Genomic DNA, 55,780 nt, shown 5'->3' on the forward strand with positions numbered 1-55,780 from the left:
GTGAGCGGTGTGAGCGGTGTGAGCGGTGTGAGCGGTGTGAGCGGCGTGAGCGGTGTGAGCAGCGTGAGCAGCGCCCTGGCCCCGATCCGCCATGGCGGCAACCTGCTGGCCGCCGTGCGCCGCTACGGCCGTGCGGCCGAAGACTGGCTCGATTTGTCCACTGGCATCAATCCGGCCGGCTATCCGGTGCCCCCGCTGCCTGCCGACGCGTGGCAGCGGCTGCCGCAGGACGACGACGGCCTGGCGGAGATCGCCGCGCGGGCGTATGGCGCGCCGCACGCGCTGCCGGTGGCGGGATCGCAGGCGGCCATCCGCACGCTGCCCGCGTTGCTGCGAGCGGGCCGGGTGGGCATCGCCGCGCTGGGCTACAGCGAATATGCGCCCGCGTTCGCGCTGGCCGGCCACACGGTGGTGCCGCTCGACGAGCGGGACTTCGCCCGCGACGACCTGCCCGACGGGCTCGATCATCTGGTCGTCGTCAATCCGAACAATCCCACCGCACGGCTGCTCTCCCCCGATCGGCTGCTGCGCTGGCATGGGCAGTTGTCCACGCTGATCGTCGACGAAGCGTTCCTCGACAGCACCACGATGCCGTCACTGGCCGCGCACACCGGCCTGCCGGGACTTGTCGTGCTGCGCTCCATCGGCAAGTTCTACGGGCTGGCAGGCATGCGCTGCGGCTTCGTGCTGGCCGCCCCCGATCTGCTCGATGCCCTGTCGCGCCGGCTTGGACACTGGACTGTCTCCGGGCCGGCCCGCGCCGTGGCACGGCTGGCGCTGACCGATACCGCGTGGCAGGCCGCCACCCGCACGGCGTTGCAACAACAGGGCCAGCGCCTGGCGACGCTGCTGCGTGACCACGGGCTGACGCCGGTATCGCAGCCGCTGTTCAGCTGGGTGCCCGATGCCCGCGCGCCCGCCCTGCACGAGGCGCTCGCCCGGCAAGGTGTCTGGACGCGCCTGTTCGACGCCGCGGGCGGCTGCCCGGCCAGCCTGCGCCTGGGCCTGCCGCCCGATGCCGAGGACGCCTGGCAACGACTCGATGCGGCGCTGGGCGTGGCACGATCCGACCTGCAAGCCGGCGCCACTGACCACCCCCTCCTCACCGGATCCCGATGAAGGCCTCCCCGTTCCTGCTCGCCACGGCGCTGCTCGCCAGCCCCTGCGTCCACGCCGCCATCACCGTCACCGACGACGCCGGCCAGACCGTCACGCTGGCCCAGCCCGCGCGGCGCATCGTCTCGCTGGCCCCGCACGTGACCGAACTGATCTACGCGGCCGGCGGTGGCGATCGCATCGTCGGCACGGTCAGCTACAGCGACTACCCGCCGCCTGCGCGCGACATCCCGCGCGTGGGCGACAACAAGGCACTGGACCTGGAACGCATCGCCGCGCTCAAGCCCGACCTGATCGTGGTCTGGCGCCATGGCAACGCCCAGAAGCAGACCGACCGCCTGCGCGCGCTGGGCATGCCGCTGTTCTACAGCGAGCCGCGCCGCCTGGAATCGATACCGGAGAATCTTGAAAAGCTTGGCACGCTGATGGGGACGGAGGCCGTGGCCAATCGGGCCGCTGCCGATTTCCGCCAGCAGGCGAGCACGCTGCGCAAGACCTATGCCGATCGCCCGCCCGTGACGGTGTTCTATCAGGTGTGGCAGCAGCCGCTGATGACGCTGAATGGCCAGCATCTGGTCAGCGACCTGCTGACGCTGTGTGGCGGCCGCAACCTGTTCGCCAAGGAGTCGCCGCTGGTGCCCACGGTGTCGGTGGAGGCCGTGGTGGCCGGTAACCCGGAGGTCATGCTGACGGCCGGCATGGGCGCCACGCGCCCGGACAAGCCGCTGGCGGATTTTTCGACGTGGGAGAAGTGGAAACAGGTCACCGCCGTGGCGCGCAACAACCTGTTCATCATCGACGGCGATCTGGTCAACCGCGCGGGTCCGCGCGTGGTGCAGGGCGCGGCCGAAATCTGCAAGGATCTCGAACTCGCGCGCTCGCGGCGGGGGAAGTGACCAAGCCGATCGCCGGTTGAGCGGCCGGCCCTCTCCCCCAACCCTCTGCCGCGCAGGGGGGAGAGGGAGCAAACCCGGAAAGCGGTGTGGAAGCAGGCAGGCCGGCGATCAGCCCGTTACACGATTCCACCACCCCAGCCTCGGCGCGCCATCGCCCAGGCGGAACTTGCAGGTGGCGCCGAACCCGAGCGACCAGTGCAGCGTCTGCGCCAGTGTGATCCCCAGCCAATGGGCGGCCAGCATGCGCATCGGCCCGGCGTGAGTCACCACCCACAACCGCGTGTCCGATTCGACATCAAGCGCATCGGCCCATTCGGCCACGCGCGCCGAGACCTGCGCCGGGCTTTCGCCGCCATGGGGACGGGCGCCCATCAAATCGGCCGCCCACAGATCCAGCGCGTCGCGCGGAATCGCCGTCCAGGCCTGGCCTTCCCAGGCGCCGAAATCCATCTCGCGCAGGCGCGGCTCCACATCGGCCGCGGGCAGCCCCGGCAGGCAGGCCGCCAGTTGTGCGGCCGTGTCGCGGGCGCGCAGCGCCGGGCTGGTGACGATGCGATGCGGCGATGCCAGACCGGCCACGATCCGCGCCGGGTCGGGCGTGACGGGCGTCGTCAGCGCCAGATCCAGACTGCCGTAGCAGACGCCCGCCGCCACTTCGGGCTGCGCGTGGCGAATCAGTAGAACTTCCATGCCGCGGCCACCAGATAGATCGACAGCTCGGCAAGCTGTTGGGACATGCCCAGGCAATCGCCGGTATAGCCGCCGATGCGCCGCACGAAATAGGCCCCGAGCGCGGCGCGCAGGCCGGCCAGCACCAGCACGGTCACGATGGCGAACCACGGCGAGACCCACAGCAGCGGCAGCACGCCGCACGCCAGCGCGAAGACCAGGCTGCGGGTTTCCAGCCGCTGGGCCACCGGCTTGGCCTTGCCTTCGTGGCGCACGTAGTCGTGCGTGGCCAGGAACGTGATGGCCATGGCGCGGCTCGCCCCGTGACCCGCAACCAGCACCGCCAGCAACGTCATGCCGCCGTGGACTTCCCCGACGGACACCAGCAATTGCCACTTCAGCAGCAGCGCCACCACGATGGCGATGGCACCGAACGCGCCCACGCGGGAGTCGTGCATGATCCGCAGCACGTCCTCGGGCCGGTAGCCGCCGCCGAAGGCATCCACGCAGTCAGCCAGCCCATCCTCGTGGAACGCGCCCGTCAGCAGCAGCGTGGCGGCCATGCCCAGCACGATGGCCACCGACGGCGACCAGAGCTGCCACGCAAGGCCCGTCACCAATGCCCCCGCCACACCCACGAGCAGGCCCACCGCCGGAAAATAGCGTGCGGCGGCGTTCAGGTAGTGCGGCGCGAACCCCACCCACACCGCCACCCGCTGCGGCATGGGCACGCGCGTGAAGTAGCCTACGGCGGTCAGGAAGAAGCGGAGTTCGTCGGCCATGGCGTCTGCGCGGTCTAGGCGGAAGCGTTGCTGATGCCGGCGCCGCTGAACGTGGCCATCTCGCGCAGGAAGGCGACGGCCGACGCCACCAGCGGCCACGCCAGCGCGGCGCCTGTGCCTTCGCCCAGCCGCAGGTCCAGCGCCAGCAGCGGCTCGGCCTTGAACTCGGCCAGCAGCGCGCGGTGTCCCTGCTCGTGGGAGCAGTGCGAGAACACGCAGTACTGCAGCACGTTCGGGTCGATGCGCGCGGCCACCAGCAGCGCCGCCGACGCGATGAAGCCATCCACCAGGATCACCATGCGGCTGGCGGCGGCGGCCAGGTAGGCGCCGGTCATCGCCGCGATCTCGAAGCCGCCGAACGTGGCCAGCACGTCCAGCGGATCGGTGGCGTCCGGATGCCGCGCCAGCGCCTGCGCCAGAATCTCGCGCTTGCGCGCCACGCCGGCGTCGTCCAGCCCCGTGCCGCGCCCGGTGCAGGCTTCCAGCGGCAGGCCGGTCAGCCGGCTCATCACACAGGCCGCCGCCGAGGTATTGGCAATGCCCATCTCGCCAAACCCGATCACATTGGTGCCCTGCTGCGCGTGGCGCAGCACCCGCGCGATGCCGGTGTTGATCGCCGCGCCGGCTTCAGCCGGCATCATGGCCGGCTGCTCGACGAAATTGCGCGTGCCATTGGCCACGCGGCTGTTGACCAGCCCCGGCGACGCCGGCAGCGGCGCACGCACGCCCACGTCCACCACTTCGAGCACCATGCCATGCTGGCGCGTGAAGACGTTGATGGCGGCCCCGCCGTTCAGGAAGTTCAGCACCATCTGCGCGGTGACTTCGGCCGGGAAGGCGCTGACGCCGGCATCGGCCACGCCATGGTCGCCGGCGAATACGATGATCGCGGGCCGGTTCAGTTCGGGTACGGTTTCGCCACGGATCATGCCGATCTGCAGCGCCAGCGATTCGAGCCGGCCCAGCGACCCGGGCGGCTTGGTCTTGTCGTCGATGGCCGCCTGGAGCGTGCCGCGCAGCGATTCGTCAAGCGGCGCGATCGGCGGCAGGGTCAGCGCAAAGTCGGAAATATGGGTCATCAATCTTCTTTCGATCCTCGGAGCACGCCAGCCAGGCGAAGCGAAGCGTTTCGGGCTGGCGTTTTCCTACATTTCTACGCCACGCTGGGCCTTGATGCCCTGCTGGAACGCGTGTTTGACGGGCGTCATGTCGGTCACCGTGTCGGCCGCTTCCACCAGTGCAGGCGGCGCGCCGCGACCCGTGATCACCACGTGCTGCATCGCAGGGCGCGCGCGCAGGTCGGCAATCACGGTCTCGACATCAAGATAGTGCAACTTCAGCGCAATGTTCAGTTCATCGAACAGCACCAGGCCGATCGACGGGTCGCGCAGCATGCGGCGGGCCACCTCCCACGCGGCCTCGGCCTTGGCCACGTCGCGTGCGCGGTCCTGGGTTTCCCAGGTGTAGCCCTCGCCCATCACGTGGAATTCGCATTGGTCCGGAAAGCGCCGCAGGAACATTTCCTCGCCGCTCGGGATGGCACCCTTGATGAACTGGACCACGCCCGTGCGCATGCCGTGCCCCATCGCGCGCACCACCATGCCGAAGCCCGAGCTCGACTTGCCCTTGCCGTTGCCGGTGGTGATGACGATCACACCGCGCTCGGTCTGGGCGGCGGCAATCTTGGCATCGACCACCTCCTTCTTGCGGACCATGCGGTTCTTGTGGCGCTCGTCGCGGCCGTCGTCGGGCTGGCTGGGGTGTTCGGTATCGCTCATGGTGTCTTTCCGTCGGGGATCAGCGCGGTATGGATGCCGTCGCTGATGCTGATAATGGGGGTGCGTAGTGCGCGCGAGCACTGCGCGGGCGTGAGGACGTCGTGCACCGGGCCGTGCAGCGCGACGCCGTCTTCGGCCATCAGCAGCGCATGGGTGGCATGCCGGCGCGCGAGCGTCAGGTCGTGCAGGATCACCACGGCGGCGTGGCGGCCGGCACTGGTCAGGCGGCGCAGCAGGTCCAGCACCAGGATCTGGTGGCGCAGGTCCAGGTGCGAGACCGGTTCGTCCAGCATCAGCAGCGGCGCCTGCTGGGCCAGCACCGCGGCCAGCGACACGCGCTGGCGCTCGCCGCCGGACAGCGTCAGCACATCGCGCGCGGCCAGGGCATCGAGATCGCACTGGGCCATCACGTCGCGTACCACGCGGTCGTCGTCGCGCTTGCCCCAGCCCCAGCCGCTCATGTGCGGATGACGGCCGATGCGCACCGCATCCTCCGCCACCATCGAGAACGTGTCATGCACGGCCTGCGGCAGGTAGGCGCGCTGACGGGCCAGCGTGGCCGGCGCCACCTGCGTGGCAGCCACGCCATCGATTTCCACGGCCCCGCCATCGGGCGCGCGCAAGCCGGCCAGCACGCCCATCAGCGTGGATTTGCCCACGCCGTTCGGGCCCACGACGCACCAGAGCTGGCCCGCCTGGATGGACAGCGACAGGCCATCGACCAGCACGCGCTGGCCCACCCGCAGGCGCACGTCGCGCAGCGACAGGACCGGACACGGGGCCAGCGGCTCGAACCATGCGTTCATCGCGGCCTCCGCAGCAGCAGGTAAAGGAAAGTTGGCACGCCCAGCAGCGCGGTGATGACACCCACCGGCAACTGCGCCGGCGCGATCACGGTGCGGGCGATCAGGTCGGCTGCCATCAGCAGCGTGCCGCCCAGCAGCACCGACGCCGGCAGCAGTTGGCGCTGGTCGTTGCCCCACGCCAGCCGCACCATGTGCGGCACCACCAGCCCCACAAAGCCGATGGACCCGGCCGTGGTGATGGCGGCGGCGATGGAAAACGAGGCAATCAGGAAGGTGGCCAGCCTGACGCGACCCACGCGCACGCCCAGCGACTGCGCCACGGTCTCACCAAGCAGCATCACGTTCAGCGCCCGCGCCATCGGCATGGCCAGCCCCAGCGCCACGACCAGCGTGGCCAGCGCCCAGCCGTAGCTGGCGGTGCCGCCCAGGTCACCGGTCAGCCAGAACAGCATGCCGCGCAGCCGCGATTCCGGCGCGATGGCCAGGATCAGCGTGATCAGCGCGCCCCAGCCGGCCGCCAGGATCACGCCGGTCAGCAGCAACCGCGCCCCGGCCTCGTGGTGGCCGCCCTGCACTTGCGGATGCAGCAGGTCGCGCCGCGCCAGCGTGGCCACCAGCAGCATCGAACAGAGCGCGCCGCCCGCCGCGCCGGTCTGGACGACCCACAGCGGCAGCGACAGCAGCATCGCCAGCAGCGCGCCCGTGGACGCCCCGCCGGACACGCCCAGCACATAGGGCTCGGCCAGCGGATTGCGCAGCAGCACCTGCATCAGCGCGCCGGACAGCGCCAGCAGCCCGCCGCAGGCAAACGCCGCCGCCGCGCGCGGCAGCCGCAGTTCACGCACGATGGCGCCGGCCGTGCCGGTATCGGCGCCGGTCAGCGCCTGCCAGACCTGCGCGATGTCCAGCGCGACGCTGCCGGCCGCCAGCGACAGCGCGAACACCGCCGTCCCGGCCACGGCCAGGACGGTCCAGACGGTCAGCGCGCGGCGCAGTTCGGTCATGACGTGACGTCAGGCCCTACTTCTGGCGCCAGCCGAGCGTGATGAATCCGGCGCGGCCCTGCGTGTTGTAGGGCCAGGCAAGCTGGTAGTTCTTGTCGAACAGGTTTTCCACACGGGCAGCCACGAACCATTGCTTGTCGATGTTGTAGCGGGCATTGAGGTTGACGATACCGTATCCGCCCAGGACGCGCCCGCTGTTGTCGAGCCGCTCCGACGACAGCAGCCATTCGCCACCAAAGCGCCAGTTGCCGAAGTTGCGGCCCACGTCGAACGATGCATGGCGTCGCGCCCGGCGCAGCAGCTGGGTGTTGCTGCTCTCGTCCACCGGGTTCTGGAAGGTCACGGCGGCGCCCAGGTCGGTCCCCCAGATCGTGGCGCGCCATGAGGCCTCGATGCCCTGCACCTTGGCCTTGTTGACATTCTGCGCCAGGAACACGCCACTGCCCACGGCGGTCGACACGATCAGGTCGTCATAGCGGGTTTCGAACGCGGTCACGCGCAGCAGGCCGGCGCTGGCCGTATCGACCTGCACACCTGCCTCGGCGGACTTGGCGCGCTCGGGTTTGAGGTTCGGCTGGCCGAAGCCTGGGTAGTACAGCTCGTTGAAGGTCGGCGCGCGGAACGCATTGCTGACGTTGGCGATCAGCTTGACCTGATCGGTCACGTTGAAGCCATAGCCCGCAAAGAAGCTGCCCTGGTTGCCGAAGTCGGAATAGTGGTCGTTGCGGGCGTTCAGTTGCAGCTGGTTCCGGCCGATCCGGCCTTCATAGCCGCCGTATACCGAAAACACGTTGCGCGACGGCGCGTTGTACGAACTCGACGCCAGCGTCTGCTGCAGCCAGTCGGTGCCGAACAGCAGCTTGTGGTCGGGCGTCAGCGCGTATTCGTTCTGCCAGTTGAACTGGCGGTTGCGCGTGCTGAACAGGCTGTCGAACAGGCCATTCTTCGTGCCTTCGCTGCGGTCTTCGCTCTGCGCGATCTTGAAATGCGTGGTCCAGGCCGAGGTCACCTTGCCGTTGACGAACGCCGACAGCGTGTAGAGCTCGCTGTTCATGCGGAAATCGTCGGTCGGCTTGCCGCTGGTGCTGTCGTACGACAGGTCGCTCTTCGAGTAGTACGCGGCGAAGCCGGCGTCCCAGTCGGCCGTGAACTTGTGACGGATCTGGCCCGACACGCTCTTGTTCTCGTACGGGTTGTCGCCGGGGTTCGGGCCGTTGCCGCGCCGGACTGCCGCGGCATTGGCGGCGGCCCACTGGTTATAGTTGATCGACGAAAATCCGTCGGTCTTGAAGATCGATCCGGTCAGGTTGAACGACGTATCGCCAATCTGGCCGCCGTAACCCACGGTGCCCTGGCGCGTGTTGTTGCTGCCGTACTCCACCTGCGCATTGGCTGCCGGTGCCTGGCCGGCACCATTCTTGGTGAAGATCTGCACCACGCCGCCGATCGCGTCCGACCCGTACAGCGCCGACACGTTGCCGCGTACCACCTCGATATGGTCGATCTGGTCGGGCAGGATGTTCGCCAGCTGGGCCGTGCCGCCGCTGACGCCGGCCACGCGCACGCCATCGATCAGGATCAGTACCTGGTTGGAATTGGCGCCGCGCATGAACAGCGACGTATTGGCGCCCATGCCGCCGTTGGCGGCGAATTCGACACCGGCCTGGCCGCGCAGCAGCGAGCGCAGGTCGGGCGCCTGCGAATTGACGATGTCCTCCTGGGTCACCACCGTCGTGTGCGGCAACGCCTCGGTCACACGCTGCGCGGTGCGCGAGGCGGTGACCACCACGGGTGCCAGCGACCGGGGCTGGGCCGCCGGCTGCGCGGCAGGTGCGGCCGATGTGGCATCGGCGGGTGCGGCAGGCGCGACGGGAGCCGCCTCGGCGGGCGCCTGCTGGGCAAACGCCGGGATATGGGATGCGGAAAGAACGGCAATGGCCGCCATGATGGCGGGCACGGACGGGCGAACCGGCGGCTTCACCGCGACGGTCGACCTGGATAGCGTGGAACGCATGAGCAGGATGGATGAGAACGGCCGGGCCCGTTCCCCCGCGGACCTGATGGCGAATGGGCGTGCCGCATGGGGTGCGGACGCCCGCGTTCTTCAGGCCGGTATCCGGGCTGACGACATCAGGCAGGCCGCCTTCCCGATGGGCTCGCCGCAACCTCCGGCGAGTCCGTATCAGTGGCCTTGGCCCGCCCTGCGAACGACGCTTGGCGTGTTCGCGGTCGCTTACCGTTGCGGGGGCAGCACAGGTTGGCCTGCCCCGCTCGCGTCCAGCCTGGCCGATCCAAGTCGTCCCGGGCTGGCGGGCGGTACCCGGCTCCCTGTTTCCCGTTGAACTGCAGCCCCTGCGTAAGGGAGGCCGCGAGCACCTGGAACGTGCGCGAGTGTAGGGAGTTTCAAAGTTGGCGTCAATGCGAGGGGTCAAGTTGCCGATATCCGTGATTGACACGCGAAATCGCGCCATTCGCCGCAGATCGGTGCAACTTCCGTGCGGCAGCCAAGTCTCACCGGGCGCGTTGGCGGTAGCCCCCGCGCGTGCATCGGCTAGAATCCCCAAACCTGACCCTTACTCCTACCGGACACGACAGGCACTATGCTCAACGAACTCGAACAACTGGCCGCCAAGATCGGGCGCGTGCTGCATCATGCGGACACCCTGGCGGCGGAAAACCAGCGGCTGCGCGCGGAGATCGACCGCCTGCAGGCCGAGGCGAGCACGTTGCGCGCGGACCGCGAAGCCATGGCGGCCGACCGCGAGCTGCTCAACATCAAGATCGAGGAAGCGCAGCTGCGCATCCAGTCCATCCTGGACAAGCTGCCCACCGCCAGTGACGCGCGCCAGCTCGACCTGCTCGGCGAAGGCCAGGCCCGCGCCGCATCGGAAGGTTCGCAGCAAGCCCCCGGAGAACACGCATGAGCAACAAGCAAGTGGAACTGAATATCGCAGGCCAGCCCTACCGTTTCGCGATCTCGCCGGAGAACGAGGCCGCGCTGCTGGAAGCGGCCGCGCTGGTCGACGACAAGATGAACAAGCTCAAGGGCAGTGTGTCGGCCAAGGGCGTGGAACGCGTGGCCGTGATGGCCGCCATCAGCATTGCGTCAGACCTGCTGGCGATCCGCCGCAAGCAGGAAGAGGACGGCACGATTCCGGTGGACGCGGTGCGCGCGCGCATTCGCGAACTGAACGAGCGCGCCGACGAGGCGCTGCGCCAGTACGCGCACGTGGGCACGCGCTGAGCCGCTGAAAAAACCCTGACGGCAACACTTGAATTGCGCGGCTTCGGCCAGATATGGCGTCCATGTGAAGCCGGTGCCGCGCCCGGCCGCATGATGTGCATGGATATGCCGGTCGTTGTGGAAAATGTAACGCCTCGACGTATCCGGCTTGGTATCACTGACGTCGCGGTGTATAGTGGAGCCACTGCGCGGCGAGACTGACCGACGCAGTTGGATGGTCGGGTTATCGGGCCTGGCCGCCGTTTCCATCCCATCCTAGTTTGAAACGGCAAACGTCTGACATCCCAAGCGTGTTGCACGCACAGGAACCCAAGTCAGACGTTTGACAGTTTCCCTGCCTGGTTCGTGAGGGTCATAAACTCCTTGAACCGATATGCATTGCATGGTGCGGGATCATGTCGTGTGGGCGAGCGCGTTACCGCATTCAAAGTCCTGGCTTCGGTCCGGACTCCCTGAGTGGGCGATGTACCCGAAATACGACTTCCGCAGCCACTCTGAACCTCACTTGGGTTCAGGATGCCGACCCAGCGGCCGAGGCGGGGACCCCCTTCAAGTGGTGAAGAGGCGGTGGTTTCAATGAACCACCGCCTTTTTCATTTCAACTCCTGACCTGTCACTGATCCATGGCCGACGAGCGTGCCCGCCAGTACTGGCTGATGAAGTCCGAACCGGACGAAGCCAGCATCGACGATCTGGCCCGTGAAGGCACGCTGCCATGGACCGGCGTGCGCAACTACCAGGCGCGCAACTTCATGCGCGACCAGATGCGCATTGGTGACGGCGTACTGTTCTATCACTCCTCGTGCCCTGAACCGGGCATCGCCGGCATTGCCGAAGTCTGCTCGCAGCCCTACCCCGATCCCACGCAGTTCGATCCCAACAGCGACTACTACGACCGCGCGTCGAAGCAGGACGAGCCGCGCTGGTCGCTAGTGGACGTGCGCTTCGTCAAGAAGAGCGCGCTGATCCCGCTGCCGGCGTTGCGCGAGCATGACGCACTGGCCGACATGGTCGTGCTGCGCAAGGGCAACCGGCTGTCGATCACGCCAGTCACACCGGCCGAATGGCGCTTCATCACCGGAAAGCTGATGAAGTAGCATCTGCGACCGCAGCCTTCTGGCCGCGCCGCATTTTTTTCACTCGCCTTAACCCCGATCCGGCCGCCCGGCCGTTAGAGCGTTCATGCAGGAGCCCGCATGGAACGAAATGCAAGGCTTCGCATCTGATAGCCATCACATTGATCGGAGAACAATATGAAGAAATTGCTGGTCGCCTCGCTGCTGGGCACTGCCGCCGCCGTGGCCTCGGCGCAGACCGTTGCCGTGCCGCAGCCTTCGGGTGTGCTGTCGTTGTCCGCCGAAGCCGTGACCGAAGTGCCGACCGACGTGGTCACGCTGGTCCTGGCCGCCGAGCAGGAAGGCCCCGAGCCTTCCGCCATCTCGAACGCGCTGTCTTCGCGCACCCAGGCGGCACTGGCGCAGGCCAGGCGCGTGTCGGGCGTGGAAGCGCAGTCCGGCGGCTTCACGATTCATCCGAATACCGACCGCAACGGCAAGATCAGCACGTGGCGCGGCCGTTCGGAGATCATCCTCAAGTCGAAGGACTTCGCCGCCGTGTCGAAGCTGGCTGGCGAACTGGCCAACCAGATGCAGGTGCAGAACGTCGGCTTCTCGCTGTCGCGCGAGGCCCGGCGCGCCGCCGAGCAGAAACTGGCCGACCAGGCCGTGGCGGCATTCCGCGACAAGGCGCAGGCCACGACGAAGCTGTTCGGCTTCAGCAGCTTCACGATCCGTGAAGTCTCGGTCAATGAGTCGGGCGGCGTGATGCCGCCGGTGCCGCGCATGTACGCGGCCAAGGCCATGTCGGCCGATGCCGGCGCGCCGATTCCGGTGGAAGGCGGCAAGACACAGGTGACCGTGTCGGTCAACGGGTCGGTGCAGATGGTGAAGTAATCGACAATCCAACAAGAAAACAGGAAAAAGCCCCGCTCATATTTTCATGGGGCGGGGCTTTTTCTCGGATGGCTTCGGATTACAGCGCCGCGAACTGCTGGCGCAGCACGTTCTTCTGCACCTTGCCCATCGTGTTACGTGGCAGTTCGTCCACCACGTGCACGCGCTTGGGCACCTTGAAGTTGGCGATGCGGCCCTTGAGCGTGCCGATCATGCCGGCCTCGTCGATATCCGCGCCGGGTTTGCGCACCACCACGGCCACCACGGCCTCGCCGAAATCGGCATGGGGCACGCCGATCACAGCCGATTCCACCACACCGGGCATCTCGTCGATAAAGCTCTCGATTTCCTTCGGGTAGACGTTGTAGCCGCCCGAGATGATCAGGTCCTTGCTGCGGCCGACGATCGTCAGGTAGTTGTCCGGCACCTTGCGTTCGCCAGCCTGGCTGACGATGGCACCCCCGAAGCGGCCCACGTCGCCGGTCCTGAACCAGCCATCGGCGGTGAATTCCTCGGCGGTCTTTTCCGGCATGCGCCAGTAGCCCTTGAACACGTTGGGGCCCTGAACCTCGACATTGCCGATCATGCCCGGACGGCACAGGTTGCCCTCGCCGTCCATCACGCGCACCGAGACGCCCGGCAGCGGCATCCCCACGGTGCCGCCGATGCGGTCACCCAGCGCGGTGTCGTACGGGTTCGAGACCAGCATCACGGTTTCGCTCATGCCGTAGCGTTCCAGGATCGTATGGCCGGTACGCTCGCGGAAGGCGTCGAACGTTTCCAGCAGCAGCGGCGCCGATCCCGACACGAACAGGCGCATGTTCTTGCAGAGTTCCTTGTCGAAACGCGACTCCTGCACCATGCGCACGTAGTAGGTCGGCACGCCCATCATCACCGTGCAGCGCGGGATGAATTTCAGGATCTGGCCCATGTCGAGTCTGGGCGCCCAGATCATCTTCGCACCGGCCAGCAGCGCGCCGTGCGACGCCACGAACAGTCCGTGGACGTGGAAGATCGGCAGCATGTGCAGCAGCACGTCGTCGCTGCGCCAGCCCCAGTATTCGTTCAGCGTCAGCGCGTTCGATGCCAGGTTGCGATGCGTCAGCATCGCGCCCTTGCTGCGGCCGGTGGTGCCCGACGTGTACAGGATGGCCGCCAGATCGTCGTCCGCGCGGTGCACGGTCTCGAAGGTATCCGGCTGCGCCGCCGCGCGCTGCAGCAGCGACCCGGTACGGTCGTCGTCGAGCGTGAACACGTGTGCCGTGTTGTGCGCAAACGCCACCTTCGATACCCAGCCGAAGTTGCTGCTGCTGCAGACCACCACCGCCGGTTCGGCATTGCCGACGAAATAATCGATTTCGGCTTCCTGGTACGCGGTGTTCAGCGGCAGGTACACATAGCCCGCCCGCAGCGTGGCCAGATACAGGAACAGCGCCTCCGGCGACTTTTCCACCTGTACGGCCACGCGCGCGCCAGCCGGCAGCTTCAGGGCGGTCAGCAGGTTGGCAAGCTTGGCCGTGGCGCGGTCCAGGTCGTCCCACGTGTAGTACAGGCCGTCATGCGTTTCGATGCAGCAGGCGCTGCGGTCGGCAGGAAAACGGGATTCGAACAGGGCGAACAGATTGGCGTTCATGGTACTGAGCAAAAGGGAATGGCATGCCCGGGGATGGCGGTCGGGTGCGCCGGGACAGCCGGCCATGATAGCCGGCCGGCCGACATATTACTCCCCGGTGAAATCCGGAGGCCGGTGCGCCAGGAAGGCGGCAACGCCCTCGGCGTGGTCGCGGCTGCCGGCGTAGGCAAAGTGGGCGTCCAGTTCCGCGGCGGTCAGCGGCGCCGGCGCCGGCGACAGGCGGCGGATGGTTGCCTTGTTGATGCGCGCGGCCAGCGGCGCCCCTACGCAGAGACGCTGCACCGTGGCGGCCACCTCGTCGTGCAGGGCGGCTTCCGGCACCACGCGCGTCAGCAGCCCCTTGGCGGCGGCCTCGGCGGCGTCGAACACGCGGCCTTCCAGCAGGATTTCCAGCGTCACGGCACGCCCTGCCAGGGCCAGCAGGCCCTGCAGTTCGCCGGGCGCCATCGGAAACCCCAGCCGGTTGATCGGCACACCGAAGCGGCTGCCCGCCGCAGCGACGCGCAGGTCACAGTTGCACGCGATTTCCAGCCCCCCGCCCACGCAGACGCCTTCGATGGCCGCCAGCGTCGGCAAGGGACATTCGGCGATGGCCCGCAACGCCGGCGCAATGATTGCCGTGTGATAGCGACGCACCGCGGCCTCGTCGCCCCGCACCACCGGAAATTCGGCGATGTCCGCCCCGGCGGCGAAGTTCCCGTCGGCGCCGCGCACAACCACGCAGCGCGGCGAACGGGCGGCCGCGCTGGCCACCTCGGCCGCCAGGGCGTCAAACCCGGTGGCCAGCGCCTGCCACATGCCGGCCGATATCGCGTTGAGCTTGCCCGGATGCGACAGCGTGACGGTGACCACGTGGCCGTCGCGTGCGAACGTGACAGTGCCGCCCATCAGTCGATCTTGGCGCCCGAACGCTGCACCACCTCGGCCCATCGCTTGATCTCGGCGCGCTGGAACTGCGCGAACTGTTCCTGCGTGAACTGCGGGATGTCCGAACCGTTCTGCAGCCAGATGGCCTTCATCTCGGGGCTGTTCAGCGCCTTGGTGGTCTCGGCGTAGAGCTTGTCGACGATCTCCTTCGGCGTGCCCTTGGGCGCCCACAGCGCGTACCATGTGGACACCTCGTAGTTCGGCACACCCGCCTCGGCGGCCGTCGGCACGTTCGGGAACGCCGCCGAGCGCGTCTTCGAGGCCACGGCCAGGGCCTTGATGCGGCCCGCGCGAATATGTTGCGCCGATGAGCCAAGGCCGTCGAACATCAGATCCACCTGCCCGGCGATCAGGTCGGACAGCGCCGGGCCGGCGCCCTTGTACGGCACGTGCGCCAGGTCGGTCTGGGTCTGCAGCTTGAACAGCTCGCCCGCCAGATGGTGCGCCGAGCCGTTACCTGCCGATGCGTAGTTGAGCTGGCCCGGATGCGCCTTGGCATAGGCGATCAGATCCTTCAGCGTGTTGGCCTGCACCTTCGACGGATTCACCACGATCACCTGCGGCGGCTGGGCGATCACCGTGATCGGCACGAAATCCTTCTCGATGTCGTAGTCGAGCTTCTTGTAGAACGACGGCGCGATGGCGTGGTGCGCACCGCCGATGAAGACCGTGTAGCCGTCCGGCGCGGCCTTGGCCGCGAGGCTGGCGCCCACCGTGCCGCCGGCGCCGCCGCGGTTGTCGATCACGAACTGCTTGCCGAGCTGCTTCGAAAGCTGCGCGGTCAACGGACGCGCGAACGCGTCGGTGCCACCGCCGGCCGGGAACGGCACGATCACGGTGACGGGCTTGTTCGGCCACGGATCCGCGGCCTGCGCGGCCGGCGCATAAAGGCTTGCCCCGATGCCGGCCACCAGGCCGGCGATTGCAAAGACGCGTGCGAACGCGGTCAGTTTGCGCTGACGACTCATGTACTGTCTCCTCTCTCTACTTACTGCGTGGAAAGTCAATCGAAGTACTGCCTACTGCCACCCACCCGACAAGAAACCTGCCTGGCGTCCGTGCCCGACCCGAGGGCTACAGCAGCTTGGCCACCGCGCGGCTGACGCGGGGGTTGCCATCGCCAAGGCGAGCCAGATTGTCATCCAGCGCCTCGGGCACGTAAAGATAATTCACCATCACCCCGCATGACTGTGCGCGGCCTTTTCGCGACAGGTCGGCGCCCCAGTTCACACGCTCGACACATGCCCCGTTCCCCAGGTGGAAACGCGCCACCGGATCGGCCGGCACGCCCTTGCCGCCCTGGCGCACCAGGTAATGCGCCACCAGCGCCAGCGCTGTATCGCGGATGACAGGGTCCTGCGCGTCAGCCGGCAGCGCGGCAAACCAGGCTGCGCCATCGGCCGGCGCCTCGCCATGCCGTTCGCGCCAGCGCGACAGCCGCTTGTCACCCAGGATGCGTGCAACCGACTCGCCGTCCTGCTTGCGCAGCCAGTCGGCAAAGCCCGGAATCGGAGACAGCGTGGCGAACTGCTTGAGCTTCGGGAATTCGCGCTGCAGTTCCTCGATCACGCGCTTGAGCAGGAAATTGCCGAAGCTCACGCCGCGCAGGCCCGTCTGCGTGTTCGAGATCGAATAGAAGATGGCCCATTTCACGCGGCGCAGGTCTTCCAGAGGCGCAGCCTCGTCCAGCAGCGTCTGGACGTTGGCGGCCATCTCGGGTACGAACGCCACTTCCACGAAGATCAGCGGCTCGCGCGGAATGCGTGGGTGAAAGAACGCATAGCAGCGGCGGTCCGAATCGAGCCGGTTGCGCAGGTCGTTCCACGACGAGATCTCGTGGACCGCTTCGTAGCGGATCAGCTTTTCGAGCAGCGACGCGGGCGAATCCCAGGTGATCGGCTGCAGTTCCAGCAGGCCCACGTCGAACCAGTTCGAGAACAGCGCCTCAAGGTCTTCGTCCAGCGCCCGCAGGCCGGGAATGCGCTTCTGCCAGCGCAACATGTCCGAACGCAACTGGATCAGGAAATGCAGGCCGCAGGCGCTGTCGCCACGCTTGCCGTGATGCGCGGCAATGCGCTTGAAGAAGCGGATGCGCGCATTCGACAAGGCCTGCGACAGCCCTGATGCCGCGCCGGCCGATGCGCCTGCCGGCCCGCTGCCGGACGCGCCGCCCGGCGCATCGCGCCCGGCCGCCACATCGGCCAGCACGCCCAGCATGGCCTGGCGCAGCGGCTCGGCCGCTGCCTGGTATTCGTCCTGCCAGGCCAGTGCGGCGGCATTGGCTGCGCCGTCTGTCAGGCGCGCCTCGAAGCACTGGCGCAGCTGTTCGCGCTGGCGTTTGACGGCGCGCGTGGACAGCGTCTGCTGGGCCGCGTCCGGCGCGGCGGGCGCGGGCGCGTCGTCGCCCTTGCGGTTCCACCATCGGCCAAAGCGCGAGAACAGCGAGTCGCTGACGGGCTCGCTGGCGTCCAGCGGAGCACTGACTTTCTGTTGGTCGGCGGGATCGAGGGCAGTCATGGTCGTGTCCTGCGAGGTCGGTGGAGGATGGGCAAGCGGGGTCAGTTGGGCGTCAGCCTTGCCCGGCCAGGCGCAAATGCGCGGACGGCGAGGCAGTGGCTGACGGCGTGCCGGCGTGCGTGGGCGCCCCAGCTTCATGCTCGGCCGCGTCGAGCATGCGCAATGCGCCGCGCTGACGCAGCACGTGGGTCTTCATCAACGCCTCGGCACCTTCGGGGTCATGGGCCTTCAATGCCGAGAACACCGACAGGTGTTCGGCACACGACTCGTGGATGCGTCCGGGCAGCCGCAGGCTCTTGTGGCGCGACAGGCGCAGCACCTTGCGCAGGTCGCTGACCACGCCCGACAGCCAGCGATTGCCCGCCAGCCGCTGGATCGCTTCATGGATCTGGTAGTTGGTTTCGTAGTAGGCATCGATATCGCCAGCCTGCGCGTAGCGCGCCAGGTCGGCGTGCAGGCCTTCGAGCGAGGCAAGATCGGCCGGCGTGGCATTGCGCGCGGCCTCGTAGGCGCAGCGCCCTTCCAGGAGCGCCATCAACGGGAAGATGTCGTCCAGGTCCTGCTCGGTCAGCGCGTTGACAAAGCAGCCTCGCCGCGGCTCCAGCCGGACCAGCCCTTCTGCGGCCAGCACCTTCAGCGCCTCGCGCAGCGGCGTGCGCGACGTGCCCAGCGACGCCGCCAGGGCCACCTCGTCGATCCACGCACCCGGCATCAGCGTGCGGTCGTCGATCATCGCCCGCAGCCGGTCCGCCACCTCCAGGTACAGCGCCTGCCTGACGATACGCATCGTGCCTCCTGCCTGCCTTCGATATGAGGGGGAAACCCCACGGGAACATGCATGCCGATGCGGCATCGCGAGAGGCGATTAAGCCGCAATAATTCATAATTATGGATAGTGTGCCGGGGGCCGCAAGCGGTTTCGATGCTGCGGAGCAGCAAGCGTGGCGGATCGGAAACTCAGGGAAATCGAGAGGTGCGGCGGGCAATCTTCCTGCCTCCCTGCAGGAAGATTGCCCGCGCATGAAATAACCGCGTTGGGTCTTCGACTTGGGCGCCGGGCGAGATGTGCCGGACGCTTGCGGGTCAGATTCATTTGCTGGCGCTGGCCCCGCGCCTACCCCGTCAATGCACTCGTCCTGGAGTGCGGATTTTCCCGTGCCTTTTCCCGTTTGGCTTTTTGTCGTTGCCACGGCGCCGGCGCATCGTCGTGCGCACCCTCCCCTCTGGCGCCGTTTCGGGCCGTACGTTGCGGGCCCCGACCATTCTTGTAACAGGCTGAATAGCGAGGACCGTGCCACAGCAGCTAAGTCATTGATTTTGCTGGGGAGAACGAAACTTAACTTGTGACAGTCGCCTTACCATGTAACAGAATGTTTCTTTGTCGTTACGACCTCAGTTACGCTCGGCGTTGTATCCGGCGCGATCCGCACGGGTACTTGTGACCCCAGCGATACGCGCGGGTGAGAGAATGTGTTGACCAGCGCACGAAAGCCGCGCGCAAACTGGTTGCAAACCTGAAACAAGCGCCGGCTGCAAAAAAGCGCCCTGTAACAACTGGAGAGGTCAATTAGATGAACTGGGAAGATCAAGACGGGCTGCAGGCCAAATTCGTCGCGCCAGACAGCCGTGTACCGCGCCACCTGAAATTCGCATTTACCGGATCGGGGTCCGAGTATTTCCGAATCTGGATCGTCAACACGCTGCTGACCGTCGTTACGCTGGGCATCTATTCCGCCTGGGCCAAGGTGCGCACGCAGCAATATTTCTACCGCAGCACGCAACTGGACGGCGCCACGTTCGACTACCACGGCAACGCAAAGGCGATTCTCAAGGGACGTGGCATCGTCTTCGGCCTGTTTGCGATGTATCAGCTGGTCCTTAAATTCTCGCCAGCGCTGGGCGCGTTGCTGGCGCTGGCGCTGGCCGTGGTGTTTCCGCTGCTGCTGGTGCGATCGCTGCGCTTCCGCATGGCCAATTCCAGCTATCGGGGCCTGCGCTTCGCGTTCACGGGTACCGACCGCGACGGCTATAAGGTCTTCCTGCTGTGGCCGCTCCTGACCGGCCTGACGCTGTGGCTGCTGGCGCCGATGGCCCACCAGCGGCTCAAACGCTACCAGCACAACAACACGCGCTTTGGAACCGCGCAATTCGCGTTCGACGGCACGGCCGGCGACTTTTACCGCGTGTACCTCGTCACGGCGGGCGTGGTGCTGCTGTTCCTGGTGGCGGGCGGCCTCGCCGGGGGTGCGCTGGCAGCCGCGGCGGGCGGCAAGGCGGGCCTTGTCTTTGTGGTCATGCTGATGGCGTTGGCGATGTATGCCGGTTTCCTGCTGATCGGCCCGTTCTTCCAGGCGCGGCTGCAGAACGCGGTGTGGAACCACACCACGCTGGCGCCGCATCACTTCCGCAGCGACGTCAAGGCCCGCACCCTGTTTCTGATCTCGGTGACGAACCTGATCCTCACCGCGCTGACGCTCGGGCTGTTCTACCCGTTCGCGCGCGTGCGGTCGGTACGCTATCGCGTCGAATCGATGACGATGGTCGCCGTGGGCGCGCTCGACGCCTTCGTCGTCGGCGAAAAGCAGCACGTCGGCGCGCTGGGCGATGCCGCGGCGGACTGGTACGACATCGACATCGCGCTGTAAGCGAAGGAGCGGGCCGCCATGATTGCCGCGCAATACTTCGATGGCCGCACGTCGCGCGCGCACCCGGTCGTGCTGCACGTCCGGGACGGCCACGCCGTGCTGCAGGATGCTGGCGGCGACGAACTGCGCCGCGCGCCGCTGGCGTCGTTGCGCGTCTCCGAACGCATCCGGCGCGGCCCGCGCCTGGTGACGTTCGACGACGGGGCCTACTGCGAGATCATCGACCACGCCGGATTTGACGCCATGCTGGCCGCCACCGGCCATCGGGAAGGCTGGGTGTCGCGCGCGCAGAACAGCTGGCGCCTGGTCGGGCTGTCGATGCTGGGCCTGGTGCTGTTCGTGGCGGTCTCGTATTTCTACCTGCTGCCGTGGACTGCGGTTCTGGTTGCACGCACGATACCGGCATCGCTCGAAGCGCAACTGGGCCGCACCACGCTGGACAGCCTGGACCGGGGCATCGTCAAGCCCAGCACGCTGCCGGCCGCCGACCAGCAACGCATCCGCGACAACTTCGCGGCGCTGCGCCGGCCGGCCGATCCCGGCCATGACTACCAGATCCTCTTCCGCCATGGCGGCGGCATCGGCGCCAACGCGCTGGCCCTGCCCGGCGGCACCATCGTCGTGACCGACGAACTGGTGAAGCTGCTGGGCACCGGCCCGGCCATGATGGGTGTGCTGGCGCACGAGGCCGGCCACGTCACGCAACGCCACGGGCTGCAGCAGGTGTTCCAGGCGTCGGCGGTGGGCGCATTGACCGCGTACTTCCTGGGCGACGTGTCGTCGCTGCTGGCCACGGTGCCCACGGCGATGCTGGCCATGCGGTACTCGCGCGATCACGAGCGCGAGGCCGATGCGTTTGCGGTGGAAGTGCTGCGGGAAAACCGGCTGCCGCCGTCGGCGCTGGCCGACGCGCTACAGCAGCTGGAAGACGCCCACGGCGGGCGTCGCAAGCCAGGCAAGCGGAGCGGCAAGGAAGCCGGGGACGATGAGGAGGCGGGATTCTTCTCGACCCACCCACTGACGAAAGAACGGATCGATGCGATCCGGAACGCGCAGTAGTTTTGTGCTGCCCTCTCCCGCCTTGCCGGAGAGGGGCTGGGGGTGAGGGATCGAGGTTCTGGCCGATCCGGCGGACTTTGAACCGCCGGGCCGTCCTTCGGCCCCTCTCACGCGTGCGGGAGAGGGGCCGGGGAGACAGCCAGCATCAACGCGCGGCCCCGGCGGCCGCGCCGTTGGCCTGGCGGCGATATGCCCACACCACCATCAGCACGCCGATCAGGATCATCGGCAGGCTCAGCCACTGTCCCATCGACAGCTTCAGCGCCAGCAGGCCCAGGAAGCTGTCCGGCTCGCGCGTGAACTCGGCCAGGAAGCGGAACGCCCCATAGCCGATCAGGAACACGCCCGACACGGCACCCATCGGCCGGGGCTTGCGCGCGAACAGCCACAGGATGATGAACAGCGCCACGCCTTCGCCGGCAAACTGGTACAGCTGCGACGGATGACGCGGAATGTTGTCGCCGGCCTGCGGGAAGATCATGCCCCAGGGCAGGTCGGTGGCACGCCCCCACAGTTCGCCGTTGATGAAGTTGCCGATGCGGCCGGCGGCCAGCCCGCACGGGATCAGCGGCGCGATGAAGTCGGTCACTTCCATCCAGTGGCGGCGCCGCACCTTGGCAAACACCCACATCGCCACCAGCACGCCCAGGAACCCGCCGTGGAAAGCCATGCCGCCTTCCCATACCTTGAAGATCTCCAGCGGGTGGGTCAGGTAGTAGCTCGGCTTGTAGAACAGCACATAACCGAGGCGGCCGCCCAGGATCACGCCCAGCACGCCGTAGAACAGCATGTCGTCGAGATCGCGCGCAACCCAGCCGCGCGCCGCGACATGGGGCTGCCTGATACGCAGCCGGCCGAACCACAGGAACATGATGAAGCCGGCCAGGTACATGAGTCCGTACCAGCGGATGGCCAGCGGCCCCAGGTGGATGGCAACCGGATCGAATTGCGGATGAACGAGCATGGAGTAGCGGGAGAGTAGCGGTAAGTTTGGAGCGCGCGGCGTGCTGCGCGATGTTCTATGTATTTATGCCATGGTCATGCGTCAACCCGATGGCGCCGGCCAGCCCGGTGGCGATATCGATGAACGACCGCAGCACTGGCGCCATCCCGGCCGCGCCCTCGCGCCAGGCCAGGCCGGTCTCGATCTCGGGGCCGGCGTCGAGCAAGGTCAGGTAGGACACGCCCGTGCGCCGCAGGTTGCGCAGCGACGCGGGCACCAGCGCCACGCCCATGCCGGCCGAAACCAGGCTCACGATCGTCTGCATCTGGATGGCCTCCTGGGCAATCGCGGGCGTCAGGCCGTCGCGCGCATAGTAGCCCGTAATGATGTCATAAAACGCTGGCGCACTTCGGCGCGGGAAGATAACCAGCGGCTCGCGCGCGGCATCGCGCAGCGCCACCGCCTGCGGCGCCGTGGCGCTGCCGGCGGGCCGCCATCCGTCGGGCACGGCCAGCACCAGCGGCTCGCGCACCAGCGGCAGGTAGGACAGGCCGTGCGGCATCACGGGCAGTTGCGGGCGGATGACCAGCCCGGCGTCGATGGTGCCTTCGGCCAGTGCCTCTAGCTGGACATCGCTGGTGGCTTCGCGCAGTTGCAGCTGCACGTCCGGGTGTTGCGCGCGGAAATGCCGCAGCAGGTCGGGCAGGATGCCGTAATCGGCGGTGCTGACAAAGGCCAGCGCCAGCGACCCCACCTCTCCCCGCGCCAGCCGCTGCGCCAGGGCAGGCAGCGCCCCGGCGTCGGCCAGCACGCGCCGCACCTCCGGCAGCCACTGCTGGCCGGCCGGCGTCAGCATCACCGACCGCCGCGTGCGCACGAACAATTGCACGCCGATCTCTTCCTCCAGCGACTGGATCTGCTGAGACAGCGGCGGCTGGGTCATGGCCAGCCGACGGGCCGCCCGCCCGAAATGCAACTCTTCGGCCACTGTGACGAAGTAACGCAACTGGCGCAGATCCACCGCGGGCGATCCTTTCCTAGTGATATGTTTTTCGACCTAATAACGCTCGAATAATATATTTGACACGCTAAAACGCCAAGCGCATGCTTTCCGGCACAACACCACAACACGGCTGGCGCAGCGGCGCATCGCGCCAGGGCCGGCATCCCCCCCGGAGAGACTTCATGGCTTTCAACAAACGCTCCCAGCACATTACGCAAGGCGTGGCGCGCTCCCCCAACCGCTCGATGTACTACGCGCTCGGCTACAAGAAGGAAGACTTCGACAAGCCGATGGTGGGCATCGCCAATGGCCATTCCACGATTACCCCGTGCAATGCCGGCCTGCAGCGGCTGGCCGATGCCGCCGTGGAGGCCGTGCGCGCGTCGGGCGCCAATCCACAGATCTTCGGCACGCCGACTATCTCCGACGGCATGTCGATGGGCACCGAAGGCATGAAGTACTCGCTGATCTCGCGCGAAGTGATCGCTGACTGTATCGAGACCGCGGCGCAGGGCCAGTGGATGGACGGCGTGGTCGTGATTGGCGGCTGCGACAAGAACATGCCGGGCGGCATGATCGCGCTGGCGCGCACCAACGTGCCGGGCATCTACGTGTACGGCGGCACCATCAAACCGGGCAACTGGAAGGGCAAGGACCTGACCATCGTGTCGTCGTTCGAGGCGGTGGGCGAATTCACGGCCGGCCGCATGAGCCAGGAAGACTTCGAGGGCGTGGAAAAGAATGCCTGCCCGAGCACCGGCTCGTGCGGCGGGATGTACACGGCCAACACGATGAGTTCGTCGTTCGAGGCGCTGGGCATGTCGCTGCTGTATTCGTCGACCATGGCCAACCCGGACCAGGAAAAGGTCGACAGCGCCGCCGAATCGGCCCGGGTGCTGGTGGAGGCGGTCAAGAAGGACATCAAGCCGCGCGACATCATCACGCGCAAGTCCATTGAAAACGCCGTCACGCTGATCATGGCCACGGGCGGATCCACCAACGCCGTGCTGCACTACCTGGCGATCGCCCACTCGGCCGAAGTGGAATGGACGATCGACGATTTCGAGCGCATTCGCCGCCGCGTGCCGGTGATCTGCAACCTGAAGCCGTCGGGCGACTACGTGGCCACCGACCTGCACCGGGCCGGCGGCATTCCGCAGGTCATGAAGATCCTGCTGAATGCGGGGCTGCTGCATGGCGACTGCCTGACCATCACGGGCCGCACGCTGGCCGAGGAACTGGAGCACGTGCCCGATCAGCCGCGCGCCGACCAGGACGTGATCATGCCGCTCGACCGCGCGCTCTACAAGCAGGGCCACCTGGCCATCCTGAAGGGCAACCTGGCCGAGGAAGGCGCCGTGGCCAAGATCACCGGGCTCAAGAACCCGGTCATTACGGGCCCGGCACGTGTGTTCGAGGACGAGCAGAGCGCGATGGAGGCCATCCTGGGCGACAAGATCAACGCCGGCGATATCCTCGTGCTGCGCTATCTCGGCCCGAAGGGCGGCCCTGGCATGCCCGAAATGCTTGCGCCCACTTCGGCCATCATCGGCAAGGGGCTGGGCGAATCGGTGGGCTTTATTACCGACGGCCGCTTCTCGGGCGGCACCTGGGGCATGGTGGTCGGCCACGTGGCACCGGAAGCCTACGTCGGCGGCACCATCGCGCTGGTGCAGGAAGGCGATTCGATCACGATCGACGCGCACCAGCTGGTGTTGCAACTGAACGTGCCGGACGACGAACTGGCCAGGCGGCGTGCCACCTGGAAGCAGCCGGCGCCGCGCTATACCCGGGGGGTGCTGGCGAAGTTCTCGAAACTGGCATCGACGGCCAGCAAGGGCGCGGTGACGGACTGAGGTTGAAATACCGCTGACCCACTCCCCTCTCCCGCACGGCGGGAGAGGGGAGAAAACCATCTACACCCCCGCCCGGGTCCCGTTCGATCTCTAATGGGAGATGGAAGAAAACCGTCTATATCCCGCCCGGATCCCGCTCGATCTCTTCCAGCGTGGCGTCGAGCCATTCCACCAGTCGGGCCTCCAGCGCCTGTGTCAGTTCGCTGGCCAGCTGGGCGGTCAGCGGGGCCAGGCGCGACTGCAGCGTGGCCTCGGTATGGGCCTCCACCACCTGTGGCCATTCGGTGCGGAAGCGCATCATCACGCGCGTCAGCAGTTCGGTGCGCACGGCGCGCAGGTCGTCGTCTCCGGGCTGGAACGCCGCGGCGTCCACCATCGGCGGATGCGTGTCTGGGGCAGTGGCGGCGCCGGCCAGCGAACCGGTATCGCCGACCGCCGTCACCACGCCCGAATCGGGCATGTCCGCCGTATCGATGACCGTGGCGCCATGCCGTGCGGGCATTGGCTGCGCCACCGGATGATCCAGCGGCTGCGTGGGCGCCTCGAAAGCCGCGTCTGGCAATTCGACGATTTCGGTCAGCAGCGGCACGCTGTCATTGGGCCCCAGCCGGGGAATCACCCGCGATGTCGTGCGTTCGCTCATGCCGATTCTCCTTTGGCCTGCCCGATGTCATGGTGCGTGAGCGGATATCCACGCTCACGGTAGAAACGATAACGCTCGCGGCCGGCGTCGCGGGCGTCGGGGGTGGCGCCCACCACCTCGATCATTCGCTCGAAGCTGGCGAACTGCGCCGGCGCTTCCGGCGCGATGTTGACCAGCAGCTGGTGATGCGGCACCTGTTCCAGCGTGGCGGCCAGGATGATCGGCGTCACCGCCGCATTGGGGCTGTCCAGCCCGCAATGCGGCAGGAAGTCGAGCGGCGAGAACGACCACAGCCGTGCGTCAAGCTGCGCCAGCTGCTGCGGGGCGCCGAACACCACCACCTTCTGCCCTGCCCCATAGGCCTTGCGGACCAGGCGGCAGACGTAGGCCAGCGTATCCGGCACGTTGCTGTGGAAGTCGATGCGCGTCATCCCGTGCTGCCTTCGATTGGCCGGTTACCCGGCACGGTCCATCAGGAACTGCGTCAGCAGCGGCACCGGACGGCCGGTAGCCCCCTTGGCCGCGCCGCTCTTCCAGGCGGTGCCGGCGATATCCAGGTGGGCCCAGTCGTACTTCTCGGTGTAGCGCGCCAGGAAGCACGCGGCCGTGACGCTGCCGGCCGGGCGGCCGCCGATATTCGCCATATCGGCAAAGTTCGACTTGAGCTGGTCCTGGTAGTCATCGTCCAGCGGCAGGCGCCAGGCGGTGTCCATGGCCTTGCGGCCGGCGTTCAGCAGCTGGTCGGCCAGCACGTCGCTGCGCGCGTACAGGCCGCTGTTCACATGGCCCAGCGCGATGATGCAGGCGCCGGTCAGCGTGGCCACGTCGACCACGGCGGCCGGCTTGAAACGCTCCACATAGGTCAGCGCGTCGCACAGGATCAGGCGGCCTTCGGCATCCGTGTTCAGGATCTCGATGGTCTGGCCCGACATGCTGACCACCACGTCGCCCGGCTTGGTGGCGTTGCCGGCCGGCATGTTCTCGCAGGTGGGCACCACGGCGATCACGTTCAGCTTCAGGCCCATCTCGGCCACGGCCTGGATGGTGCCCAGCACCGACGCGGCGCCGCACATGTCGTACTTCATCTCGTCCATGCCCTCGCCCGGCTTCAGCGAGATGCCGCCGGTGTCGAACGTGATGCCCTTGCCCACCAGCACCACCGGCGCGGCCTTGGCGCTGGCGCCGTCATAGCGCAGCACGATGAACTGCGGCGGCTCCACGCTGCCCTTGGTCACGGCCAGGAAGGCGCCCATGTTCAGCGCCTCGATCTGCTTGCGGCCCAGGATTTCGACCTTGAGCTTGTGCTTCTTGGCGATACCGCGGGCGGTGTTGGCCAGGTAGGTCGGCGTGCAGATGTTCGACGGCAGGTTGCCCAGGTCGCGGGTCAGTTCCATGCCGTTGGCGATGGCCGTGCCGCGCACCACGGCCTGGGTGGCCGCCTTGGCGTCGGCCGCGTCCACGGCCAGCACGATCTTGCGCAGCGTGGGCTTGTCGGCCGCGCCGGCGCCCTTGGCCGCGCGCTTGAGTTCCGGGTGGCGCTCCAGCAGGCGATAGCCGGCTTCGCGCACGATGCTGATCGTCGTGATCACGGCCCAGGCCACGTCACGCTGCTGCGGCGCCTGCTGTGCCAGGCACCACAGTGCCGATGCGGCGCGCGTGCCGCCCAGCGCACGCATGGCCGTGCGCACCGCCTCGGCAAAGGCTTTGTCGGTAAATTCGACTTCCTTGCCCAGGCCCACCAGCAGCACGCGGGCGGCGCCGATGCCAGCCACTTCGTGCAGCATCAGATGGGTGCCGCGCTTGCCTTCGAAGTCGCCCTGCTTGACCAGGCGCGTCACCAGCCCCTTGGTGGCCACGTCCAGCGCCTTGCCCACGCCGGCGAGATTCTGGCCCTCGAACAGGCCTACCACCAGGCAGTCGGTCTTGGTGGCCAGGAAACCATTTTGGCCGGCTTTGCTCAGATCCAGGGCTTTTGTGCTAAATTCCATCGCGCTTCCTTCCAGGGGCTCGTCGAAAAGAAAGCCCCCATTATCCGCGATTTTCATCCGCGATCTGCCGCCGCCGATCCTGCAAGCTGACAGCCCGCGGTCCTGCCAGTCCCTCGGCCCCCGGCATATCGCCCGCGCCGGCCGGAAGCCGGAAGCGATTCACGCATGATTTTTCAACAAGCCCTGCGACGCGAGCTCGCCTACACCGCCGGTGCGGTGTTCCTGGTGATGCTGACGTTCATGCTGACGTCGCTCGTGATCCGCATCCTGGGCATGGCCGCCAACGGCAAGGCCAGCCCCAACGACGTGCTGATGCTGATCGGCCTGGCCACCATTGGCTACCTGTCGATCCTGCTGTCGGCCACGCTGTTCATCTCGACCCTGATCGTCCTGACCCGCTGGTACAAGGACTCGGAAATGGTGGTGTGGTTCTCGGCCGGCATTTCGTTGCGCGACCTGGTCAAGCCGGTGCTGCAGTTCGCCACGCCGTTCTTCATCATGGCGCTGCTGCTGGGCACCTTCGCCTGGCCCTGGGCCAACCAGCAGAGCGCGCTGTTCCGCGACCGCTTCCAGCAGCGTGGCGTGCTGTCGATGATCGCCTCCGGCCGCTTCATCGAGCCCGCCAACGGCAACTATGTGCTGTTCATCGAAGGCATCGACGCCGACATGAAGCACGCTCGTAACGTATTTGTTGCAAATTCCGAAGCCGGCAAGATCGGGGTGGCGCTGTCGCACCAGGGACAGTTCGAAACCCAGCCCAACGGTGACCGCCTGGTGGTCATGGAGCATGGCCGCCGCTACGCCGGCATCCCGGGCCAGCTCAACTATCGGATCATTGAATTCGATAAATACGCGGTAAGGGTCGACAACAAGCCGCCCGAGACCGAAGCCGACCAGCCGGCCAAGAGCCGGGACACGATCGACCTGCTGCGCAATCCCACGCGTGAAAACCTGGGCGAACTGCTGTGGCGCGTGTCGCTGCCGATCCTGGCCTTCAACTTCGTGATGATCGCCATCCCGCTGGCCTATGTGAACCCGCGCCTGGGTCGCTATACGCCGCTGGTGTTCGCCGTGCTGATCTACCTGACCTACAGCAACATGATCAACCTGGCCCAGGCCTGGGTGCGCTCGGGGTCGCTCTCGTTCTGGACGGCGCTCGTCCCGATCCACGTCTTCGTATTCCTGTGCGCGCTGCTGATGTTCCGCTACCGTGCAAACCGCAGCCTGGGCGGCTGGCGGGCGGTGTTCGGCCTGCACCGGCTCGGGAAGCCGGCCAATGGCACGAACGGCACGAACGGCACGAACGGCAAGAACGGCGGGGGCAAGGCATGAGGATCCTGGCCGTCTATGAGCGTTATTTCGCGCGACTGATCTACGGGGTCTTCTCGTTCATCCTGTTTGCAGTGCTGGCGCTATTCATCTTCTTCGACATGCTCAGCGAACTGGAGAGCGTGCAGGGCAACTACACGTCTCTGGTGGCCTTCTTCCACGTCATGCTGCAGGCGCCGACGCGGATCTACGAGGTCCTGCCGATCGCGGTGCTGATCAGCGCCATCTACGTGTTCTCGCAGCTGGCCAGCCAGTCCGAATACACGATCTTCCGCGTGGCCGGCCTGAACACGCGCCAGGCGCTGTTCTCGCTGTTCAAACTGGCCGTGCCGCTGGCGTTGGTCACCTTCGTGTTCGGCGAGTTCATCGGCCCGGCCGCCGAGCAGTACGCGCAGAAGATCAAGCTCGAGGCGATTGGCGCCACGGTGTCGTCGGGCTTCCGGTCAGGAGTCTGGGTAAAGGACCGCGATCGCGACGCAGTAGGTGGCGGAGAGATCACCCGCTTCGTCAATGTTCAGGGCCTGAAGGCGGATCAGACCATCAATGGCATCACGATCTACGAGTTCGACCGCGACTACCGCCTGCGCGTGATCCGCGTGGCCAAGGAAGGCCGGTACCAGGGCGGCCAGCAATGGCAGCTCAACGACGTCAACGAGACCCGTTTTGCCGAACTGCGCGACCTTCCGGCAGGCCAGGCCGCCCAGCCGGCGCAAGCAGGCCAGCCGGCCGCGAGGCGTGACGCGCTGGCGCCCGACTTCCGCGCCGAGCAGGCACTGTTCCCGAACATGGTGATGCACTCCGAACTGACCCCGCAGATCCTGTCGGTGCTGCTGGTTACGCCGGAGCGGATGTCGACGCTGGACCTGTTCCGCTATATCCGCCACCTGCGCGACAACAAGCAGGACACGCAGCGGTACGAGATCGCGTTCTGGAAGAAAGTGGTCTATCCGCTGACGCTGTTCGTGATGGTGGCGCTGGCCCTGCCGTTCGCCTACCTGCACGCGCGGGCCGGCGCGGTGGGCGTGAAGGTGTTCGGCGGCATCATGCTGGGCCTGTCGTTCCACCTGGCCAATACGCTGTTCTCGCACGTGGGCCTGCTGCACACCTGGCCGCCGATCGTCTCGGCGCTGGTGCCGGGCACGCTGTACCTGACCATCGCGCTGACATCGTTGCGCTGGGTGGATCGGCACTGACGATGGCTGCATCGACACCCGCCATCGTCCTGTTCGGCCACGGCGCCCGCGACGCCCGCTGGCGTGAGCCGTTCGACCGGCTGCACGGCAAGCTCGTGGCGTTGCTGCCCGGCTGTGCGGTCCGGCTGGCCTTTCTGGAACTGATGGCGCCGTCGCTGGCGGAAGCCATCGACGAACTGGCCGGAACTGGCGTGAATACGATCACCGTGGTGCCGGTGTTCTTTGGCCAGGGCGGCCATCTGCGGCGCGATTTTCCGGTGCTGATCGACGAGTGCCGGGCGAAGTATCCGGGCGTGACGATTCAGGCCGCCACGGCCGTGGGCGAGGTGGATGGGGTGCTGGATGCCATCGCGGCATATTGCGCGCTGGCCCTCTCCCCCAGCCCCGCTCCCGCAAGCGGGCGAGGGGAGCAAACCGGCAGTGTTTGAGCGGCTGTGAGCCACTCTCCCGCTTGCGGCGAGGGAGCTGAACGGCTGTGAGCCGGTCCCCTCTCCCGCTTGCCGGAGAGGGTTAGGGAGAGGGCCAGCGGTTCAAAATGCGAAAAGGCCAGAGCTCACACTCTGGCCTTTCGCATTTCCACAGACTACCGGATCACGCCGCCCGCTCGCCCTTTGCGTGTGCTTCGACATGCTCGGTTGCGCGGGTTCCCAACGCCTCGCCAATCATCAGCAGGCTTGGCTGCACCGGGTCCATCCAGCGCGCCGCCTCGCCCGCCGCCATCTGGCGCAGCGTGAATTGACGGCTGCGCTGATTGGGCGTGGTTGCCGCCTCCACCACCCAGGCGGGCGTGGATGCCGGCTTGCCGCGCGCCATCAGTTGCGCGGCAATATTGGCCGCCTGGTCGCGGCCCATGTAGTAGACGATGGTATCGGCCTTGACGTCAGCCTCGACGTCCACGGCATCGGCAGCCTTGGCCTGCGTGGCAAACGCCACGCTGCGCGACACACCGCGCTTGGTCAGCGGCCGCGCAATGGCGCTGGCGGCCGCCAGGGCAGCGGTAATGCCGGGCACCACCTCGTATTCGATGCCGGCCGCTTCCAGCGCCTGCAGTTCCTCGTCGGCACGGCCGAACAGCATCGGATCGCCGCCCTTGAGGCGCACCACCCGCTCGTACTTGGTGGCCAGATCGACAATCTGGCGGTTGATGAACAGCTGCGCGGTCGACCGCTGGCCGCATCGCTTGCCCACCTCGATCAGCTCGGCCTGGGGACACCAGGCCAGCATCTCGGGCGACACCAGCGCGTCATGCAGCACGACCTGGGCTTCGCCCAACAGCCGTGCACCCCGCACCGTAATGAGGTCGGCCGCACCGGGGCCCGCACCAATCAGGTACACCTTGCCGGTCGACGTTGCCTTCTGCGCGTTCATCTCTGCTACCGTTATCCGATCTGTCCAGCGTAGACGATATCAGGCGTACGCACGGATCATGCCCGCCGCCACCGTATGGTTGGTGGCTTCGTCGATCAGCACGAAGGCGCCCGTCGCGGGATTGTCGCCGTAGGTGTCGCAGACGATCGGCTTCTGCAGCGAGATCTGCACCGAACCGATGTCGTTCAGGTGGATCTCGTGGCGGCCGGTCTCGTGCGACAGCGTGTGCACGTCCAGCACGCGATCCACCGTCGAGACGCGTGCGAACACGCTGGCCGTGGTGTGCTTGAGCACGTACTTGCGCGACGAATTCAGCGATTCGTCGTCGAACCAGCACAGGTCCGCCGTCAGCTTCCGGGCCGAAGCGGCCGTGGCGTCGGCGGCGACGAACATATCACCACGCGATACATCCACGTCTTCCGACAGGCGCACCGTCACCGTGTCGCCGGCGTTGGCGGCGTCGGCCGAGCCGTTCGGCGTGAGCACCTCGGCCACCACGGCTTCGCGGTTGGCCGGCAGCACGCGCAGCTTCTGGCCCACGCGCACGGTACCCGCTTCCACGCGGCCCGCGTAGCCACGGAAATCGTCGGCAGCGGAGCCGTCCTGGCGCACCACCAGCTGCACCGGGAAGCGCAGCGCGGCGTCGCCCTCGGGGGCCACGTCTTCCACCGGCAGGGCTTCCAGCAGCGGCAGAAGCGGCTCGCCCTGGTACCACGGCATGGCGTCGCTGGCATGGACGATGTTGTCGCCACGCAGCGCGGACACCGGCACGTAGGTCACATCCTTCAGCCCCAGCTGCGCGGCCAGTTCGGTGTAGGCCGTGCGGATTTCGTTGAAACGCTGCTCGCTGTATTCGACCAGGTCCATCTTGTTCACGGCCACGATCACGTGCTGCAGTTCCAGCAGCTTCAGGATCGCCGAATGGCGCTTGGTCTGGGCCAGCAGTTCGGCACGGCCATTGGTCACGGTGACGCGCGTGGCGTCCACCAGCACGATGGCGGCGTGAGCCGTCGAAGCGCCCGTGACCATGTTGCGCGTGTACTGCTCGTGGCCCGGCGTATCGGCGATGATGAACTTGCGGCGCGCGGTCGAGAAGTAGCGGTACGCCACGTCGATCGTGATGCCCTGCTCGCGCTCGGCCTCCAGGCCGTCGGTCAGCAGCGAGAAGTCGATCTCCTCGCCAGCGGTGCGCTTGTTCTTGGCGTTGGCCAGCGCGGTCAGCTGGTCGGACAGCACGGCCTTGCTGTCGAACAGCAGGCGGCCGATCAGCGTGCTCTTGCCGTCATCGACGGAACCCGCGGTGATGAAACGCAGCAGGCCTTGGTGTTGGGATTGGTGAGACATTCGAGAAATCCTTTTCTTTCGCCTCACGCCGCTTGGTCCGGCGCATAGACGGGATACAGCGCTAGGCGGCGAGGGCGACGTGTACATTGGTACACGAGCACTCGCGCAACGACGCGATGTGCCCGTATATGCGTCCGGTGTCAGAAATAGCCTTCTTTCTTGCGGCGTTCCATCGACGCTTCGCTCGTCTGGTCGTCCATGCGCGTGGCGCCGCGCTCGGTGATCTCGGTCACCGCGGTCTCGGCGATGATCTCCACCGGCGATGCCGCAACGCTGGCCACCGGGCAGGTGCAGCTGATATCGCCCACAGTACGGAAGCGGACCGACAGCACTTCGCTGACATCACCATCCTGCTTCGGCGTGATCGGCGTGACCGGCACCAGCAGGCCGTTCTTGCGCACCACTTCGCGCTGATGCGCATAGTAGATCGGCGGCAGTGCCAGGTTTTCGCGGGCGATGTATTGCCACACGTCAAGCTCGGTCCAGTTCGAGATCGGGAACACGCGCATCTGCTCGCCCTGCGCCATGCGGGCGTTGTACAGGCTCCACAGCTCGGGGCGCTGGGCCTTCGGGTCCCACTGGCCGAATTCATCGCGGAACGAGAAGATGCGCTCCTTGGCGCGGGCCTTCTCTTCGTCGCGGCGAGCCCCGCCCATCAGCGCGTCGAACTTGTGCGCCTCGATGGTTTCCAGCAGCGTCACGGCCTGCGCGGCGTTGCGCGAGTCGGTTTCCTTGCGCAGGCGCACGGTGCCGCGCTTGATCGAATCTTCCACATGGCCCACCACCAGGCGCGCGCCCAGTTCGGCCACGCGCTGGTCGCGGAAGGCGATCACTTCCGGATAGTTGTGGCCGGTGTCGATATGCACCAGCGGGAACGGCAGTTCCACCTTGCGGTCGCCCAGGCGGAAGGCCTTCAGCGCCAGGTGCAGCATGACGATCGAATCCTTGCCGCCCGAGAACAGCAGCGCCGGGTTGCGGCATTCGGCCACCACCTCGCGGATGATGTAGATGGACTCGGCTTCGAGCCGGTCAAGGTGGTCGTTCTGGACCTGCAGCAGGTGTTCCACGTTGGCGGCCACGCCTGCGTCTGCGATGTCGTTCATGATGCCCATGTCGTTCTGGCCTCTACTAATTCTGTTCAGTGCTTGATGTTCTGTTCGCGGAGCCCGCACTCTAAAAAAACAGTGTGGATTGCCTCCGGCCCGGCCTGTCGGCCTTAACTTTGCCCTGCAAAGTTGGCCTTCGCCGAAACCGGGACGGAGCGCAGATTGCCTTCGTGCAATCCGCATTCCTTTGTGTCCCGGTTTTCCCACCACCACCGGCCCGCGCGTACATCCTCGCCAGCCTTGACCGCCCGCGTACACGGCTCGCAGCCAATGCTGGGGTAGCCCTTGGCGTGCAGCGCGTTGACCGGCACGTTGTGGCGCGTCAGGTAGGCCCACACCTCGGCTTCGGTCCAGTCCGCGAGCGGATTGAACTTCGGAATGCCGCGCGCCTCGTCCATTTCCTCGAACGGCAGCTCGGCACGCGTCACGGCCTGTTCGCGGCGCTGGCCGGTCATCCAGGCATCGGCGTGCGACAGTGCGCGGTTCAGCGGTTCCACCTTGCGGATGCCGCAGCAGCTCTTGCGCAGGTCCACGCTGTCGTAGAACGCGTTCAGGCCGTGGTTGCGCAGGTAGTTGTCCACCGCATCCTGGTCGGGCGTGAACTGCTCGATCGAGTAGCCGTAGCGGTCCTTCACCTGGTCCAGCACTGCCAGCGTCTCGGCGTGCAGGCGGCCCGTGTTCAGCGTGAACACGCGGATGCCGGCGCGCACCGCTTCGCCGCCGCGCAGGATCGCGTCGGTCAGCACCATGTCCTCGGCGGCCAGGCTCGTGGCAAAGCGCGCGCGGAAAAACCGGGCGGCGATGCCCGACAGGCGCTCGGCCAGTTCGCGCTCCTTGGCCTCGAGCGCCTCGACCGAACCCGTGTACGCCGGCTTCGTCCACAGCGCGGGGGGGCGCAGCGGCGAGACCGAAGCCGACGCATCGACCACGGGGATCTCCGAAATCACGGAACTCATGCGGCGCCCCGTGCCGTTGCGTCGGTCACGTCTGCACGTGCGCGGCGGAACAGCGGCAGCGGCTCGTCCACCGATGCCTGGTAGGCCACGGTGAACTCGGTAAAGCCCTTGATCGCGTCTTCGATGTTCTTGTCCGCACGCACGGCGAACGTGTCGAAGCCGCACCGCTTCATGAAGTTCAGCTGGTCGCGCAGCACGTCGCCGACGGCGCGCAGCTGGCCGGCCCAGTGGTAGCGCGTGCGCAGCAGGTAGGCCGACGAGAAGCCGCGGCCATCGCGGAACACCGGGAAATCGACCGCAACGGCCGACACGCGGTCGAACAGCGCGGCGGCGTCGCCCGGCTCGTCTTCCGGTGCCAGCCACACGCCGGTGATGGCCTTGTCGCGGCCAGCCAGCAGCGCCTCGTGGGCCTTCCACACCGACAGCGGGAACAGCACGGCATCGGCGCCCTGCGCCACGGCGGCGACATGCGCCTCGTCCAGCGGCTGCGTTTCGGTGGCGCGCAGCACGGTCCAGTTGTCTTCGACGATGACGGGACGGAATTGGCCAGCGTCGTCGCGTTGCAGTTGAATGATCTTTGCCATGTTCAATCTCTCTCGTTCGTCAGGCTTCGGCGCGCTCTTCACGCTGCTTGTCGGCGTACACGCGCTCCTTGAACGGGGCGATGCCGATACGGGCAAACGTTTCGATGAAGCGCTCGTCGCCGGCACGGTTGGCCACGAACGTGTCGATGATGCGGGTCACCACCTCGGGCATTTCGTCGGCGCTGAACGACGGGCCGATCACCTTGCCGATCGCCGAGTCATTGCCCTGGGCGCCACCCAGCGTCACCTGGTACCACTCGGAACCATCCTTGTCGACGCCGAGCACGCCGATGTTGCCCACATGGTGGTGGCCGCAGGCGTTGATGCAGCCGGAGATGTTCAGCGAGACTTCGCCCAGGTCATGGACGTAGTCGAGGTCGTCGAAGCGTTCCTGGATGGCCAGCGCGATCGGGATCGACTTGGCATTGGCCAGCGAGCAGAAGTCGCCGCCCGGGCAGGCGATGATGTCGGTCAGCAGGCCGATGTTGGCCGTGGCCAGACCGGCCTTCTTCGCCTCTTCCCACAGCGCGAACAGGTCGTGCTTCTTGACGTCCGGCAGCACCAGGTTCTGCTCGTGCGCCACGCGCAGTTCGCCAAAGCCGTAGCGGTCGGCAAAGTCGGCCACCGCTTCCATCTGCTCGGCCGTGGCGTCACCCGGAGGCGACGCGGGGCCCGGCTTGGTCGACAGCGTGACCGAAGCGTAGCCCGGCACGCGGTGCGCGCGCACGTTGCGGCTGACCCAGCGGGAGAATGCCTTGTTCTCCAGCAGGTGCTTTTCGAACGATGCGTCGGTGTCGGCCAGCTTCTCGTAGGCGGGCGGCGCGAAGTACTGCGCCACGCGGTCGAACTCGGCCTGCGTCAGCGTACCCGGGCCGTCCTTGCTGAACTTCCACTCTTCTTCCACTTCGGCGGCGAACTTGTCGGCGCCGATGGCCTTCACCAGGATCTTGATGCGGGCCTTGTACTTGTTGTCGCGACGACCGTAGCGGTTGTACACGCGGATGGCCGACTCCACGTAGGTCAGCATGTGCTGCCACGGCAGGTCTTCCTTGATGATCGTGCCCAGGATCGGCGTACGGCCCAGGCCGCCACCGGCCAGGATGCGCAGGCGCGTTTCGCCCTGTGCGTTCTTGTACGCATAGATGCCGATGTCGTGCATCTGCACCACGGCGCGGTCGTCCTTGGTGGCCGAGATCGCGATCTTGAACTTGCGCGGCAGGAACGCGAATTCCGGCTGGAACGTGCTCCACTGGCGCAGCAGTTCGGCCAGCACTCGCGGGTCCACCGATTCGTCCGGCGCCACGCCGGCAAACTGGTCGGTGGTGATGTTGCGCACGCAGTTGCCAGACGTCTGGATGCCGTGCATTTCCACGCTGGCCAGATCTGCCAGCACGTCGGGCACGCGCTCCAGGTCCATCCAGTTGTACTGGATGTTCTGGCGCGTGGAGAAATGGCCATAGCCGCGGTCGTACTTGCGGGCGATGTGGCCCAGCATGCGCAGCTGCTTCGAAGCCAGCAGGCCGTACGGAATGGCCACGCGCAGCATGTACGCGTGACGCTGCATGTACAGGCCGTTCTGCAGACGCAGCGGCAGGAATTCTTCCTCGGTCAGCTCGCCGGACAGGCGGCGGCGCACCTGGTCGCGGAATTGCGCGACACGTTCCTGGACGATGCGCTGGTCGTATTGATCGTACTGATACATGGTGTGGGTCCGTTCAGTATTCGTTGAATGCTTAGGAAACGAGCTTGATGGCCACCAGCGTGAGCGTGGTAGCCAGTGCGGCGCGCACGAGCCGTTCGGGCAGTGCCCGCGACAGTTGCGCACCGAGCCAGATGCCGGGGATCGAGCCCACCAGCAGCGCCAGCAACAAATTCCAGTCGACGGTGCCAAGCCACACGTGGCCCAGCCCGGCCACGGCCGTGAGCGGCACGGCGTAGGCGATATCGGTACCGGCCACTTCGGCCGGCTTCATATGGGGATACAGCAGCAGGATCAGCGTGGCGCCTACAGCACCCGCACCAATCGACGACACGGTCACCAGCACGCCGAGCACGGCGCCGACGGTCACCGTGGCCACCGCCTGCGGGCGGCCTTCGAGCTGGAAGCGCGGGTTGCGCTCCAGCCACGCCAGCATCTGCTTGCGGCACAGCAGGGACAGCACGGTCAGCAGCACGGAGACGCCGATCGTCACGCGGATGGCATGCAGCCAGCGGGCATCGAGTTCGCCGGCGCTCTTGAGCACCAGGATGGCGGCCAGCGCGGCCGGCAGGCTGCCCAGGCACAGGCGGCGCACCACCTGCCACTGCACATGGCCGTGGGCGCGATGGGCGATGGTGCCGAAACCCTTGGTAATGGAAGCGAACGCCAGGTCGGTACCGACCGCCGTGGCCGGCGAAAAGCCGAACAGCAGCGTCAGCAGCGGCGTCATGAGCGAACCCCCGCCTACCCCGGTCAGACCGACCAGGAGGCCTACCAGCAGACCGGATACGGTATAGGCAAGGGACATCGGGGGCTTCTCGACTGCCGCCTGCTTCTCCGGTGGTCCCGGCACCACCTTTTCAGGCGGTGCGCGGACGCAATTCGGGCAGGCGAACGTTTAACAAAGTTCGAGAATCGTAATAAACTCGCCTCATATCTCAAACTAATAAGAAGTTGTTTGTTTATACGAGCGAAGTTATATGAATCTTCACCAGTTTCGCTTCGTGCGCGAGGCCGTCCGCCAGAATTTCAACCTGACAGAGGCCGCAAAGGCGCTCTATACGTCACAACCTGGCGTTTCCAAGGCGATTATCGAGCTTGAGGAAGAGCTGGGTGTCGATATCTTCACTCGGCATGGCAAGCGGATCCGGAGCCTCACGGAACCGGGCCGCCGCATCCTCGTGTCGGTCGAAAAGATCCTGCAGGAGGTGGAAAGCCTGAAGCGCGTGGGCAAGGACTACGCCGCGCAGGATCAGGGCAACTTCACCATTGCCACGACGCACACCCAGGCCCGCTACGCGCTCCCGCGCGTGATCGCCGAGTTCACCAAGCGTTACCCCAAGGTCCGTCTGTCGATCCAGCAGGGCACGCCGGTGCAGATTGCCGACATGATCCTGCATGACCAGGCGGATATCGGTATCGCCACCGAAGGTATTTCCAGCGACAAGGCGTTGGTGTCGCTGCCCGGCTACCAGTGGCAACATATGGTGATTACGCCACCTGACCACCCACTGCTGGAAAAGAAGCACCTGACGCTGGAAGACCTGGCCGGTTATCCGCTGATCACGTACGACGTGAACTTTGCCGGGCGGCCGAAGATCGACAAGGCGTTCGCGCTGCGCCAACTGGAAGCGGACATCGTGCTCGAAGCCATCGACGCCGATGTGATCAAGACCTACGTGGAAATCGGCCTCGGTATCGGCATCGTTGCCGGCCTGGCCTTCGACCCCGAACGCGACCGCAACCTGCGCGGCATCCCGGCCGGCCATCTGTTCGGCACCAATGTGACCCATCTGGCCGTCAAGCAGGGCGCCTACCTGCGCAGCTTCGTCTATACCTTCATCGAACTGTTCTCGCCGACACTGAACCGCAAACTCGTCGAGCAGGCCATGTCCGGCGACCACGAGGCCTACGAGCTTTAAGCGGCCAGCAAGAACTCTCCCTATATAAGTAAACGATGGATTCCTTCCCCACCCTCCACTGGACCGAGGACGGCGCCGAGCGCAGCGCGCTGTGGCGTTCCGAAGCCGGTCTGCCGCCGCCGAAGCGCGTGGTGATCGCCGACGACCAGACGCCGGCCGATACCGCCTACCGGCTGGCCAGCGAAGGCACCGCCCTGCTCTGGCGCGGCGACTTCCAGAACGCCCGCCAGCTGCTGCAAGCCATGGCGCGTCGCGTGGACCGCAAACCCCAGCGCAAGGCACGCGGCGCCGCCCAGGCGCCTGCCAGCCTGACCGAATCGTTCCACAAGCACCGGCTGGCGCAGTCGCAGCGTGCCCGTACGCTGGGCATGCTGCTGCTGCCGTTCGAGGCCGGTCACGTGGTGCCGCTGCGCCGCGCCCCGGACGTCCACGAAGCCTGCGAGCAGGTCTACGGAAAGAGCGACGCCCCCTACGTGGCATCGATGCGCGAACTGCTGGGCCTGATCGGCGCCTACGAGTGGCGCAGGAAAGGCGTTGCGATCCCGGTGCTTGGCGAGCGCATCCACCCCTGGTACGGCGTGTTCTCGCCGGTGCGCGGCGAATACATCGAACTGGTGGCCAAGGAGCCCCTGCCGTCCACGGCGCTGGCCTTCGACATCGGCACCGGTACCGGCGTGCTGGCCGCGCTGCTGGCACAGCGGGGCGTCAGGCGCGTGGTGGGCACCGACCAGGACCCGCGCGCGCTGGGCTGCGCCCGCGAGAACATCGACCGGCTGGGTCTGGCCAAGCAGGTCGAGATCATCGAGGCCGACCTGTTCCCCGAAGGCCGCGCCCCGCTGGTGGTCTGCAACCCCCCCTGGGTGCCGGCTCGGCCCAGTTCGCCCATCGAGCACGCCGTGTTCGATCCCGACAGCCGCATGCTGCGCGGCTTCCTGAACGGTCTGGCCGCGCACCTGGAACCGGGCGGCCAGGGCTGGCTGATCCTGTCGGACTTTGCCGAGCATCTGGGCCTGCGTTCGCGCGACGAACTGCTGGGCTGGATTGATGCAGCGGGGCTCAAGGTGCTGGGGCGCTCCGACATCCGGCCACGGCACCCAAAGGCCGCCGATGCCGACGATCCGCTGTTCGCCGCGCGCAAGGCCGAGGTCACGTCGCTGTGGCGACTGGCCGCCAGGTAGCACCCGATCGCCGGTTCCATTCCCATTGACGTACGTCTTCGGAGGTTGCCCATGCGCCTGCGCCAGTTGCTGCTGCCTGTGATGTCGATGTGCCTGATCGGTGCCGCGCGCGCCGATATCCGCGTCGGGGTCGACCTGTCATTGACAGGTGCCGCCGCGGCCATCGGCATTCCGTCGGCCAATACCGTGCAGCTGTGGCCGCAGACGCTGGGCGGGCAGCGGGCGCAGTACATCGTGCTGGACGACGGCACCGACCCGGCCGCCGCCGTGCGCAACGTGCGCAAGTTCATCGCCGAGGACAAGGTTGACGTGATCGTGGGCCCGAACATCACGCCGAATGCGATTGCCGCGCTCGACGCGATTGCCGAGACCGGAACGCCGATGGTGGCGCTGGCCGCCTCCGCCACCATCGTCGAGCCGCAAGCCGACCCGCGCCGCCGCTGGGCCTTCAAGATGCCGCAGAACGACGCGCTGATGGCCACGCTGCTGACCGAATACATGGTCAACCACGGCGTGAAAACCGTCGGTTTTATCGGCTTCAACGACGCGTATGGCGAAAGCTGGTGGCGCGAGTTCTCGAAAATGGCCGAATTGCGACATCTGCGCGTGGTCGCGCAGGAGCGTTTTGGCCGCATGGATACCTCGGTCACGGGCCAGGTGCTCAAGCTGATGTCGGCCAACCCCGACGCCATCCTGATTGCCGGCTCGGGCACCCCGGCCGTGCTGCCGCAGAAGACGCTCAACGAGCGCGGCTACAAGGGGCGCATCTATCAGACGCACGGCATCGCCTCGTGGGATTTCCTGCGCATCGGCGGCAAGGACGTGGAAGGGACGCTGTTCCCGACGGGCCCGGTCGTGGTGGCGCGCCAGCTACCCGACAGCCACCCGGCGAAGAAAGTGGCGCTCGATTTCGTCAAGCGCTATGAAGCGAAGCACGGCGCCGACACCGTCACGCAGTTCGCCGGCGACGCCTGGGGCGCCTGGCTGCTGCTTGACGATGCCACCCGGCGCGCACTGAAGACCGGGGCGCGGCCCGGCACGCCGGCGTTCCGCAGCGCGCTGCGCGACGCCATCGAATCGACACAGAACCTGACGGTGCCCAACGGCGTGCTGAATCTCGGCGCGCAGGACCACCAGGGCTTCGACCAGCGTGCCCGCGTGATGGGCACCATCCGCAATGGCAGGTTCGCCTATGCAGGCGACAAGTAACGAGGAAGCAGTCATGACTACCGTGGCATTTATCGGCCTGGGCGCGATGGGCGCGCCGATGGTCGGACACCTGATCCGCGCCGGCCACACCGTGCGCGCCTTCGTACGCCGCCCCGAAGCGGCCGACGCCGCGCGCCAGCTTGGCGCCGAACCGTTCTTCACGCCGGCCGAGACGGCACGCGGCGCGGCGGTGGTCTTCACCAACGTGACGTCGTCGGAAGACGTGCGCCAGGTGCTGCTGGGCCCGCAAGGGGTGATCGAAGGCGCCGCGCCCGGCACCATCTGCGTGGACCACAGCACGATTTCGCCCATCGTCACGCGCGAGATCGCCCAGGCGCTGGCTGCCAAAGGCATCGAGGCGCTCGACTGCCCCGTATCGGGTGGCACCATCGGCGCCCAGGCCGCCACGCTGACGATCATGGTCGGCGGCAAGGTCGAGAATTTGGAGAAAGTACGACCGCTGCTGGAATGCCTCGGCAAGACGATCACCCATATCGGCGGGCACGGCGCCGGCCAGGTGGCCAAGCTCTGCAACCAGATTGCCCAGGTGGTCAATATCGAAGGCATTGCCGAGGCGATGCGCTTTGCCGGCGCGCAAGGCGTGGATACCGGCAAGGTGTTCCAGGCGCTGTCCACGGGATTCGCCGGCAGCCGCATGCTGGACCTGATGGGCCCGAAGATGGTGTCGCGCGATTTTTCCGCGGGCATCGAATCGCGGCTGCACGCCAAGGACTTTGGCCTGGCCGCCGACATCGCCGGCGAAATCGGCCTGGACCTGCCCGCCATGCGCGCCACGGCGGCGCAACTGGGCGAACTGATGGATCAGGGCTGGGGCAAGGACGATACGTCGTCGCTGCTGAAAGTGCTGGAACTGAAGAATCCGCAAGCGTAGGCGCGGGGCGGGCGCGGGCTGGCGGACACCGGTCAGACGCCCGCGATCATCCCGAGCAGCGCACGCGACAACGGGCTGTCGTCCCGCATCAGGTCGTCCATCGCATTGAAGTGATGACGGCCCGGCAGCGCGATATCGTCACGCGCGTTGTCCGGCCATGCCGCGCGGATCAGCGCGTGCTGGCGCTGGTACTCGCTGGATTCCAGCTCGCCCACCGCGGTGATCAGCGGCGCGTCGGTCGCCGGCACCATGAACGCCGGCGACAGGCGCGCCACATCGGCTTCGCTGAGCTGCAGGTCGGCCTGCAGGAAATCGGCGCGGCGCAGCGGTTCCAGGTCGTAAAGGCCGCTGATCGACAGCCCGCCCTTGATCAGGTCGATCGGCAGGTCGTCCGCGAACTGCGGCCAGAGCGCGGCCATCAGCATCGTCACCAGATGCCCGCCCACCGAATGGCCGGCCAGGAAAATGCGGTGGCGATCGTGGCCAAGCCGGTCGGCCTCGCGATACAGCCAAGCCACCGATTGCATGACCTGCCACACGATGGTTTCCACCGTCACCGTCGGGCACAGCGCGTAGTTGACCACCGCCACCGACACCCCGCGCCGCGTGGGCACGCTGGCGACAAAGCTGTGGTCGCGCTTGTCCAGCGCACGGTAATAGCCGCCATGCAGGAACACCAGTAGCGGAGGCGCATCGTCATCGCGCAGCGACGCCGGAAAGTAATCGAGCGTTTCCGTGTCGGCAAGTGGCGAATTCGCATCGCCATAGGCCAGGTTCTCGAAATACGTCACCATGCCGGCCCGCACCAGTGCCGAATCCGCCGCCCAACGCGCCATGTGAACGGCGTTGTCCGGCACATTGGCGCGATTGTTATAGGCCTGGGCGTAGAAGGCTGGGTCTTGCGAGGGCAAGGCCGCCAGCGCGGCAAGGCTGGCGGTGGGCGTGGCATCGAGGGTCGGCTGGGCAGACATGGCTCTCGGCTCCGGTGAAGTCGCGGCGACACGGCATGGGACGGTTGCGCGCTATCCTACCGCAACTGCCAGGGCACCCACTTTTCAGCGAATTCGCGTATGGTCGTCAAGCGCCGGCTGCGCGCCGGCAAGGCTCCACAGCTGGGGCCACCCGAAGTCGGGCTCGATCCGGAAACCGGTCGGGACCATGCGCGCTGTCCGCTGTGCGGGCGGACCCTGCTCGACGACGCCAGCACCGACCTGCACCACCCCGTACCCCGCAGCCGGGGCGGGCGCGCGGTCATCGCCATGCATCGCGTCTGCCATCAGAAGATCCATTCGGTCTTCACCGAAATCGAACTGGCCACGACCTACCACGACTGGGATGCACTGCGCGCCCACCCGGCCATGGCCGATTTCATCCGCTGGATCGCCCGCAAGCCCCCGGGCTTCTACGACCGCAGCCGTACCACCAACGCCCGGCGCGGACGCTAGGCGCCTGCCCGGCCGCGCCATCCGACGGGGTCGTCCGCTGGTTGTCCGGGCAGTGGAATTGCGGCATAATCGGCGGTTCATCAGCGCGCGATGTGCATTTCCGCTCATCGCCAAGCCCATGCCCGGGTGGTGAAACAGGTAGACGCAGGGGACTCAAAATCCCCCGCCGCAAGGCGTGTCGGTTCGAGTCCGACCCCGGGCACCAGATTTTCTTCAGACGCTTTTTCCGACTGCTTCCGGCTGCTTCTCTGGCGCCTTCCGCCAGCAGCTTCCCCCTCGCCGCAGTGCCTGGACTCCCCTAGCCCAACGCCCGATACCGCGTCAGCAGGATATCCGCCGATTTCAGTGCCGTCGACAGGTCCGTCGGGTCCAGCAACGGGGCGGCTTCGTTGAGTCGCCAGGCTTCGGCGCGGCCGGGATGAACCGAGACCTCGGTCAGTCCGTGCGGCAACGCCTCCGGCAAGCGGTTCGCCCACGAGTCGTCGCATTGGTCCACCGCGCAGTAGTAGTCGGTGCACATCATTCCCCAGAACGGGATCGTGAATACGTTGTTGACCACGCGCCGTTTGCCGTTCGGGTTCAGGAACAGGTTCTGGGGCCGGCGCACCCATGTCAGGCCGGCGCGGCGCATTTCCTGGCGCAGCGAATAGATGACACTCGGAAACTTGTGCAGGTGGCCGTGGCTGTCGACATGGGTCACCTCCACGTGGTGATCTCGCAGTTCCTCCACTTGCAGGCGGAATTCGCGGCGGAGGTCGGCGGTGGTCAGCATGCCGACCAGGGCCGCGTAACGCTGGTCCGGGCTCGCGCGAAAGGCGCCGGGCTCATCGCACAGCGATGTGTCGGGGTCCGGCGCCACGGGCCGGAAGCCATCGACGATATTGAAATGCAATCCGAACGAAAATCGCTTGCGGTTCTGCCGGGCATAGTCGTAGGCCAGCGCGGACGCGTCGCAGCCCACCATGATCGTGGCGCTGGTCAGCAGGCCCGCCTCGAAGCAATCCACCGTCGTATTGAAGGTTTCTCGATCAAGACCGAAATCATCGGCATTGATGATCAGGCTTCGCATGTTCCGGTTCTCCGTTCGTGTCCGTTCGCGTTTCCACCAGCCGGCGCGCGGTCCGCTACCGCCCCGCCCGTGCGCTGGCCGCCGAAATACGGAAATGGAGCCTGATGCAAAGCGCGCCAAATCATCACTTGCCCCTCGGCCTCACGGCCGTTCCATTCCCGGTGTCCACAGCAACGTCGTTGGTGTTCTAATTGTTCTGGTCTTGATACATTCAATACCGCCATGAATGTATCTTGCGGCAACGTTAACGCTGGATTATGTGCGGTACCGCTCCTAACCGGCCGGCTCCCGCCATCGCGCGCGTCGCAGAACATTGATACGGTTCGGGCTGGCCCGAAAATGCCAGAGATGCCGGAACCGCGCGACCGGAACAAACCAACGATTCCGATGGTGCCACGCGCTATTGGCGCCACTGACGATTCTCAGGGTAGTCAACCCAGGCCGTTTGAACCGTTCGTTCGCGACGTGGCAATGTGCGGTTTCTCACATAACTGCCCACCTCACGCCACACTGGCCGTATTTGTTCTGCCCGTTGCCACCGCGACATCACCTTACACCGCCTTGCCCTGTCAGACGTACTCCACTGGCGGCCATGCAATCGCTTGCTTATGCTTCTTGCCTGCGCCTCCATAACAACGACCGACCATCAGGGAATCGAAGATGAATCGTTATATTGCTACGGCGGCCGCCATCGGCTGCGCAACGCTGCTCGCCGGCTGTGCCGGCGCCGACATGAACAGTCTGAGCCAGGCGGGTGGCAGCCTGTTCAGCGCCGCCACGCTCACGGACGCCAACGTCAAGCAACTGTCCGACCAGTCCTGCGCCGACATGGACAAGAAGAACACGGTCGCCGCGGCGGACAGCACGTATGCGAAACGGCTGGTGAATATCATGAACGGCCTGCAGAACACCGGGCTGCCGCTCGATGCCAAGGTCTATATGACCAAGGACATCAACGCGTGGGCCATGGCCAACGGCTGCGTGCGTGTCTACAGCGGCCTGATGGACCTGATGACCGACGACGAGGTGCGCGGCGTGCTGGGCCACGAAATCGGCCACGTGGCGCTGGGGCATACCAAGAAGGCCATGCAGGTGGCCTATGCCGCAGCGGCCGCGCGCGGCGCGCTGGGTTCCACCGGCTACGCCACGCTGACGGCGCTATCGACATCGCAGATCGGCGAACTTGGCGAAACCTTTGTCAATGCGCAATTCTCGCAGCGCCAGGAAAGCGAGGCGGACGACTACTCGTACAACCTGCTGACGAAGAATGGCGCCAACCGGCAGGCGCTGGTCACCGCCTTCCAGAAGCTGGCCAAGCTCGATGGCGGCCAGTCGGGCCTGCTCAGCTCCCACCCGGGCTCCGACGCGCGCGCCAAGCATATCCAGGACCGGATCAACAGCGGCAAGTAACGCCGCACGGCGGTACCGTGGCGAACACGGTACCGCTGCCGCGGCTCCCCCCTTTACCGGCGCCCCCCTGCACCGGCAAAGGGGCGTGGCTCCCTCCCCTCCCGCCTTTCCGCCCACTTCCAGACATAGCCGTTTGTTTGATTGCGTTTAATACGCGTTCAAAAGCTTTCAGTACGCGCCAATGCGCCCGGTGCGGATAATGCCTCACGCCTGCGGGCTCTCCGCTGGCTTGCCATGAGCCATAGGGAGGCTTGCGCCGCGTCATGGAGTCCGTTTCCGCCCTGCTTGCCGGACAACCGGAGATTGCGCTGTTCCTGGCACTGGCCGTCGGCCATGCGGTAGGCGCGATCCGCTTCGGACCGTTTCAGCTTGGCGGCATCTGCGGCACGCTGATTGCATCGCTGGTCATCGGCCAGAGCGGTGTGCGGCTGGACGACGATGTCAAGAACGTGGCCTTCGCCGTGTTCATCTTTGCGCTCGGTTTCACGGGCGGACCTCAGTTTTTCGCCAATGTCGCGCGCGAATGGCGGATCGGCGTGCTGTCGCTGGTCGAGGTGTTCGTATTGCTCGCGTTGCTGGCCCTGGCGGTGCCCCTGCTGCATCTGGACCCCGGCACGGCGTCGGGCCTGCTGGCCGGCGCGGCGACCGAATCGGCAGTGATCGGCACGGCCTCCGAAGCCATCGCGCGGCTCGACCTGTCGGCCGACGCCATCCGCGTGCTGCAGACCAATATCGTCACGGCCTACAGCGTGACCTACCTGTTCGGGCTCATCGCCATCGTCCTGTTCACCAGCCAGCTGGCACCCTTTCTGCTGCGTCAGAATCTGCGCGAATCGGCCAACCAGCTTTGGCTGAAGCTTGGCGGGCAGAACGACATGGCCGACAACCAGATGACGGCGCTGCCGATGATCGTGGCGCGCGTGCTGCGCGTGGACCATATGGCTGGCAGGACCGTCGTGGAAGCCGAGCATGAAGTGGCACTCGGCGTCACGATCCGGCGCATTCGGCGCGACGGCAATACCTTCCGCCCCGCACCCGAAGACGTGCTGCGCAGCGGCGACATCGTGCTGGCCGTGGGCCGGCGCGACGCGATGGTGCCGTTTGCCGCCGCCGTCGGCCCCGAGATGCCCGAGGAGCCCGGCATGGACGCCGTGGTGCAGGCAGAACTGTCGGTGCTGCTGACGCGCCGCGAAGTGATTGGCGTGTCGCTGGCGCGGCTGCGCCAGAGCGTGGATGTGGGCATGGGCCGCGGCGTCTATGTGTCGCGCATCACGCGCATGCAGCATGCGGTGCCGATCCTGCCCGAGACCGTGCTGGAACGCGCCGACGTCGTCACGCTGTCCGGCCCCGACGAGGCCCTGCAACGCGTGGTGCCCGAACTGGGCTATCCGGTCATCCCCACGATCCGCACCGATTTCGTTTTCCTGGGCATCGGCGTGCTGCTTGGCATGCTGATCGGCTCGTGGAGCGTCAAGGTGGGCCAGGCCGACCTGACGCTGGGCGTGGGCGGCGGATGCCTGGTGTCGGGCCTGGCCTTCGGCTGGCTGCGCGCACGGCTGCCGGTGATGGGCTCGCTGCCGGCGCCCGCGGCCGAGATCCTCAAGGACTTCGGGCTGGCCACGTTCATCGCCGCCGTGGGCTTGTCGGCCGGCCCCGACGCGCTGCGGCTGGTGCAGAAGTTCGGCCTGATCCTGCCCCTCGCGGGCGTGCTGATATCGATCATCCCGGCGGCCATTTCGCTGTATATCGGTCATCGCTGGCTGAAGCTCGACATGCCGATCCTGCTCGGCGCGGTGGCCGGCCAGCATTGCAGCACCCCCACGATCATGGCGCTCACCAACGCCGCGGGCAACGGCACGCCCGTCATCGGCTACACGATCACCTACGCCATCTCCAACGTGCTGCTGCCGTTGCTCGGACCGATCGCCGTGGCGATGGCCGGCGCGCTGGCATCCGCACCGCAGTAGCTGTGTCCGGCCCGCCGGGGGCCATGAGCGCCCGCGCATGGGCCGCCGTCACCTGTGTCACGCCTTACAGGAGTTCCATATGGATTGGTTGCACGCCATCTTCCAGAAATCGCCCGAGTCGGCGCTGTTCCTGTCGCTGGCCATCGGGTATGCCATCGGCAAGCTGACCTTCGGCAAATTCCAGCTGGGTGGGGTTGCCGGGTCGCTGCTTGCGGCGGTGATCATCAGCCAGGTGGGCGTCGAGATCGACAACGGCGTGAAGGCCGTAATGTTCGCGGTCTTCATCTACGCGGTGGGCTATGAAAGCGGCCCGCAGTTCTTCAACTCGCTGAACCGCAATTCTCTGCGCGAGATCGCGATGGCCGTCTTCATGGCCGTGGCGGGGCTGGTGACCGTGGTGGTGCTGGCCAAGCTCTTCCATCTCGACAAAGGGATCGCGGCGGGCCTGGCCGCCGGCGGCATGACGCAGTCGGCCATCATCGGCACGGCCGGCGACGCCATCACCAAGCTCGGCCTGCCGCCCGACCAGGTGAAGACGCTGCAGGCCAACGTGGCCATCGGCTATGCGGTGACGTACGTGTTCGGATCGCTGGGCGCCATCATCGTCTGTGTGAATATCCTGCCGCGCTTCATGCGCACGGACCTCAAGTCGGATGCGAAGAAAGTCGAGGCGGCCATGCACGGCGGCCTGCCGCAGTTCGGCCCGGGCCAGGCCGGCGCGCTGCCCCGGCTGGTGGGCCGGCTGTTCCGCGTGACGGCTGCCGCAGGCAAGACCATCAAGGACATCGAGATCGGCGGCGAAGACCTGGTCACCGTGGAAAAGCTCCAGCGGGGCGGCAAGCCGATCGACGTCACACAGGACACCGTGCTCGAAGCCGGCGACCTGGTGCTGCTGGTGGGCCGGCGCGACGCCATGGTGCCCACCGCGCTGGTGATCGGCGACGAAGTGGCCGACGCCGAAGGCATGGGCATGGTCATGCAGACGCGCCGCGCCGTGTTCACGCGCCCCGGCCTCAACAACAAGCCGCTGGGCGAGATCGTGGCCAATATCAGCCGCGAGATGCGCCATGGCGTGTACCTGGAGCGGATCGAGCGATACGACCACGCACTGCCGATCCTGCCCGACCTGAAGCTCCAGCACGGCGACATCATCACGTTCTACGGCACCCCGGCCGACACCCGGCGTGCCGCCGAGCGCGCCGGCTATGAACTGGTACCGAGCGAGAAGACCGACTTCGTCTACTTTGGCGCCGGCGTGCTGGTGGGCCTGCTGATCGGGTTGCTGGTGGTGCGCATCGGGTCGATTCCGCTGACGCTGGGCGCGGGCGGCGGCGCGCTGCTGTCGGGCCTGGTATTCGGCTGGGCGCGCTCCAAGCATCCGATGTATGGCGCGATGCCGACGGCGGCCTGCCAGTTGCTGAAGGACTTCGGCCTGGCCGCGTTCGTGGCCATCGTGGGCATCAACTCGGGACTTCAGGCCGTCGACACCCTGCGCCATAGCGGTTTGACGATTTTCCTGCTCGGCGCCGTGGTCACGCTGCTGCCGCTGTTCCTGACGATGCTGTTCGGCCGCTACGTGCTCCGGTACGACAACGCCGCGCTGCTGGCCGGTGCGCTGGCCGGATCGCGCAGCGCCAATCCGGCTTTCGGCGGCATCCTGGACAAGGCCGAAAGCCCCGTGCCGACCGTGCCGTTCGCCATCACCTATGCGCTGGCCAACGTGTTGCTGACACTGCTCGGCCCGCTCGTCGTCGGGCTTGTCTGAGGGTTGTCCCGGACCACAATGTGACCGAAAATCAAGGAACCACTACGAACTGCAAGGGGAGCGTCATCGCAGCAAACCGGCCCGTCTGTGGCATCGAATTGCCACAGACGGGCCGTTTTTTTGCCGAAGCGCCGCGGTATCAGCGCGCTTCCACGAACGCCAGCACCGTTTCCAGCATCTGGCGGATGGCCGGCTGCACGTTGGCGGCCTTTGCCGGGTCGTACGCGAACGGGTACACCTCTTCCATGTACGACGACTGCGTCAGTTCCAGCTGGATGGCATGCACGCCGTCCGCCGGGTTGCCGTACTGGCGCGTGATGTAGCCGCCCTTGAAGCGGCCGTTGAGCACGGCCGTATGGTTCGGCACCGCCTGCGCGATCTTGACCACATCGGCTGCCAGGCCGGTGTCGCAGCTCTTGCCGTCGGCCGATCCCAGGTTGAAGTCGGTGAGCTTGCCTTCGAAGAAGCGCGGCAGCACCGAGCGGATCGAATGTGCGTCCCACAGGCCGATCGTGCCATGCTCGGCGCGCAGGCGCGCCAGTTCTTCCTGCAGCGCGTTGTGATACGGATGCCAGACCGCGCCACGGCGCAGCGCGATTTCCGCGTCGTCGGGGGCGTCGGCGCCGTCGGCGTACACCGGCGTCTTGTCGAACGTATCGACCGGGCACAGGCCCGTGGTGTCCTGGCCCGGGTACAGGTTGGCGTTGTCGGGCGGACGGTTCAGGTCGATCACGTAGCGCGAGTGCGTGGCCATCAGGATCGACGCGCCCAGTTCGCGGGCAAAGTCGTACAGGCGGTCCATGTGCCAGTCGGTATCGGGCACGGTGCGCGCCTCGGGCGTCAGGCGCTCGGCCAGGCCGGCGGGGACGTAGGTGCCGACGTGCGGCATCGACACCAGCAACGGGCGGGTGCCGCGATGCAGCGTGAAAGCGGGAATATCGGTGGTGAAGGAGGAGGACATCTTGTCTCGGGGCTGCTTTGTATGGGGCGGGTTCGGAACCCTTCAGTCGGCCAGCAGGCGGGCGCGCGCCTCGGCGAACAACCGGCCCGCATCCCCTTGTAGCGGATGCACGCCGTGCTGCAAGCGGCACGTGCCGCCCGTGCGGACTTCCGCTAGTGTCTCATGTCCGTGGCTGGCGAACACGCAAGTGGCCAGCGCCTGGGCCCCGTCGAGCCCGGCCAGCGTAGGATGCTGGCCGTCCAGCACCACGAAATCGGCACGCTGTCCAGCCGCCAGGCCCGCCACCGGCCGTGCCGCCGCCCGCGCGCCGCCGGCCACGGCTTCGAGCCAGAGCCGGTCGGCCACCTGCGGATGCTTCTCAGACGCCAGCACGTTGCGCCGCTGCAGGCCCAGCCGCTGCCCGTATTCGAACGTGCGCAGTTCCTCGGCCACGCTGACGCTGGCGTGGCTGTCCGACCCGATGCCCCACCAGCCCTGCTGGGCCAGGTACGGCGCGGCCTCGAACACGCCATCGCCGAGGTTGGCTTCGGTGGTCGGGCAGATGCCGGCCACGGCGCCGCTATGGGCCAGCCGCCGGCGCTCGTCCCAATCCATGTGCGTGGCGTGGACCAGGCACCAGCGTTGGTCAACGGGTACGTGGTCCAGCAGCCATTGCACGGGCCGCACGCCGTTGGCGGCCAGGCAGTCGTCCACTTCCTTCTGCTGTTCGGCGATGTGGATATGCACCGGCGCCGTGGCATCCATCGCGTGCAGCGCGGTAACGGCCTGCGTCAGGGCGTGCGGCGGCACCGCGCGCAGCGAATGGGGTGCCAGGCCCAGCCGTGCGCCGTAGGCGGTGCAATGCGGCGCCAGTTTTTCCAGCAGCGCCTGCATGGCATCGGCATCGTTCAGGAAGCGGCGCTGGTCGTGCTGCGCGGGCTTGCCGCCAAACCCGGCCGTCTGGTACAGCACGGGCAGCAGCGTCATGCCGATGCCGGCGGCCTGCGCCGCGCGCAACAGCCGCAGCGACATTTCGGCGCGGTCGGCATACGGCTTGCCTTCGGGATCGTGATGGACGTAATGGAATTCGCACACGCTGGTGTAGCCGGCGCGTAGCATCTCGATATAGAGCTGCGTGGCGATGGCCTCCAGCGCGTCGGGCGACAGGCGCAGCGCAAAGCGGTACATCAGCGTGCGCCAGCTCCAGAACGAATCGCCGCCGGCGGGATCGTCGCCGGGCGACACGCTGCGGTATTCGGTCAGCCCGGCAAAACCGCGCTGGAAGGCGTGCGAATGGAGATTCGGCATGCCCGGCAGCACCGGGCCGGCCGCCTGCGGCACCGATGGCGCCGGCGCGGCGCCCGCCGTAATGGTCGTGAAAGCGCCGTTGGCACCCCACTCCAGCAGCACATCGCGTGCCCAGCCATCGGGCAGCAGCGCGTGGCGCGCGAACAGCTGGCCGGCGCTCATCGGAACACCTTGCCCTGCCGCACCACGCCGGCACACGGATTGCGGCCAAACCAGTACGCCAGCTCGGCGGGCGACGCGATGCGCCACAACGCGAAGTCGGCGGCGCGGCCCACGGCCAGCCGCCCGTGGCGATCCGCCGCGCCGAGCGCGCGCGCCGCGTGCGTGGTCACGCCGGCCAGCGCCTCGGGCACCGTCATGCGGAACAGCGTGCAGGCCATGTTCATCATCAGCAGCAGCGATGTGGTGGGCGATGTGCCCGGGTTGTGATCGGTGGAAATGGCAATCGGCACGCCATGCTGGCGCAGCAGCGCCAGCGGCGGCAGATGGGTGTCACGCAGGAAATAGTAGGCGCCGGGCAGCAGCACGGCCACCGTGCCGGCGGCGGCCATCGCCATCACGCCGGCCTCGTCCAGGTGTTCGAGGTGATCCGCCGACAGCGCCTTGTGCCGTGCTGCCAGTGCCGCACCACCCAGGTTGCTCAGTTGCTCGGCATGCAGCTTCACGGGCAGGCCGTGGCGCGCGGCGGCCTCGAATACGCGCGCGGTCTGGTCTGGCGAAAATCCGATGCCCTCGCAGAAGGCATCGACGGCATCGACCAGCTTTTCCTCGGCCAGCGCCGGCAGCATCGTATTGCAGACCAGGTCGATATAGTCGTCGGCGCGGCCCGCGTATTCGGGCGGCAGCGCATGGGCGCCCAGGAAGGTCGTGTAGACCGTCACGCCATAGGCTTCACCAAGTTGGCGAGCCACGCGCAGTTGCTTGCGCTCGGCGTCGAGTGACAAGCCATAGCCGGACTTGATTTCGATGGTGGTCACGCCCTCGGCCAGCAGCGCCTCCAGCCGTACGGCCGCCTGCGCGAACAGCGTAGCCTCGTCGGCCTCGCGCGTGGCCCGCACCGTGGATACGATGCCGCCCCCGGCGCGCGCGATGTCCTCGTAGCTGGCACCCGCCAGCCGCATCGCGAATTCGTCGGCGCGCTGGCCGCCGTACACCAGGTGCGTATGGCAGTCGATCAGGCCGGGGGTGATCCACGCGCCGCCGGCATCGTGCCGGTCGAGATGGCGATAGCTGTCGGGCAGGTCGGCCAGCGCCCCGAGCCAGCCGATGCGGCCCTGTTCGATCACCAGCGCGCCGTCGCGGACGGCCCGTTCGGGGTCCGCGTCGGGCAGCAGGTGGCAGTGATGCCAGACGCCATCGGCGGCGGGCGCGTCGTGGAAGTTCATCGGTCCTGCTCCCTATGCAGTATCACGCGCAGGCACAGCGCGGAAAGTTCGGTGTGGGCGCATGTGACGGCCGGCGAACCGGCCGGCATCAGTATGCCCTCGCCCGCCGACAGGTGCTGGCCGTCGCCGCTGCGGCTGTCGCTGGCATCCCAGTCGCCGCGCAGCGCCAGCACCAGCACCGTGGCGTAAGTGGGCACCGCCGTGAACGGCTGCCGCATCAGGCTGACTTCGGCGCGGCAGCGACCCCGGCGCGTCATCACGTTGAGGTCGCGTGTCGGGCCATCGACCAGCGCGGCATGGATAGCCGTATCGCCAGAAAACGCGTACGGCTCGCCCACGCGCACGAGCTTGTGGCAGAACGAATCGTCGTGGGCCTGCAGATGCACGCCGGCGCCGTCGATCAGCACGATCTGCCTGTCGATGCCGGGAAAGGCCGAGAACGGCCCGTCCGTGGCGATATCGGCCACGCTGACGCGCCAGTCGAACGCGTCCATGCCGGCGCCCGGCGGCCATACGGCAATCTCGCGCGTAGTTCCGCCGCCGTTCTTCCACGGCGTGGGCGCGATGGCGTCGAGCGCGAACCGCGTGACGGGCATCAGCGATTCACCATCGGCAGGTTCAGGCCCTTCTCGTGGGCGCAGTCGATGGCGATGTCGTAGCCGGCGTCGGCATGGCGCATCACGCCCGTGGCCGGATCGTTCCAGAGCACGCGCTCGATCCGCCTGGCCGCCGCGTCGGTGCCGTCGCAGACGATGACCACGCCCGAATGCTGCGAGAAACCCATGCCCACGCCGCCGCCGTGATGCAGGCTGACCCACGTGGCACCGCCGGCCGTGTTCAGCAGCGCGTTGAGCAGCGGCCAGTCGGACACCGCATCGGAGCCATCGCGCATCGCCTCGGTTTCACGATTCGGCGATGCCACCGAGCCGCAGTCGAGGTGGTCGCGCCCGATCACCACCGGCGCCTTCAGTTCGCCGTTCTTCACCATCTCGTTGAACGCCAGGCCAGCACGATGGCGTTCGTCCAGGCCCACCCAGCAGATGCGCGCCGGCAGGCCCTGGAACGCGATACGGTCGCGCGCCATGTCCAGCCAGCGGTGCAGCGGCTTGTCGTCCGGGAACAGCTCCTTCATCTTGGCGTCGGTCTTGTAGATATCCTCCGGGTCGCCCGACAGCGCTACCCAGCGGAACGGCCCCTTGCCACGGCAGAACAGCGGGCGGATATACGCCGGCACGAAGCCCGGAAAATCGAACGCGTTCTTCACGCCTTCCTCGAACGCCACCTGGCGGATGTTGTTGCCGTAGTCCACCGTCGGCACCCCCATCTGCTGGAACGCCAGCATGGCCTGCACATGCTTGACGATCGACTGGCGCGCGGCGGCTTCCACGGCCTTGGGGTCGCGCACGCGCAGGTCTTCCCACTGGTCCACGGTCCAGCCTTCGGGCAGGTAGCCGTTGATGACGTCGTGCGCGGAGGTCTGGTCGGTCACGATATCGGGCCGCATGCCGCCGGCCTGCGCGCGGCGCGCCAGTTCGGGCACGATTTCGGCGGCGTTGCCGAGCAGGCCCACCGAGATCGCCTGGCCCTGCTTCGTCGCGTCTTCGATCATCGCCAGCGCCTCGTCCAGCGTGGTGGCCTTCTTGTCCAGGTAGCGCGTGCGGATGCGGAAGTCGATGCGCGACTCCTGGCATTCGATGGCCAGCACGCACGCGCCGGCCAGCACGCCGGCCAGCGGCTGCGCGCCGCCCATGCCGCCCAGCCCGGCGGTCAGGATCCACTTGCCGGTCAGGTCGCCGTTGTAGTGCTGGTTGCCGGCTTCCACGAACGTTTCGAACGTGCCCTGGACGATGCCCTGCGTGCCGATGTAGATCCACGACCCCGCCGTCATCTGGCCGTACATCATCAGGCCGGCGCGGTCGAGTTCGTTGAACTTGTCCCAGGTGGCCCAGTGCGGCACCAGGTTGGAGTTGGCGATCAGCACGCGCGGGGCGTCGGCATGGGTACGGAACACGCCCACCGGCTTGCCCGACTGGACCAGCAGCGATTCGTCCTCGCCCAGGCGGCGCAGGCTGTCCAGGATGGCGTCGAAGCATTCCCAGTTACGCGCGGCCTTGCCGATGCCGCCATAGACCACCAGGTCTTGGGGGCGTTCGGCCACATCGGGGTCCAGGTTGTTCTGGATCATGCGATAGGCGGCTTCGATCAGCCAGTTCCTGCAGTGCAGCTGGCTGCCGCGCGGGGCACGGATTT

The 55,780-nt window shown here is 66.9% G+C and carries 51 protein-coding genes, 1 tRNA gene, 1 other RNA gene and 1 riboswitch (1 of these 54 running past the window's edge); of the genes, 22 read left to right on the top strand and 31 right to left on the bottom strand.

Features of this window, described 5'->3' with window-relative positions; all coding sequences use genetic code 11:
- The first annotated feature begins 63 nt into the window (after positions 1-63).
- Positions 64-1,119: a threonine-phosphate decarboxylase CobD gene (cobD, locus tag BLQ58_RS20510; protein ID WP_092601791.1), complete on the top strand. Its 1,056-nt coding sequence runs from the start codon at positions 64-66 to the stop codon at positions 1,117-1,119.
- Entirely contained in the window at positions 1,116-2,012 is an 897-nt protein-coding gene (locus BLQ58_RS20515; RefSeq protein ID WP_092601629.1) for a cobalamin-binding protein, read from the top strand. Before cobD ends, BLQ58_RS20515 begins: the two co-directional genes overlap by 4 nt.
- A 108-nt stretch (positions 2,013-2,120) precedes the next feature.
- Here the strand turns inward: BLQ58_RS20515 and cobC are convergent, their stop codons facing one another.
- From cobC to BLQ58_RS20550, 7 genes are all read right to left on the bottom strand, one after another.
- A complete protein-coding gene (gene cobC / locus BLQ58_RS20520) occupies positions 2,121-2,702 on the bottom strand; it encodes an alpha-ribazole phosphatase family protein (RefSeq protein WP_092601631.1) in 582 nt (193 codons plus the stop codon).
- Positions 2,687-3,463, bottom strand: a complete 777-nt coding sequence (locus BLQ58_RS20525; RefSeq protein ID WP_092601633.1) for an adenosylcobinamide-GDP ribazoletransferase — start codon at positions 3,461-3,463, stop codon at positions 2,687-2,689. Before BLQ58_RS20525 ends, cobC begins: the two co-directional genes overlap by 16 nt.
- Before the next feature lie 14 nt (positions 3,464-3,477).
- On the bottom strand, positions 3,478-4,542 hold the full coding sequence (gene cobT / locus BLQ58_RS20530) for a nicotinate-nucleotide--dimethylbenzimidazole phosphoribosyltransferase (RefSeq protein WP_254776033.1): 1,065 nt from the start codon (positions 4,540-4,542) through the stop codon (positions 3,478-3,480).
- 66 nt (positions 4,543-4,608) lie between these two features.
- A complete protein-coding gene (cobO, locus tag BLQ58_RS20535; RefSeq protein ID WP_092601638.1) occupies positions 4,609-5,241 on the bottom strand; it encodes a cob(I)yrinic acid a,c-diamide adenosyltransferase in 633 nt (210 codons plus the stop codon).
- Positions 5,238-6,047 (bottom strand): ABC transporter ATP-binding protein, encoded by an 810-nt coding sequence (locus BLQ58_RS20540; protein ID WP_092601640.1) that lies wholly within the window; start codon positions 6,045-6,047, stop codon positions 5,238-5,240. Before BLQ58_RS20540 ends, cobO begins: the two co-directional genes overlap by 4 nt.
- Positions 6,044-7,051 carry a FecCD family ABC transporter permease gene (locus BLQ58_RS20545; RefSeq protein ID WP_092601642.1) on the bottom strand — a complete coding sequence of 336 codons (1,008 nt, stop codon included), beginning with the start codon at positions 7,049-7,051 and terminating at the stop codon, positions 6,044-6,046. Before BLQ58_RS20545 ends, BLQ58_RS20540 begins: the two co-directional genes overlap by 4 nt.
- A gap of 16 nt (positions 7,052-7,067) precedes the next feature.
- Positions 7,068-9,065: a TonB-dependent receptor plug domain-containing protein gene (locus tag BLQ58_RS20550; protein ID WP_092601644.1), complete on the bottom strand. Its 1,998-nt coding sequence runs from the start codon at positions 9,063-9,065 to the stop codon at positions 7,068-7,070.
- 75 nt (positions 9,066-9,140) lie between these two features.
- Positions 9,141-9,446, bottom strand: a riboswitch (cobalamin riboswitch).
- Between the two features lie 205 nt (positions 9,447-9,651).
- Between BLQ58_RS20550 and BLQ58_RS20555 the strand changes: the two genes are divergently transcribed.
- From BLQ58_RS20555 to BLQ58_RS20575, 5 genes are all read left to right on the top strand, one after another.
- Positions 9,652-9,975, top strand: coding sequence for a hypothetical protein (locus BLQ58_RS20555; protein ID WP_092601646.1), 324 nt, complete (start codon positions 9,652-9,654; stop codon positions 9,973-9,975).
- Positions 9,972-10,295, top strand: coding sequence for a cell division protein ZapA (locus BLQ58_RS20560; RefSeq protein ID WP_092601648.1), 324 nt, complete (start codon positions 9,972-9,974; stop codon positions 10,293-10,295). Before BLQ58_RS20555 ends, BLQ58_RS20560 begins: the two co-directional genes overlap by 4 nt.
- 328 nt (positions 10,296-10,623) lie before the next feature.
- A non-coding RNA gene (gene ssrS, locus BLQ58_RS20565) (6S RNA) lies at positions 10,624-10,842 on the top strand.
- A 76-nt stretch (positions 10,843-10,918) separates the two neighbouring features.
- On the top strand, positions 10,919-11,392 hold the full coding sequence (locus BLQ58_RS20570; RefSeq protein ID WP_092601650.1) for an EVE domain-containing protein: 474 nt from the start codon (positions 10,919-10,921) through the stop codon (positions 11,390-11,392).
- Positions 11,393-11,548: 156 nt separating this feature from the next.
- Positions 11,549-12,247: an SIMPL domain-containing protein gene (locus BLQ58_RS20575; RefSeq protein ID WP_092601652.1), complete on the top strand. Its 699-nt coding sequence runs from the start codon at positions 11,549-11,551 to the stop codon at positions 12,245-12,247.
- 79 nt (positions 12,248-12,326) lie between these two features.
- Here BLQ58_RS20575 and BLQ58_RS20580 read toward each other — a convergent pair whose 3' ends face one another.
- The 5 genes from BLQ58_RS20580 to BLQ58_RS20600 form a co-directional block, all read right to left on the bottom strand.
- Positions 12,327-13,880, bottom strand: coding sequence for a malonate--CoA ligase (locus tag BLQ58_RS20580; protein WP_092601654.1), 1,554 nt, complete (start codon positions 13,878-13,880; stop codon positions 12,327-12,329).
- 87 nt (positions 13,881-13,967) lie between these two features.
- Positions 13,968-14,768 carry an enoyl-CoA hydratase/isomerase family protein gene (locus tag BLQ58_RS20585; protein WP_092601656.1) on the bottom strand — a complete coding sequence of 267 codons (801 nt, stop codon included), beginning with the start codon at positions 14,766-14,768 and terminating at the stop codon, positions 13,968-13,970.
- The gene (locus BLQ58_RS20590; protein ID WP_092601658.1) at positions 14,768-15,775 is read right to left on the bottom strand and encodes a Bug family tripartite tricarboxylate transporter substrate binding protein; all 1,008 of its coding nucleotides are present in this window, start codon (positions 15,773-15,775) and stop codon (positions 14,768-14,770) included. Before BLQ58_RS20590 ends, BLQ58_RS20585 begins: the two co-directional genes overlap by 1 nt.
- A 106-nt stretch (positions 15,776-15,881) precedes the next feature.
- Positions 15,882-17,324, bottom strand: a complete 1,443-nt coding sequence (locus BLQ58_RS20595; protein WP_092601660.1) for a malonyl-CoA decarboxylase domain-containing protein — start codon at positions 17,322-17,324, stop codon at positions 15,882-15,884.
- Between the two features lie 52 nt (positions 17,325-17,376).
- Complete coding sequence (locus tag BLQ58_RS20600) at positions 17,377-18,111, bottom strand: GntR family transcriptional regulator (protein ID WP_254776034.1); 735 nt, start codon at positions 18,109-18,111, stop codon at positions 17,377-17,379.
- A gap of 784 nt (positions 18,112-18,895) precedes the next feature.
- On the opposite strand from BLQ58_RS20600, the gene BLQ58_RS20605 reads away from it, so the two are divergent.
- Positions 18,896-19,969 (top strand): YjgN family protein, encoded by a 1,074-nt coding sequence (locus BLQ58_RS20605; protein ID WP_092601662.1) that lies wholly within the window; start codon positions 18,896-18,898, stop codon positions 19,967-19,969.
- An 18-nt stretch (positions 19,970-19,987) separates the two neighbouring features.
- Positions 19,988-21,028, top strand: a complete 1,041-nt coding sequence (locus BLQ58_RS20610) for a M48 family metallopeptidase (RefSeq protein ID WP_092601664.1) — start codon at positions 19,988-19,990, stop codon at positions 21,026-21,028.
- Between the two features lie 145 nt (positions 21,029-21,173).
- On the opposite strand, the gene lgt is transcribed toward BLQ58_RS20610, so the two are convergent.
- Together lgt and BLQ58_RS20620 are read right to left on the bottom strand one after the other, a co-directional pair.
- On the bottom strand, positions 21,174-21,992 hold the full coding sequence (lgt, locus tag BLQ58_RS20615) for a prolipoprotein diacylglyceryl transferase (protein WP_092601666.1): 819 nt from the start codon (positions 21,990-21,992) through the stop codon (positions 21,174-21,176).
- Between the two features lie 55 nt (positions 21,993-22,047).
- Entirely contained in the window at positions 22,048-22,992 is a 945-nt protein-coding gene (locus tag BLQ58_RS20620; protein ID WP_092601668.1) for a LysR family transcriptional regulator, read from the bottom strand.
- Between the two features lie 164 nt (positions 22,993-23,156).
- On the opposite strand from BLQ58_RS20620, the gene ilvD reads away from it, so the two are divergent.
- Positions 23,157-24,830, top strand: coding sequence for a dihydroxy-acid dehydratase (ilvD, locus tag BLQ58_RS20625; RefSeq protein WP_092601670.1), 1,674 nt, complete (start codon positions 23,157-23,159; stop codon positions 24,828-24,830).
- A gap of 115 nt (positions 24,831-24,945) precedes the next feature.
- On the opposite strand, the gene BLQ58_RS20630 is transcribed toward ilvD, so the two are convergent.
- From BLQ58_RS20630 to BLQ58_RS20640, 3 genes are read right to left on the bottom strand one after another with little or no spacing between them, the layout of a single operon-like run.
- Entirely contained in the window at positions 24,946-25,473 is a 528-nt protein-coding gene (locus BLQ58_RS20630; RefSeq protein ID WP_092601672.1) for a hypothetical protein, read from the bottom strand.
- Positions 25,470-25,904: a DNA polymerase III subunit chi gene (locus tag BLQ58_RS20635; protein WP_092601674.1), complete on the bottom strand. Its 435-nt coding sequence runs from the start codon at positions 25,902-25,904 to the stop codon at positions 25,470-25,472. The genes BLQ58_RS20630 and BLQ58_RS20635 overlap by 4 nt, the downstream gene beginning before the upstream one ends.
- 24 nt (positions 25,905-25,928) lie before the next feature.
- Positions 25,929-27,461 carry a leucyl aminopeptidase gene (locus BLQ58_RS20640; RefSeq protein ID WP_092601676.1) on the bottom strand — a complete coding sequence of 511 codons (1,533 nt, stop codon included), beginning with the start codon at positions 27,459-27,461 and terminating at the stop codon, positions 25,929-25,931.
- Between the two features lie 165 nt (positions 27,462-27,626).
- Between BLQ58_RS20640 and lptF the strand changes: the two genes are divergently transcribed.
- From lptF to BLQ58_RS20655, 3 genes are read left to right on the top strand one after another with little or no spacing between them, the layout of a single operon-like run.
- The gene (gene lptF, locus BLQ58_RS20645; RefSeq protein WP_254776035.1) at positions 27,627-28,793 is read left to right on the top strand and encodes an LPS export ABC transporter permease LptF; all 1,167 of its coding nucleotides are present in this window, start codon (positions 27,627-27,629) and stop codon (positions 28,791-28,793) included.
- Positions 28,790-29,983 carry an LPS export ABC transporter permease LptG gene (lptG, locus tag BLQ58_RS20650; RefSeq protein WP_092601678.1) on the top strand — a complete coding sequence of 398 codons (1,194 nt, stop codon included), beginning with the start codon at positions 28,790-28,792 and terminating at the stop codon, positions 29,981-29,983. The genes lptF and lptG overlap by 4 nt, the downstream gene beginning before the upstream one ends.
- 2 nt (positions 29,984-29,985) lie before the next feature.
- A complete protein-coding gene (locus BLQ58_RS20655) occupies positions 29,986-30,411 on the top strand; it encodes a sirohydrochlorin chelatase (protein ID WP_092601680.1) in 426 nt (141 codons plus the stop codon).
- A gap of 163 nt (positions 30,412-30,574) precedes the next feature.
- Here the strand turns inward: BLQ58_RS20655 and cobA are convergent, their stop codons facing one another.
- The 7 genes from cobA to BLQ58_RS20690 all read right to left on the bottom strand — a co-directional run bounded on the left by cobA (position 30,575) and on the right by BLQ58_RS20690 (position 37,848).
- On the bottom strand, positions 30,575-31,351 hold the full coding sequence (cobA, locus tag BLQ58_RS20660) for a uroporphyrinogen-III C-methyltransferase (RefSeq protein WP_092601682.1): 777 nt from the start codon (positions 31,349-31,351) through the stop codon (positions 30,575-30,577).
- A gap of 39 nt (positions 31,352-31,390) precedes the next feature.
- Positions 31,391-32,695, bottom strand: coding sequence for a sulfate adenylyltransferase subunit 1 (locus BLQ58_RS20665; RefSeq protein ID WP_092601684.1), 1,305 nt, complete (start codon positions 32,693-32,695; stop codon positions 31,391-31,393).
- 140 nt (positions 32,696-32,835) lie between these two features.
- Positions 32,836-33,807 (bottom strand): sulfate adenylyltransferase subunit CysD, encoded by a 972-nt coding sequence (gene cysD, locus BLQ58_RS20670; RefSeq protein WP_092601686.1) that lies wholly within the window; start codon positions 33,805-33,807, stop codon positions 32,836-32,838.
- Between the two features lie 104 nt (positions 33,808-33,911).
- Positions 33,912-34,757: a phosphoadenylyl-sulfate reductase gene (locus tag BLQ58_RS20675; protein ID WP_092601688.1), complete on the bottom strand. Its 846-nt coding sequence runs from the start codon at positions 34,755-34,757 to the stop codon at positions 33,912-33,914.
- Positions 34,754-35,341: a DUF934 domain-containing protein gene (locus tag BLQ58_RS20680; protein ID WP_092601690.1), complete on the bottom strand. Its 588-nt coding sequence runs from the start codon at positions 35,339-35,341 to the stop codon at positions 34,754-34,756. The genes BLQ58_RS20675 and BLQ58_RS20680 overlap by 4 nt, the downstream gene beginning before the upstream one ends.
- Before the next feature lie 19 nt (positions 35,342-35,360).
- Positions 35,361-37,043, bottom strand: coding sequence for a nitrite/sulfite reductase (locus BLQ58_RS20685; protein WP_092601692.1), 1,683 nt, complete (start codon positions 37,041-37,043; stop codon positions 35,361-35,363).
- A gap of 31 nt (positions 37,044-37,074) precedes the next feature.
- The gene (locus BLQ58_RS20690) at positions 37,075-37,848 is read right to left on the bottom strand and encodes a sulfite exporter TauE/SafE family protein (RefSeq protein ID WP_092601694.1); all 774 of its coding nucleotides are present in this window, start codon (positions 37,846-37,848) and stop codon (positions 37,075-37,077) included.
- Between the two features lie 172 nt (positions 37,849-38,020).
- On the opposite strand from BLQ58_RS20690, the gene BLQ58_RS20695 reads away from it, so the two are divergent.
- The 4 genes from BLQ58_RS20695 to BLQ58_RS20710 are packed head-to-tail and all read left to right on the top strand — an operon-like array spanning position 38,021 to position 42,241.
- The gene (locus BLQ58_RS20695; protein WP_092601696.1) at positions 38,021-38,962 is read left to right on the top strand and encodes a CysB family HTH-type transcriptional regulator; all 942 of its coding nucleotides are present in this window, start codon (positions 38,021-38,023) and stop codon (positions 38,960-38,962) included.
- A 35-nt stretch (positions 38,963-38,997) separates the two neighbouring features.
- Positions 38,998-40,140, top strand: coding sequence for a methyltransferase (locus tag BLQ58_RS20700; protein WP_092601698.1), 1,143 nt, complete (start codon positions 38,998-39,000; stop codon positions 40,138-40,140).
- 51 nt (positions 40,141-40,191) lie between these two features.
- Positions 40,192-41,349 (top strand): ABC transporter substrate-binding protein, encoded by a 1,158-nt coding sequence (locus BLQ58_RS20705; RefSeq protein WP_092601700.1) that lies wholly within the window; start codon positions 40,192-40,194, stop codon positions 41,347-41,349.
- 13 nt (positions 41,350-41,362) lie between these two features.
- Positions 41,363-42,241: an NAD(P)-dependent oxidoreductase gene (locus BLQ58_RS20710; RefSeq protein WP_092601702.1), complete on the top strand. Its 879-nt coding sequence runs from the start codon at positions 41,363-41,365 to the stop codon at positions 42,239-42,241.
- Positions 42,242-42,273: 32 nt separating this feature from the next.
- On the opposite strand, the gene BLQ58_RS20715 is transcribed toward BLQ58_RS20710, so the two are convergent.
- Positions 42,274-43,212 (bottom strand): alpha/beta hydrolase, encoded by a 939-nt coding sequence (locus BLQ58_RS20715; RefSeq protein WP_092601704.1) that lies wholly within the window; start codon positions 43,210-43,212, stop codon positions 42,274-42,276.
- A gap of 99 nt (positions 43,213-43,311) precedes the next feature.
- On the opposite strand from BLQ58_RS20715, the gene BLQ58_RS20720 reads away from it, so the two are divergent.
- The gene (locus tag BLQ58_RS20720) at positions 43,312-43,686 is read left to right on the top strand and encodes an HNH endonuclease (protein WP_092601706.1); all 375 of its coding nucleotides are present in this window, start codon (positions 43,312-43,314) and stop codon (positions 43,684-43,686) included.
- A gap of 120 nt (positions 43,687-43,806) precedes the next feature.
- Positions 43,807-43,891, top strand: a tRNA-Leu gene (locus BLQ58_RS20725).
- Positions 43,892-43,984: 93 nt separating this feature from the next.
- Here the strand turns inward: BLQ58_RS20725 and BLQ58_RS20730 are convergent.
- Complete coding sequence (locus BLQ58_RS20730) at positions 43,985-44,755, bottom strand: ChbG/HpnK family deacetylase (protein ID WP_092601708.1); 771 nt, start codon at positions 44,753-44,755, stop codon at positions 43,985-43,987.
- Positions 44,756-45,415: 660 nt separating this feature from the next.
- On the opposite strand from BLQ58_RS20730, the gene BLQ58_RS20735 reads away from it, so the two are divergent.
- The 3 genes from BLQ58_RS20735 (at position 45,416) to aspT (BLQ58_RS20745) (ending at position 49,897) form a co-directional block, all read left to right on the top strand.
- Positions 45,416-46,165, top strand: coding sequence for a metalloprotease LoiP (locus tag BLQ58_RS20735; RefSeq protein ID WP_092601710.1), 750 nt, complete (start codon positions 45,416-45,418; stop codon positions 46,163-46,165).
- 263 nt (positions 46,166-46,428) lie between these two features.
- The gene (gene aspT, locus BLQ58_RS20740; RefSeq protein WP_092601712.1) at positions 46,429-48,132 is read left to right on the top strand and encodes an aspartate-alanine antiporter; all 1,704 of its coding nucleotides are present in this window, start codon (positions 46,429-46,431) and stop codon (positions 48,130-48,132) included.
- A 79-nt stretch (positions 48,133-48,211) separates the two neighbouring features.
- On the top strand, positions 48,212-49,897 hold the full coding sequence (gene aspT / locus BLQ58_RS20745; protein WP_092601714.1) for an aspartate-alanine antiporter: 1,686 nt from the start codon (positions 48,212-48,214) through the stop codon (positions 49,895-49,897).
- 139 nt (positions 49,898-50,036) lie between these two features.
- On the opposite strand, the gene hutG is transcribed toward aspT (BLQ58_RS20745), so the two are convergent.
- The 5 genes in view from hutG to hutU are tightly spaced (at most 42 nt apart) and all read right to left on the bottom strand, a layout consistent with a single transcriptional unit that may run on beyond the window.
- Complete coding sequence (hutG, locus tag BLQ58_RS20750; RefSeq protein WP_092601716.1) at positions 50,037-50,858, bottom strand: N-formylglutamate deformylase; 822 nt, start codon at positions 50,856-50,858, stop codon at positions 50,037-50,039.
- A 42-nt stretch (positions 50,859-50,900) separates the two neighbouring features.
- Positions 50,901-52,307, bottom strand: a complete 1,407-nt coding sequence (locus BLQ58_RS20755; protein ID WP_092601718.1) for a formimidoylglutamate deiminase — start codon at positions 52,305-52,307, stop codon at positions 50,901-50,903.
- On the bottom strand, positions 52,304-53,530 hold the full coding sequence (gene hutI, locus BLQ58_RS20760) for an imidazolonepropionase (RefSeq protein WP_092601720.1): 1,227 nt from the start codon (positions 53,528-53,530) through the stop codon (positions 52,304-52,306). The genes BLQ58_RS20755 and hutI overlap by 4 nt, the downstream gene beginning before the upstream one ends.
- Complete coding sequence (locus BLQ58_RS20765; protein ID WP_092601722.1) at positions 53,527-54,126, bottom strand: HutD/Ves family protein; 600 nt, start codon at positions 54,124-54,126, stop codon at positions 53,527-53,529. The genes hutI and BLQ58_RS20765 overlap by 4 nt, the downstream gene beginning before the upstream one ends.
- Positions 54,126-55,780: the 3' portion of a urocanate hydratase gene (hutU, locus tag BLQ58_RS20770; protein WP_092601724.1), read on the bottom strand. 49 nt of this gene lie beyond the right edge of the window; 1,655 of the gene's 1,704 nt are visible here — the last part of the coding sequence; its start codon lies beyond the right edge, outside the window; the stop codon is at positions 54,126-54,128. The genes BLQ58_RS20765 and hutU overlap by 1 nt, the downstream gene beginning before the upstream one ends.

The sequence above is a fragment of the Ralstonia sp. 25mfcol4.1 genome, assembly GCF_900104095.1.
Lineage (GTDB): Bacteria > Pseudomonadota > Gammaproteobacteria > Burkholderiales > Burkholderiaceae > Cupriavidus.

What these genes read in the sequence shown, in the direction of transcription:
- BLQ58_RS20515 (WP_092601629.1), top strand. Translation starts at nt 1,116, where the DNA reads ATGAAGGCCTCCCCGTTCCTGCTCGCCACGGCGCTGCTCGCCAGCCCC.
- cobC (WP_092601631.1), bottom strand. Translation starts at nt 2,702, where the DNA reads ATGGAAGTTCTACTGATTCGCCACGCGCAGCCCGAAGTGGCGGCGGGC.
- BLQ58_RS20525 (WP_092601633.1), bottom strand. Translation starts at nt 3,463, where the DNA reads ATGGCCGACGAACTCCGCTTCTTCCTGACCGCCGTAGGCTACTTCACG.
- cobT (WP_254776033.1), bottom strand. Translation starts at nt 4,542, where the DNA reads ATGACCCATATTTCCGACTTTGCGCTGACCCTGCCGCCGATCGCGCCG.
- cobO (WP_092601638.1), bottom strand. Translation starts at nt 5,241, where the DNA reads ATGAGCGATACCGAACACCCCAGCCAGCCCGACGACGGCCGCGACGAG.
- BLQ58_RS20540 (WP_092601640.1), bottom strand. Translation starts at nt 6,047, where the DNA reads ATGAACGCATGGTTCGAGCCGCTGGCCCCGTGTCCGGTCCTGTCGCTG.
- BLQ58_RS20545 (WP_092601642.1), bottom strand. Translation starts at nt 7,051, where the DNA reads ATGACCGAACTGCGCCGCGCGCTGACCGTCTGGACCGTCCTGGCCGTG.
- BLQ58_RS20550 (WP_092601644.1), bottom strand. Translation starts at nt 9,065, where the DNA reads ATGCGTTCCACGCTATCCAGGTCGACCGTCGCGGTGAAGCCGCCGGTT.
- BLQ58_RS20555 (WP_092601646.1), top strand. Translation starts at nt 9,652, where the DNA reads ATGCTCAACGAACTCGAACAACTGGCCGCCAAGATCGGGCGCGTGCTG.
- BLQ58_RS20560 (WP_092601648.1), top strand. Translation starts at nt 9,972, where the DNA reads ATGAGCAACAAGCAAGTGGAACTGAATATCGCAGGCCAGCCCTACCGT.
- BLQ58_RS20570 (WP_092601650.1), top strand. Translation starts at nt 10,919, where the DNA reads ATGGCCGACGAGCGTGCCCGCCAGTACTGGCTGATGAAGTCCGAACCG.
- BLQ58_RS20575 (WP_092601652.1), top strand. Translation starts at nt 11,549, where the DNA reads ATGAAGAAATTGCTGGTCGCCTCGCTGCTGGGCACTGCCGCCGCCGTG.
- BLQ58_RS20580 (WP_092601654.1), bottom strand. Translation starts at nt 13,880, where the DNA reads ATGAACGCCAATCTGTTCGCCCTGTTCGAATCCCGTTTTCCTGCCGAC.
- BLQ58_RS20585 (WP_092601656.1), bottom strand. Translation starts at nt 14,768, where the DNA reads ATGGGCGGCACTGTCACGTTCGCACGCGACGGCCACGTGGTCACCGTC.
- BLQ58_RS20590 (WP_092601658.1), bottom strand. Translation starts at nt 15,775, where the DNA reads ATGAGTCGTCAGCGCAAACTGACCGCGTTCGCACGCGTCTTTGCAATC.
- BLQ58_RS20595 (WP_092601660.1), bottom strand. Translation starts at nt 17,324, where the DNA reads ATGACTGCCCTCGATCCCGCCGACCAACAGAAAGTCAGTGCTCCGCTG.
- BLQ58_RS20600 (WP_254776034.1), bottom strand. Translation starts at nt 18,111, where the DNA reads ATGCGTATCGTCAGGCAGGCGCTGTACCTGGAGGTGGCGGACCGGCTG.
- BLQ58_RS20605 (WP_092601662.1), top strand. Translation starts at nt 18,896, where the DNA reads ATGAACTGGGAAGATCAAGACGGGCTGCAGGCCAAATTCGTCGCGCCA.
- BLQ58_RS20610 (WP_092601664.1), top strand. Translation starts at nt 19,988, where the DNA reads ATGATTGCCGCGCAATACTTCGATGGCCGCACGTCGCGCGCGCACCCG.
- lgt (WP_092601666.1), bottom strand. Translation starts at nt 21,992, where the DNA reads ATGCTCGTTCATCCGCAATTCGATCCGGTTGCCATCCACCTGGGGCCG.
- ilvD (WP_092601670.1), top strand. Translation starts at nt 23,157, where the DNA reads ATGGCTTTCAACAAACGCTCCCAGCACATTACGCAAGGCGTGGCGCGC.
- BLQ58_RS20630 (WP_092601672.1), bottom strand. Translation starts at nt 25,473, where the DNA reads ATGAGCGAACGCACGACATCGCGGGTGATTCCCCGGCTGGGGCCCAAT.
- BLQ58_RS20635 (WP_092601674.1), bottom strand. Translation starts at nt 25,904, where the DNA reads ATGACGCGCATCGACTTCCACAGCAACGTGCCGGATACGCTGGCCTAC.
- BLQ58_RS20640 (WP_092601676.1), bottom strand. Translation starts at nt 27,461, where the DNA reads ATGGAATTTAGCACAAAAGCCCTGGATCTGAGCAAAGCCGGCCAAAAT.
- lptF (WP_254776035.1), top strand. Translation starts at nt 27,627, where the DNA reads ATGATTTTTCAACAAGCCCTGCGACGCGAGCTCGCCTACACCGCCGGT.
- lptG (WP_092601678.1), top strand. Translation starts at nt 28,790, where the DNA reads ATGAGGATCCTGGCCGTCTATGAGCGTTATTTCGCGCGACTGATCTAC.
- BLQ58_RS20655 (WP_092601680.1), top strand. Translation starts at nt 29,986, where the DNA reads ATGGCTGCATCGACACCCGCCATCGTCCTGTTCGGCCACGGCGCCCGC.
- cobA (WP_092601682.1), bottom strand. Translation starts at nt 31,351, where the DNA reads ATGAACGCGCAGAAGGCAACGTCGACCGGCAAGGTGTACCTGATTGGT.
- BLQ58_RS20665 (WP_092601684.1), bottom strand. Translation starts at nt 32,695, where the DNA reads ATGTCTCACCAATCCCAACACCAAGGCCTGCTGCGTTTCATCACCGCG.
- cysD (WP_092601686.1), bottom strand. Translation starts at nt 33,807, where the DNA reads ATGGGCATCATGAACGACATCGCAGACGCAGGCGTGGCCGCCAACGTG.
- BLQ58_RS20675 (WP_092601688.1), bottom strand. Translation starts at nt 34,757, where the DNA reads ATGAGTTCCGTGATTTCGGAGATCCCCGTGGTCGATGCGTCGGCTTCG.
- BLQ58_RS20680 (WP_092601690.1), bottom strand. Translation starts at nt 35,341, where the DNA reads ATGGCAAAGATCATTCAACTGCAACGCGACGACGCTGGCCAATTCCGT.
- BLQ58_RS20685 (WP_092601692.1), bottom strand. Translation starts at nt 37,043, where the DNA reads ATGTATCAGTACGATCAATACGACCAGCGCATCGTCCAGGAACGTGTC.
- BLQ58_RS20690 (WP_092601694.1), bottom strand. Translation starts at nt 37,848, where the DNA reads ATGTCCCTTGCCTATACCGTATCCGGTCTGCTGGTAGGCCTCCTGGTC.
- BLQ58_RS20695 (WP_092601696.1), top strand. Translation starts at nt 38,021, where the DNA reads ATGAATCTTCACCAGTTTCGCTTCGTGCGCGAGGCCGTCCGCCAGAAT.
- BLQ58_RS20700 (WP_092601698.1), top strand. Translation starts at nt 38,998, where the DNA reads ATGGATTCCTTCCCCACCCTCCACTGGACCGAGGACGGCGCCGAGCGC.
- BLQ58_RS20705 (WP_092601700.1), top strand. Translation starts at nt 40,192, where the DNA reads ATGCGCCTGCGCCAGTTGCTGCTGCCTGTGATGTCGATGTGCCTGATC.
- BLQ58_RS20710 (WP_092601702.1), top strand. Translation starts at nt 41,363, where the DNA reads ATGACTACCGTGGCATTTATCGGCCTGGGCGCGATGGGCGCGCCGATG.
- BLQ58_RS20715 (WP_092601704.1), bottom strand. Translation starts at nt 43,212, where the DNA reads ATGTCTGCCCAGCCGACCCTCGATGCCACGCCCACCGCCAGCCTTGCC.
- BLQ58_RS20720 (WP_092601706.1), top strand. Translation starts at nt 43,312, where the DNA reads ATGGTCGTCAAGCGCCGGCTGCGCGCCGGCAAGGCTCCACAGCTGGGG.
- BLQ58_RS20730 (WP_092601708.1), bottom strand. Translation starts at nt 44,755, where the DNA reads ATGCGAAGCCTGATCATCAATGCCGATGATTTCGGTCTTGATCGAGAA.
- BLQ58_RS20735 (WP_092601710.1), top strand. Translation starts at nt 45,416, where the DNA reads ATGAATCGTTATATTGCTACGGCGGCCGCCATCGGCTGCGCAACGCTG.
- aspT (WP_092601712.1), top strand. Translation starts at nt 46,429, where the DNA reads ATGGAGTCCGTTTCCGCCCTGCTTGCCGGACAACCGGAGATTGCGCTG.
- aspT (WP_092601714.1), top strand. Translation starts at nt 48,212, where the DNA reads ATGGATTGGTTGCACGCCATCTTCCAGAAATCGCCCGAGTCGGCGCTG.
- hutG (WP_092601716.1), bottom strand. Translation starts at nt 50,858, where the DNA reads ATGTCCTCCTCCTTCACCACCGATATTCCCGCTTTCACGCTGCATCGC.
- BLQ58_RS20755 (WP_092601718.1), bottom strand. Translation starts at nt 52,307, where the DNA reads ATGAGCGCCGGCCAGCTGTTCGCGCGCCACGCGCTGCTGCCCGATGGC.
- hutI (WP_092601720.1), bottom strand. Translation starts at nt 53,530, where the DNA reads ATGAACTTCCACGACGCGCCCGCCGCCGATGGCGTCTGGCATCACTGC.
- BLQ58_RS20765 (WP_092601722.1), bottom strand. Translation starts at nt 54,126, where the DNA reads ATGCCCGTCACGCGGTTCGCGCTCGACGCCATCGCGCCCACGCCGTGG.